Genomic DNA, 57,671 nt, shown 5'->3' on the forward strand with positions numbered 1-57,671 from the left:
GTGCGCATCCTGACCTTGTGACTGCTATCAACAAACACCGCAATGTGATTCGCACACCGGCCAACAACAAACTGCGCATGGATGACAAACGGGGGCAAGAGCACATTAAATTGGCGACCGAATACGGCAAAAGCCAACTTAATTTAGGTCACTTAGTTAACCAAAACAAAGACGAGCGCGGTGAGGGATTTGAGCTACGCACTGATGATTGGGGAGCGATTGCCGCCAATAGAGGCTTATACATCACCACCCAAACTGAGCCTAAAGCGCAAGGTAAACAGCTTGATATGCAAGCGGCCATCACCCAACTTGAAAATGCCTTATCGATTGCCAAAGCGCTCCAAAATGCCGCTACCCAGTCTGAAGCACACCGCGCCGATACTGACAGCCAAGAGCAGCTTAAAGCCAACTTAACGCAGCTAACCCAAAGTGGCCTACTGGCCTATGCCCAAGAAGGGATGGCCTTAACCAGTCCTGAAAACATCCAACTGTCTACCGCTAACAGCCTCAGCTTAACCAGTGAACACCAAACTGACATTAATGCCTTAAAAAACGTCACGCTCTCATCGGGCGAGGCGCTGGGGTTATTTGCCCAAAAATCGGGGATGAAACTGTTTGCCAACCAAGGCGATATCGAAGTGCAAGCCCAAAATGCCAATCTTAATATGGCAGCCAAACAAGATATCAAAGTGGATAGTGTGGATGCTAAAACTCAGATAGCAGCGGCAAAAGAGATAACACTTATCTGTGGTGGCTCTTATATCAAAATCAGCAGCGAAGGTATCGAACTGGGTACACAGGATAATATCTATCTTAAGTGTAATGTATTGCAGAAAATGGGGCCAGCAAATAAAACCAGAACCATTCAATTAAAATCAAGCGAACTGACTATTAAACGTTGTGCAGAAAAGGCTTAATAATGATTACTGAATTAAATAACAAAAATAACTTTAACAAATATCGCTATTTACTAGTAGATAATTTAGTGGCACTTAATTCAATAAGCCCATTATCTTACGATTCATTATTGAATTTGTTTGGTGAAGATAAACAATTTGGTGAAAAGAAACTCACTCAAGTATTACGCACCGATTTAGATTATGATCCAAGCATATGCCCAACACTGGTTAAACTTGCAGAACCAAATGAATTTTTAGACAGTCCGATCCTTGATGAAGTTGGTAAGCAAGCTAAAATCGAATGTTTTTGGTCAAAGCGCTATATTTGTGCTTATATTGTTAGTCACCTTAAACCGTCGATATTAGCAAAACACCTGATAACTATTGGTAATAATATCGCTAAAATATTGCATCAGCCTTATTATCCTTTTTTTGAACCGTTTCGTATGCAATTTTTACATGAAATTGCAACAAACGAAGACAACGCATGGTTAAAATCGCAATTTACTCAAATTGAAAACTATTATTATCCGTCAATTTATGCTGGCCAATTTATCCGCTTTATCGTCGATAATGAAGTCGAAACGCAAGACAGTTGGAGTATTCGTTACTGTCAGCGTTTAAAAAACTTCAGAATGATTCGAGCGCTTGTTAATGTATGGGCAAATAATCGAATGCAATTTGATGAGCAAAAAAGTTTACCACTCAATAATCAAGTTATTTTGCAATCAACTCAACTGGTTGAGCAAGCTTATCAATTAGGTTTAACTGAGGCTACCGATATCTTATTTTGGGGATTAAATGGCTTAAGATACCAAACTGCTTTTACTAAACATCCTAAAGTACTTGAGCAAATAGCTAAAGCACAAGAAGAACCGAGTACATTATCAAAACACGTTATTGACGCCAATATTAACCTTGAAAGCCAATCACTTTCTATTAACGAATAACAAATAAGACAAGCATTAAAGAGTGCAACATGAAAAAAACAGCAAATATTGCAATAGAAAATAAAGATGAAGCAGCGGGTTTTTGCCTTGCCTGTGAACGATCAGGATTACCAGTCTTTTTATTGCGTCAAGCCGTGATAAAAACAAAATTCAATAAAATTGAAAATGTTCCCAGCACTTATCAAGAACTGGCGGATTATACTAAAACCTTAGATTTAAAAAACCGTATGCCTGATGAAGCATTAGAATATTATGACTATGTGCTTCGTACCTTGCGTAACGGCTATGTTTATGTGATGCAACAACAAGGGGATGATATCAATAGCCGAATACTTCATGTGTATGAATGCATAGACCGCACACTACGTTTAAAAAGCTTCCATGAACTGACCAATACCCAGCCAAGACCAATATCAAAAGCATGTAAAGGTGCTTGTCACACTATTCCGGCATCGTTTATTCATCTTCGATTAGATTGTACTTATGCATGGGTGGCTTATTCTTCACAACCTTGGCCCCAAAAAACCATTGACAATTACCTAAAAGAAAAGGATAGCAATGTGTTATCGCGTTTTACCAAAATTGATATACCAAAACTCAAAGACTCACCGTCTAAAGCAACGGGTCAACGAGCCGTACCGTTTACGGATATTTTTGGTTATAGTCATAAAAATGATGATAGTGATAAAAGCAAAGTGTTAGAATTTCGTTTTGGTGACCAAGGTTTGAGTCATTTTAAATCGGCACATCCTTTTACTAGCTTAAAAAAACAAAAACAAAAGTTTGCAAATTACGCTAGTTCCATATTTCGGGGGGATAGACCAATATCCTGTGGTGTTGTGCTAGAAGACACCTTAGGTATCGCCGAAGAGCTTAATTCGCAACGGGTATCGTACCTGCATATGTTTAACGAAATACCGTTAAACGCAGAAGAAGTGAAGTTAGCAGAAGAATTAATTGATGGTTTTGACGATCTAGACAAAGCAACGAAAATCTATGAACAACGAGCAAAAAACATGCTCCAAACGATCAACCCAGTATTGAAAAAACAATTTAATTATTATCAACCAGTGATGTTTAAAAAGCGGATAATTTTACAGCTAATGGAGGAGTATCGAGCGTCGATTGTCACTTCGTTTGATCGTGAAATCGCTCGCGTAAAAGAAGACATAAAAAAAGTAAAAAATTCGGGCAATGACACCATTGGCTATAATGGTATTCCAACATCTGCGAGAATGCACAATAAACTCGGCAAATTGAGCGAAAGTAAAACCAAAGCACTGAATGATTTTGATAGCTGTGTAGATCAAGGTAAAGCTGATACCTTTAAAGGGGAATTAGAAACAGCCTATAACGAAGTAGTTGATTATCATAAAGAGTGGTCGCAGGACTACTTTACCTATTTGCGTTGGTTATTTGGTAAACAAGGCATTGTCTCGCAATTTAGCAAAACCAACCCCAAAAGCGTTAACACCAATCATTTTTGGCAACGTGAATTTGATTTTAGCACCGAAACGACGCGATTAGCGCACGCATCAGAAGTGGGATCTATTTTAGTCGATACCACCCATTCCGAAATTAAACTCGATCAAGACAGTGCTCTATGGGACGAGCTACTTAGTAACCCTGAAAGTATCTATTACATCACCGAATATAACAACTCTAAAGGAATAGATCGCGACGAAAAGGTCTATGTAGACTTAAAAACTAACGAATTGATAACACCAAAGGATTGGTTATCAAAAATAACAGAGTTTATTGGTACCGTTTCTACAGCAATTGCAGAAAAAAAAGGGGATAAAGATCTAAACGATAAAAAAAGTGTATTAGAAAAAAACAAAGCTGAACTAGAAGATAAAATTGAACAAAATAAACAAAAAATTGACGAACTTGAACAACAAAAAAAACAAATTCCAGTGAGTGATCCGGTAGCGCAAGAAAAACTCAGACGTGAAAAAAAGGCTTATGAAATTAAGAATGGGGAATTAAATAAAAGCCTTGAAGCAGTCAATAAAGAATTATCAAACCTTGCTAATTCAACACAACAAACTCATGCATCAACCCAATATAGTGAAAATCTACTTAACCGCACGGCACTCAAAAAACAGGCAACACTGGCTAAAGACACCTCACTTAAACCGATAAAATCGCACTGGATGCGGCTTAATACGTTTGATGAACTTGCCAAACTAGGGGCGCTACCAGTTGAAATAAACGTGCAAATTAGACCAGAAAATATCGTAAAAATTCAAAATTTATTAACCCAAATGCATCGCGGTTTTTACAATCGTGGCATTTATCACCCGCACGAGCTTACCTTTTTAGAAAGTTTTGATATTGATGAAAAGCCCATTAAAACAGGCTCGGGAAAAATGCAAAAAGCGAAATTTACCCTGTGCTTTCCTGATAAAACCAGTAAAACCTTGTTTGTGGATTTTATCAACAGCACTAATGGCACATTAACCCCATACAGCTTAAAACAGTTTATGGAGCAAAAATATAAAGACTATTTTAAATTAATTCATAAACAAAAATCACTACTTGAAAATATAGAAAAGGTGAATCAAGGCAAAGCATCAATCACTGATAAATTAAGCAAAACCAGTAAAAAAGCCCTAGAGCGCGCAAAAGCTAAAATAAATGAAAAAATATCAAAAGCAGGCGGCGCAATAGACACAGCGAAACATGAATTAGAACGTATCTATAATGAAATAGACTTACAAACCGCCAATCAAAACATAAAAACAGGAAAAATAACCTTTGGTATCAATCTTGCGGTGAGCGGTATATTAGGCACCCTGACCCTAATAAACATTAGCGATATGCTTAAAGAATGGGATGAAGTGAAAGAAGGTAACGGGGAAATCGAACTAAAAGGGCAAATGCTTAAAGATCTGGTGTCACTGGTACTAACTGGCATCGATTTAAGTAGCCAATACAAAAATATCAAACTCAATATGCAAATGGCTGAAGCGATTAAAACAGGTAAAGATGTAACAAAAATAGAGGCTAAGCTTAGGTTCAATTCCATAATTTCTAAAACCGTTGCCGGAGCAACAGCGGCAATCACGGTATTAGATGCGATTGGCGAGTTAAAAAGTTCGTTTGATATGGTGAATATGGAAAATAAAAAATATTTTGGGTATAGGTTTGTAGGCTCTATTTTCTTAGGATTTGGTGCAATTGTTTTATTATTAGGTTCACCATTAACAGCTATTATTGGCATTGTTTTAGTGGTTGTTGGTTCAATCGCAATTTTATTTAGTAAAAAGTACGATAAATATACTGCTATACAGCACTGGTTAAACCGTTGTTGCTTTGGTAAGCAAGAAGAATTGGCCTATTTAGGCTATCAAGCCTATCACGAAGATGAATATAAAACTCACGCGGGTTTTGGCTTAGCGCTCAACGACTATGCAATTATGGTCTATAATATTCAAACCTTTATTCGTTTAAAACCGCTATATCATGCACCACCAACAACAAGAGTATCTCTTCCCGATGACCCAAGTCCATTTCAACGGCATATCTATTTTTATTTGGATATTCCTGATTTTGCCAAATACAATCAAAACGAAAACGCAATAGCGCTAATTCGCTTATTTATTAATGATTACTCGTATCTAAAAAGCGAGCCAGACCCACTGCCCGAAAAATATATCGATCTAAAATACCGTATCACCTCGCAACAAATAGCGTTATTAGCAATCAGCAAAAACTATGGTGACTTAAATCTTATTTGGACGGATAAAAAAGCCTATTTTGATAAGTATGATCGTAATATCGACGTACTGACTAAGCGCCCAATACCCGAATATAGCAAAATTGACGAACCAGCTGAATTTACTTTAACCACATCGGCTAATCATCTTACTGATAAAACAACAACCAATAGCGACAAGCCAGTTCAAAATGGGCTCATTATCAATAAATGGATCGCTGGCACCACAAGTGCGGTTAATATTGTAAAATATCAAATTATTATTCAATACAATAACCGTGAAGACGTGCCATTAATCGTGACTAAAAACAATAAAATTTAAATTAAGGAGCAGAACAATGCCATCACAATATCAACCCCAAATTTTTGGTTGGATAAGCGATTTAGAAAAAGGCGGTAACTATTTAACGGGTGCGGATCAGCGTCTTCTCTATGCCAATGATAACTACTGTGCTTTTATTCGTAAAACAAACTCTGATCAGATTTTTTATTCATTTATTTTTGTTATATCTATGTGTCTAGGAAGTATAGGTGCTATTGCTGGTATTGATTTATGCATTCTTATTTTTTCAGAATTAAAAGACAAAGAGGATGAGTTTATGCTAATTATTATAGCAATAGGTTCAATATTTTGCATTTTTGCAATGTACTCAATAGTTGTTCCAGGTTTATACCAAAACCTGTTTACACGTCGAGGTAGCCCCATTATTTTTAACCGTAAAACGGGTAAAGTGTATATCAATGAAAGCTATTTTTTTAATTTTAAAGTGTTACGTAATCCGCTAACCTTTTTGCATCCGAATAAAAAACGCATAAAAGAATATGACTGGGCCCATTTACAAGGAGTGGTGGTGCATAACTTTTCACGATATTCACTCAACACCACCATATTAATGGTGTGTAAGCCCCATACCCATAAAACAATTGACCATATATTGTTAGATCCATTACGTGCAGGTATAGGCAGTTATTTGGTTTGGGGTTGGGTCAATAACTTTATGTGTGCTAACAAATTAGCGGGTCTAAACGACGGCAAATACAAATGGGAACAAGAAACCCTCTTTAAAGAAAAAATTATTAAAGGCCAAGGCTGGCCCGAATGGATGGTTGAAGCGTTTAATGCCACATCACAAGCAGAGTTAGCCGAAATTAAACAACGGCATCATGTAAAACAATAAGGTTCAATGGCTCAGGGGTGGTAGGATAAAAAATTCTACTTTGATAAGTATGATCGCAACCGCAATATGATGACAGGGCTGCCTGAGCCTGATTATAACAAAATTGACGAACCAGCTGAATTTACTTTAACCACATCGGCTAATCATCTTACTGATAAAACAACAACCAATAGCGACGAGCCAGTTCAAAATGGGCTCATTATCAATAAATGGATCGCTGGCACCATAAGTGCGGTTAATATTGTAAAATATCAAATTATTATTCAATACAATAACCGTGAAGACGTGCCATTAATCGTGACTAAAAACAATAAAATTTAAATTAAGGAGCAGAAAAATGCCATCACAATATCAACCCCAAATTTTTGGTTGGATAAGCGATTTAGAAAAAGGCGGTAACTATTTAACGGGTGCGGATCAGCGTCTTCTCTATGCCAATGATAACTACTGTGCTTTTATTCGTAAAAAAAACTCTGATCAGATTTTTTATTCATTTAGTTGGTTTATATCAATATTTGGTCTTTCTTTTTATATAGGTATTTATTTTTATTTCGTTTTTACTATGACTCCTGCAGTTAATAATGATGAAAAAATTATGGATATTGTATTATTATTGATGAACATCACCTGTTTTTTTGCTTTATATCTTCTGATTCCTGAATTATATCAAAACCTTTTTACACGCCGAGGAAGCCCCATTATTTTTAATCGCAAAACGGGTAAAGTGTATATCAATGAAAGCTATTTTTTTAATTTTAAAGTGTTACGCAATCCGCTAACTTTTTTGTACCCGAATAAAAAACGCATAAAAGAATATGACTGGGCTCATTTACAAGGGGTGGTGGTGCATAATTTTTCACGCTCTTCACTCAACACCACCATATTAATGGTGTGTAAACCTCATACCCATAAAACAATCGACCATATATTGTTAGATCCATTACGTGCAGGCATAGGCAGTTATTTGGTTTGGGGTTGGGTCAATAACTTTATGTGTGCTAACAAATTAGCGGGTCTAAACGACGGCAAATACAAATGGGAACAAGAAACCCAATTTAAAGAAAAAATTATTAAAGGCCAAGGCTGGCCCGAATGGATGGTTGAAGCGTTTAATGCCACATCACAAGCAGAGTTAGCCGAAATTAAACAACGGCATCATGTAAAATAATAAAATTTAAGATAAGGAATAAAACAATGCCATCAAAATACCGCCCACAAATCTTTGGTTGGTTTGGGGATTTAGATAAAGGCCCTTATAGTGTGCCCCTGCATGATCATCGCTTAAGCTATGCCAATAATAACTATTGTGCCTTTATTCGTAAGGTTTCTTCAGATCAAATTTTTTATTTATGTATTTACATTATTGCTGTTATTCTTTTATTCATTGCAGTAGTTCTATTATCTATATTAACTTATTTATGTAACCCAATTTTAGAAACTAACATATTTTTAGTTGCCTTAAGTGGTGTTATTTTATGCTTTATTGCTATGTATCTTGTTATTCCAGAAATCTATCAGAATTTATTTTCCCATCGTGGTAGCCCCATTATATTTAACCGTAAAACGGGTAAAGTCTATGTTAACGAAAGTGACTTTTTTAACTTTAAAGTATTACGGCACCCTGCGGTATTTTTACAACCGAAAAAACGCCGAATAAAGGAGTATGATTGGGGTGACTTGCATGGTGTTATTATTCATAATATGTCACGTAATGCCCTAACCTCGACCGTGCTAATGGTGTGCCAACCTGGCACGCATCAAGTGATTGATCATATTATGTTAGATCCTGCCCGAGCTGGTGCAGGGAGTACATTTGTTTGGGGGTGGATCAATAGTTTTATGGTGTATTATAAATCAGCCAATATCGATGACGGTGAATATAAATCAGATCAAGAAGTGGAATTTAAAGCCCATAGGATTGACGGTCAAGGCTGGCCAGAATGGATGGTTGAAGCGTTTAATGCCACATCGCAAGAAGAGCTTGCGGAAATTAAACAACGGCATCATGTAAAATAATAAAATTTAAGATAGGGAATAAAACAATGCCATCAAAATACCGCCCACAAATCTTTGGTTGGTTTGGTGATCTAGATAAAGACCCTTATAGTGTGCCCCTGCATGACGATCGCTTAAGCTATGCCAATAATAACTACTGTGCCTTTATTCGTCAGAATCTCAATGATCAGATTTTTTATGCTTGCCTTTATTTTGTTGCTATTATTTTGGGAAGTATATTAATAGTCGGATCTTGTACATTTATTATGGATTATGATCATCCTGATAGCGGTAGCATGCTTTGTTTTATAGGAGTTGGTGGCTTTATTACCTGTTGTGCCGCTTTATATCTATCCATTCCTGAATTTTACCAGAATGCTTTCTCCCGTCTTGGCAGCCCCATTATATTTAACCGTAAAACGGGTAAAGTCTATGTTAACGAAAGTGACTTTTTTAACTTTAAGGTATTACGGCACCCTGCGGTATTTTTACAACCGAAAAAACGCCGTATAAAAGAGTATGATTGGGATGATTTGCATGGTGTTGTTATTCATAATATGTCGCGTAATGCCTTAACCTCGACCGTGTTAATGGTGTGCCAACCGGGAACGCATCAAGTGATTGATCATATTATGTTAGATCCTATTCGAGCCGGCGCAGGGAGCACATTTGTTTGGGGGTGGATCAATAGTTTTATGGTGTATTATAAATCAGATCAAGAAGTGGAATTTAAAGCCCATAGGATTGACGGTCAAGGCTGGCCAGAATGGATGGTTGAAGCGTTTAATGCCGCATCGCAAGAAGAGCTAACAGAAATTAAACAACGGCATAATATAACGCAATAGCTGAAAAATAGTTGTAGTTTGGCAAGGATGGGCAAAGCCATGAGGAGCGGTATGGTAATCCAATTTTACTAGTAGTACAGCAAAAAAGTGGAAAATTCTCTATGATAAAAGTAAAAGAGGATAAAGCATCAAATCTATTTAAAAAAAGATGAAGCCAGTATTCCAATTAAGGAGCTTTACCGTAAAGCAGTTAAGAAGATATTTTAATTTCTATAAAAAACAAATAATCAATCAGAAATTCAATAAAAACATTTATTTTATTGAAGTTGTTATTTTAATTAATTACCATACTCACTACCAATAAACAGCCTAATCACGAACGAATAAAAAACGAACCACACAAAATCACCAACAGCAAAGATAAAAAGCTAGCAATTTTATACAATTTATGGTATAAAACGCGCGCTACATTTCGCATTATTTTTTTACAAAAATAACTGTGAATAACAGCATTACTTTTAATGATTAATTAACGTTATAACACACACATATTATTACACTTTTCCGGGGTGCCTTTTGCTTAATGCAATTAGGTCGGATAAAGCGGATATGTGGAGGCATAACCCCAACGTCAAAATGAGGAAATCATGACTACTACAGTATCAATGCGCGATATGTTACAAGCGGGTGTACACTTTGGACACCAAACTCGTTATTGGAACCCAAAAATGAAACCATTTATTTTTGGTGCACGTAACAAAGTTCACATCATCAATCTTGAAAAAACAGTACCAATGTTCAATGAAGCATTAGCTGAATTAAACAAGGTTGCCGCTCGTAAAGGTAAAATTTTATTTGTTGGTACAAAGCGTGCAGCTAGCGAAGCGATCAAACAAGCGGCTGAAAGCTGTGGACAATACTACGTTAATCACCGTTGGTTAGGTGGTATGTTGACTAACTGGAAAACAGTACGTCAATCAATCAAACGTCTAAAAGATTTAGAAACACAAGCTAGTGATGGTACATTTGACAAATTAACCAAAAAAGAAGCATTAATGCGTGCTCGTGAAATGGCTAAATTAGAAAATAGCTTGGGTGGAATTAAAAATATGGGTGGCTTACCCGATATGATTTTTGTTATTGGTGCAGACCATGAACATATCGCTATCAAAGAAGCTAACAATTTAGGTATTCCAGTCATTGCTGTTGTTGATACTAACTCAGATCCAGATGGTATTGATTACATCGTTCCAGGTAATGATGACGCAATCCGCGCAATTCAATTATATGTAAATGCGGTTGCTGATGCAGTTCGTGCGGGTCGTGAGCAAAACCAATCTCCAGTCTCTGAAGCAAGCTTTGTTGAAGAAGCTCCAGCAGCTGAATAATAAACTCAAATATTTTCAGGGTCGATCTGTAAAATAATCAAATCGACCCATTCTAATGAAAATCATCACAATGGTTAAATAGAGGATTAAAAAATGGCTGAAGTTACCGCTTCTATGGTAAAAGAACTGCGCGAAAGAACTGGCGCAGGCATGATGGAATGTAAAAAAGCATTAGTTGAAGCTAATGGCGACATTGAACTTGCAATTGACAACATGCGTAAATCAGGTCAAGCAAAAGCGGCTAAAAAAGCAGGCCGTGTTGCTGCTGAAGGTGTGATTATTTCTAAAATCGCTGCTGACAAAAAATTCGGTGTTATTTTAGAAGTTAACTGTGAAACAGACTTCGTTGCAAAAGATGCAGGCTTCCTAGCATTTAGTGACAAAGTAGCACAAGCAGCATTAGCTGATCGTATTACTGATGTTGCAACCCTACAAGCAAAATTTGAAGAAGAGCGCACAGCATTAGTCGCTAAAATCGGTGAAAACATCGGTATTCGTCGTGTTGCTGAAATTGCAGGTGACGTAGTAGGTAGTTACCAACACGGTGCTCGTATTGGTGTATTAGTTGCTGCAAACGGTGCTGATGATGAGTTAGTTAAACACATCGCAATGCACATTGCTGCAAGCAAACCAGAATACGTTGATCCAAGTGATGTTCCTGCTGATGTGGTTGAACATGAACGTAACATCCAAATCGACATTGCAATGCAATCTGGTAAACCACGCGAAATCGCTGAAAAAATGGTTGAAGGTCGTATGCGTAAGTTCACTGGCGAAGTTTCTTTAACTGGTCAACCATTTGTAATGGAACCATCAAAAACTGTTGGTGACTTATTAAAAGAAAAGAACGCAGCAGTTGCTTCATTCATCCGTTTTGAAGTGGGTGAAGGTATTGAAAAAGTCGAAGTTGACTTTGCAGCAGAAGTTGCAGCGATATCAAAACAATCTTAATTGTTTAAAAAAACCGCCGTTAAGGCGGTTTTGTTTATCTACAAAATATCTTAAAATAATTATTTGTTAGTATTTACTGGCTAAATAATCAAGTAACGAAATAGCGAGATTTTATATGGCAACCCCTTTTTATAAACGTATTCTTCTAAAACTCAGTGGTGAAGCGCTACAAGGCGACGAAGGCTTTGGTATTGATGCAACGGTTCTTGATCGCATGGCGCAAGAAATCAAAGAATTAATTGAAATGAACGTTCAAGTTGCAGTTGTGATTGGGGGGGGTAACCTATTTCGTGGTGCAGGTCTTGCAAAAGCAGGAATGAATCGTGTTGTTGGTGATCACATGGGAATGTTAGCAACTGTCATGAACGGTCTTGCAATGCGTGATGCATTACACCGAATTGAAGTAAACGCTCGCCTAATGTCAGCCATTCCATTAAATGGCGTATGCGATGATTACCGTTGGACTGAAGCAATTAGCTTACTTCGTCATGGTAAAGTGGTGATCCTTTCTGCAGGTACAGGTAATCCATTTTTTACAACCGACTCGGCAGCGTGTTTGCGTGGCATTGAAATTGAAGCCGATGTTGTTTTAAAGGCTACCAAAGTTGATGGCGTCTATTCTGCAGATCCTGTAAAAGATCCTAATGCGACACTTTACAAAACACTCAATTATGACAAAGTACTCGAAGACGAATTAAAAGTCATGGATTTAGCTGCTTTTACGCTAGCGCGTGACCACAATTTACCTATTTGTGTTTTCAATATGAATAAACCAGGCGCATTGCGTCGTGTCATTTTAGGTGAACCAGAAGGAACATTAATTAATAACAAGGCAACCGTAACCTGCTAATTATTTTTATTTTAAATAAGGTTTTTATTATGTTAAACGAGATTCAAAAAGAAGCGCAAACGCGCATGGAAAAAAGTATCGATGCGTTTCAAACTCACATTTCTAAAGTAAGAACAGGGCGCGCATCGCCAAGCTTATTAGATGGCATTATGGTCGAATATTATGGCAGTCCAACGCCACTACGCCAACTAGCTAACATTGTTGCTGAAGACGCAAGAACGCTAGCAATTACTGTATTTGACAAATCACTTACGCCACTAATTGAAAAAGCAATCTTAACATCAGATTTAGGACTTAACCCTGCGTCAGCAGGTACCGTTATTCGTGTTCCCCTTCCGCCATTAACTGAAGAACGCCGTCGCGATTTAACTAAAATTGTCCGTAACGAAGCAGAACAAGGCCGAGTATCAATCCGTAATATTCGCCGTGATGCTAACGACCAAATCAAAGCGTTACTAAAAGATAAAGAAATATCTGAAGATGATGAGCGTAAAGCACAAGATTTAATCCAAAAAGCGACCGATGCCGCAATTAAAAAATTAGATGCAGTGCTTGCTGACAAAGAAAAGGAACTAATGGAATTCTAATTCCTAACTGTTTTCTTTCTAACAAAACAAACGCTCTGCTTAGTAAAACAGAGCGTTTTATTTATTGACAGTAAATATATTGACTATTTTACAGCCATAATTACAACTCAAGCTCGTCCTTATCAAGTTCATTTTCGTTATTGCAATAATTTTCTTCTTTTTGTGTACATTGACGAGAAAACTCATCATTTGATTTATCATCAGATTTTTTATACTGACATAGCGAATTAATTAAAGTGAAGTGATTTTTATTGACATCATATTGGTGTGTTTCTGTCACAATAACAGCACCATTATCTTTGATAGAACAAAATTTTCGCCTAATAGCTTGTTTTTTATTTTCATCAAAGGTTATATAACGGCCTTCTAAATTTAGATAAACAAACTTTCCTTTTTTCTTATTGAAAGCGTAATAACGATCAATAATTGGGATGTCCACGACATCATCGGTTGTTTGTGAGATATAAAATTCATTATTATCACCATCAAAGTTATAATCATCGGTATTAATGCTTTGATCATCTTCTTTAGATCCAAACAAATAATCATTATATAGATGATAACCTTGTTTTATTGTATCGATTGACATAAATGCATAACCATCAAAATCATCAATTGTTTGCAATAAACTACCATCTTTTTTTCGATAAACATTAATACCAACCATTTTAGTCGCACAGCCTTTTATAGATAAAAGGACTTTAAAAAAATAGTCTTTGGTGGTTCTGTGTTGTAAAAATTCAACATTTTTAGACTTTTTTTCAGACTTATCAGGAATACATCCAAATTTAAATTCACTTTCTAACTTTGTTTTATCTAATGGAATCTTATCTGATTCAACATTATTTTCATCTTTATCTTCGTATTCAAAAGACGTTTTACCTAATAATTTAGGGGTATTAGTTATATTATTTATATATACAACTCTATCATAATCATAATGATATTCTTCTTTATATTTTCCATTAGTTTTAATTTGAATACCGTAAAAATAGTCGGCAACTACAAAATTAGGTAAAAAGAATATTAAAATTAAAAAATATTTCATTGTTTTTGTTCATCCTTACTAATCATTTTAGCCATTTTTTAGTGATAATTTTTATTGTTTTTACCAGTCTCTAAACGAATTCCATGGTATCCAGTTGATTATTTCACCATTCTTTTTGCTTTGATAGCTGACTTTAAACCACAAAAGTTCCTTATTTTCATCTTCAATTTCTCCCATTTTATTTTCGTCCCTCTCTATATCAAGAATTTTGACAAAATCGTTTCGTTTTAAATAGTTATCCGTTGGATACTGAAAATCAGGTTGTTCATAAAGTTGGACTTTTGCTAGTTGAATATAAGAATGAATATCTCGTTTTTTTGTTGATTTATCCAACAGTACTGAAAGTTTTTTCATATCATAAAAGGTGAAATGACCACTAGAATCAAGAATATCTAAACCAATCATATATGGGAACTGGTAACTATTTGAGCTCACCATTCTTTGAAACACTTCAACATTGTTGAAATGGTATTGCTTATCTTTATTGGCCATTATTACCGTATATTTATCTAAATCATAATCTTCGATGGATTGGTAACGTTGATAAAAATTAATATCCCCCACTTTGGCAACAAGCACATCAAAATCTCTATACGCTAGACTTTCATCAGTATGGGGAAAATAAGCATAAGAATTTATTGATTCAGGCGAAAAATAGATAAAAAATTTATATAAATCATCAACTCTATTTAATGTTTGTCTATTTATACAATATGAATATTGTGTCTTCATCAAATTTATTAACCGTCTTCTGACATATACACAATCAGCAGTTAAATGACTATCTAGGATAGTTATTGGAATATAAGCTTCAGTATTATGAGTCCTTGTGCCAGTGTAAAAAAAAGTGGGTTTATTCATCCAATTGACAAATTTAATATCAAGTTCCTCAAACAATCCAATTAAATTTTTAAATTGGTAATCCATATCATCCGATTTAACTTCTAATATAGTAGGTTTTAAAAATTCACCATTTTCATCATCACAGCGATAAGTAGTAAAATGATAAGCTTTAGAGTGGATATTAAAAGAATAATTTTTAATCTCTGTCTTATTTAAGCAAGGTGTCTCCGCATAGCAGATATTACAAATTGTTATGCATATTATTAATATAATACTTTTTTTAAACATTCTTTTTACCAAACAGTGTTTTTATTTTGAATAATAAAGGTTTTATTATGTTAAACAAGCTTCAAAAAGAAGCTGAACTTAGTATAACGAATATGGCTAGCCAAAAAATGTATCCAAGATATAGAACAATTTATACCTTTATTAAACGATTCCGTGTCAAAATTGTAACTATTCTTCAATCACCAAGAACTAATTATACCTATCTATACCTATCAAAATAAGTTAGAAATAAAATATGTAAAAGCACAATTCATGCCTTTAAAGCATATCTACCTATAAAATATAAGTATTTTACATGGGTTGATGAAGTGCTTATACTCTTAACGAACTTATCTATATAAGTAAGATCATATCAGGTTTAGAAGCGCTTGCTAGCCGAAACACCAACGTTAAATTCACAATTGAACAAGTTGAATAAAAGGGACTTGATATAATGAAAACACCATTATCCAGTCACACTAAATTAGAAAAAAACTCACACTGGTCTGCTGTTTTTTCACTATTTATGGGCGTAACGAGTCTTATTTCGGCTGAATTCATTCCAATTAGTTTATTAACACCTATTGCACAAACGCTAAATATTACCGAAGGAATGGCGGGGCAAACGGTTACCGCAGTGGGGATTTTTGCTGTTCTTGCTAGCTTAATGCTAGCGCCACTAACCCAAAATATAAATAGACGATTGGTGTTATTAACACTGTCTATTTTATTGGTGATAGCTAATATATTAGTCGCATTTACCCCTAATTACACAATTTTATTAATGGGGCGCAGTATATTGGGAATATGTGTTGGTGGATTTTGGTCTATGGCCTCAGCGGTAACGTTACAACTTGTATCGGAAAAAAATCTGCCTCGAGCATTGAGTACTATCTATGCGGGGGTTTCAGTTGCAACGATTATATCACTACCGCTAGCAAGTTATTTAGGAAACCTTATTGGTTGGCGAACTATCTTTTTACTATCCGCATTGCTAGGGAGTATCGCTTTTATTTGGCAATTTATTGCATTACCCTCTTTACCCGCACAGCAAGGTAACAGTTTTAAAAATATGTTTTTACTCTTAAAGCAACGCTGGATAACGCTTGGAATAGTTGCCACCATATTAAGTTATGGGGGATATCATATTTTATTCACTTATTTAAGACCGTTTTTAGAACACAATCTTGCTTTAGCAACCAATACCCTATCTACACTTTTACTACTATTTGGCATTGCTAACTGTATTGGTACTATTATTGCTGGTTTTGTTATGGGCAAACAATTTAAAACAACTATGATACTGGTTCATTTTATTTTATTGATTCTTGCTGTTATCTTCATGTTCAGCCATACCAATAAAACTATGAGTATATTGCTTATTATTGCTTGGGGATTAATGTTTGGTTTTATCCCTGTGGGATGGTCAACTTGGATTGTCCGCACGCTTGCCGATAAAGCTGAAATGATGGGGGGATTATCGGTTGCTGCCATTCAGTTTTCTATCGGATTAGCGGCTGCAATTGGCGGGTTTATCTTTGATAATAAGGGAATGCAAGGAATCTTTTTTAGTTCTGCGCTAATCTTTTTATTTGCCTTGATATTAATAAAGCTCAGCTTTTGGTTATTTAACCGTATAACAGGGCAATCTCTTACATAAGTAGCGTTTTGTATCACGTTGCAAATAAATATCAAAAATGTTCTTTTAATTGTTTTAAAAACAGCTCAGCAGCTTTAGAAAATACATGATGCTTTTTCCAAACAATATTTACATCTACCTGTAATTTTGGATATAAAGGTCTAAAACAAAGTGGCGTGTTGCCTGCGGTATTAATTAATTTATCTAAACACAAAGCATAGCCAATATTTTGTTCAACCATTAGTGCCGCATTAAAAATTAAGTTATATGTTGCAGTAATATTTAATTTTTCGTAATTAAGTTTAAACCATTTTTCAATGCTATCACTAACATATTTTTGTTGAGATACAATTAGCGGTAATGCCTGCAAATCAGACGGAGAAATCACCTTAAGGTTTGCTAACGCACAGTCTTTTCTCATTAATACGCCCCAAGTATCTTGTTGAGGAAGACATAATGATTCATACTTTGTTAGATGACTAGGCTCGATTAACACACCAAAGTCCAATAACCCCTTATCAATACGCTCACTTACATCATTTGCATTACCACTATAAATATGGATTCGAATTTGCGGATAGCTATCTTGCATTAATTTAATAACATTCACCACCAACTTCATTGCATCGGTTTCTGCACATCCAATATAAATATCACCACAAACACTTTCGCTTAAGGATTGAAACTCGCTTTCTGTTTTATGAACAAGTTCAAGTATCTCCTCAGCACGTTTACGCAATCTTATACCTTCATCTGTTAAAGTAATTCGCCTACTGCCTCGAATAAATAGGGGCGTGCCAAGTGACTGCTCAAGCTCCATAAGTTGACGGGATAAGGTAGGTTGAGTCAAATGCAAATTATTTGCAGCAGCGGTAATACTTTCTTCTTTAGCAAGAGCAAGAAAATAACGTAAAATTTTTATCTCTAACATTTACCTTTTCCACCATTTTTTATTTAACAAAATTTTATAATTAAATGATTTTGTTAAAAATAGAATATTGCTTCTGTTTTATTATTAACATAGTCTTTTAAAAAATCATAAGGTTTTTATCATAACTTACCTTTGTTTAATAAATAACACTTTATTAACGACAGGTTTGCCTAAAAATTATCGAAAACTGATAAAAAATCAGTCAGGAAAGATATTGATTTTATTGAAGTTTTTTTGCAGTTTTTTTCCAAAAAAACAAAAACCTTTTATTTTTATCTGTACTCTTTTTTACAATTACTCATAATGTTACTATAATAACATTATCACCTTATATCTGTTATTTAAATAACATTTTACACCTAACAAATTCATTAAATTAGACAGCAAAACTAAAAAATTTAAGGACATCACTATGAATTATGCAAAGTATATCGATCATACTTTACTTGCGATGAACGCAACAAAAGACCAAATCACTAAACTCTGTGAAGAAGCCAAACAATATCACTTTTATTCAGTTTGTGTAAATTCAGGCTATGTTCCTTTAGTGGCTAGTTTGCTAAAAGGTAGCGATGTAAAAGTGTGTTCAGTGGTTGGCTTTCCGTTAGGTGCAATGCTAACTAGTGCTAAAGCCTTTGAAACCGAAATGGCCGTTAAAGCCGGTGCGCAAGAAATCGATATGGTTATTAATGTAGGTTGGTTAAAAAGCAACGATTGGGATGCGGTTAAACAAGATATTGAGGCGGTATTTAATGCGTGTGGTGCTGTGCCATTAAAAGTGATTTTAGAAACTTGTTTATTAACTAAAGACGAAATTGTTAAAGTCTGTGAAATCTGTAAGCAAATCGGTGTTGCTTTTGTTAAAACCTCGACTGGGTTTAGTGTATCTGGCGCAACGGTTGAGGATGTTAAGTTGATGCGTGATACTGTTGGTAATGCGATGGGCGTTAAGGCATCGGGCGGTATTCGTGATCGTCAAACGGCTGAAAAAATGGTTCAAGCGGGGGCGTCACGTTTAGGGGCTAGTGCGGGTATTGCGATTGTTTCTGGTGATGCCACTTCGACCAGTGATTATTAATTAATCATATCAATTAATAAGCTACTTATGTAACTTATTACTGTTGATTTATGGGATTAGCATGGAAACACAATCACAAAAAAGAGTGAATGATCTTATTCAACTTTTAAAAAAAACAGATAAGATTCATTTAAAAGATGCCGCCAAGCTGTTGGCGGTTTCAGAAATGACCATTCGGCGAGATTTGAGTAATGTAGACGGTTCCCTAAGTGTTTTGGGTGGCTATGTTGTTAGTGATGCTCGTCATCAAATCACCCCGTACTTTTTGTCAGACCAACAAGATAAACAGGTTTATGAAAAGCAACATATTGCCAATATAGCCAGTCAATGCGTTGTAGAAAACGATACCGTGTTTTTTGATTGTGGTACCACCATTCCTTTTATTATTGATGCTATTGATGATGATGTGGCGTTTACTGCGATCTGTTATTCGTTAAACGCATTTTTAGCATTACAAAATAAACCCAATTGTAAGACAATTTTATGTGGTGGGCATTATCAGGCGAATAATGCGATTTTTACCGCTATTAGTCAGCCAAGTGAATTAAATTCGATTTGCCCGAATAAAGCATTTATTTCGGCTGCGGGGATTGATATTAAGCAAGGCGTAACGTGTTATCATTTTGATGAGCTTGATATGAAGCGTGCCGCGATACAACGTTCAGGTCAAACTATGTTAATTGCGGATCACACTAAGTTTGATCAAGTGAGGCCAGCTTTTATTGGTGGGTTAACTTTGTTTAATCAAATTATTACAGATAAAGCGCCGAGTAATGAGTTTATTACTTTTTTTAATAACCATAAGATAACGTTAATTTATTAATATGAAAAACATTACAATTTTAGGTTCGACAGGCTCAATTGGTTGCAGTACGCTAACGGTTATTCGTCAAAACCCTCAGCTTTTTAAGGCTTATGCTTTAGTTGGTGGAAGCAATGTAACGAAAATGACTGAGCAATGCCAAGAATTTAAGCCTAAATATGTTGCCATGGCAACCGCACAAGCCGCGGCAGAGTTAAAAGCAAATCTTGCTAATTTAAAATTGGATATTGATGTATTAAGTGGTGAACACGCCATTTGTGACTTAGCGCAGTTGCCTGAAGTCGATCAAGTGATGGCGGCTATTGTGGGTGCGGCAGGATTAAAACCAACGCTTGCTGCGATTAAAAAAGGTAAGCGTATTTTGCTGGCCAATAAAGAATCGCTAGTAACCTGTGGGCATTTGTTTATGCAAGCGCTTAAAGAGTATGGCGCTGAGTTGTTACCAGTGGACAGCGAGCATAACGCTATTTTTCAGAGTTTGCCAACGGCGGTACAGCATGATTTAGGTTTTGCTAGTCTTGCTGATCATGGCATTACTAAAATTGTGTTAACAGGATCTGGTGGACCATTTCGTGATTGGGATTTAGCTAAACTAGCGCACGTTACTCCCGAGCAAGCAGTGGCTCACCCTAATTGGTCAATGGGTAAAAAAATATCTGTCGATTCGGCAACGATGATGAATAAAGGGCTTGAGTATATTGAGGCTCGTTGGTTATTTAATGCTAGTACTGATGAAATGGAAATTATTATTCATCCGCAATCAATCATCCATTCCATGGTGCGTTATCAAGATGGTAGTGTGGTGGCCGAACTTGGTGTGCCTGATATGTGTACGCCAATTGCCTATGCGATGTCTTACCCCGATCGTGTGCCATCAAGCGTGCCCCCTTTGGATTTTACGCAAATTTCGTCGTTAACATTTAAACAACCAGACTTTGACCGTTATCCATGTTTAAAATTGGCAATCGATGCCTTTAATCAAGGGCAAGCCGCCACCACGGCGCTTAATGCCGCCAATGAAGTTGCGGTTGAGGCTTTTTTGCAAAGTAAAATTGGTTTTATGGATATTGCAAATCAAGTTGCGGCAACCTTAGATAAACTCAATTTACCTGAACCTCAGACCATCGAGGATGTGTTAGTAATTGATAAATGGGCTCGAGAACAGTGTAGTAAGCTATAACTTAAGTGTTATAGCTGTGTTTTATAAACGCGGCAAGGTGTGCCCATCGCAATGACATTGTTTGGTATATCACGATCAACTATACTGCCAGCTGCAATAACTGTGTTATCGCCAATGGTCACATTAGGTAATACAATCACATTGCCGCCGATCCAAACGTTATTGCCGATTGTAATTGGCTTTGCAAATTCAAGTCCGTTATTACGAGTTTGGCAATCTAATGGGTGTCCTGAGGTATAAAATCCACAATTGGGTGCAACCAGTACATTATCGCCAAAAGTAATTTTAGCCGCATCTAACATAATGCAATTGAAATTAGCAAAAAAATTTTCGCCAATTTCAATATTGTAGCCATAATCACATTGAAAACCAGGCATGATCGTAAACTGTTGTCCAGTTTTGCCTAATAGGATTTGGAATAACTGTTGTCGTTGCTGTTTGGCTAATGGCGATAATTGGTTTATTTGAAAACAAAGATCTTGCGCATAAAGCCTTTCGTTAGCCAGTAAATCGATCTCTGGGTTATAGAGAAAACCTGCTAGCATTTTCTCTTTTTCGCTCATGTTACTACGCCATTTGTTTTGCTGTTAATGCAGGGTTATCACTAATAAACGATTGTAAAAAAGCGCTATCAGGAAGTGCAGTTAACGCCCCTTTTTGAGTTGTTGCTAACGCGCCGCAAGCACTGGCAATAGTCATCATGCTTTCTAACATAAGTTTATCGTCTGGCATACCGGACGTTGCAATACTACTTAATAATCCTGCAACGAAAGCATCGCCGGCACCGGTTGTATCAATGCTGTTAACCTGATATGAATCGAACGAAAATGTTTTACCATGCCATAAAACTACACTGCCATCTTTACCTTTTGTAACTAATTTGAGTTTTGCATCATAATGTTGTTGTAACTTATTTAAAGCGGCACACCAATCGTTAGATTCGGTTAGCCAAAATAGCTCTTCATCAGAAAGTTTTAGTATGTCGGCATCATGACAAAATTGCGTAATAATTGTGCGCATTTCGTTTTTATCATGCCACATTTGTTCACGTAAATTGACATCAAAGCTGATTAAACCCTTTTTACCATTCAACCTTTCAATCGCTGTTTTTAATGTTTGTCGGCAAGTGTGACCAACTAGCGCTAGCGAGCAAAAATGTAAAATATCTTGGTTAAATTTAGGAATCGCTTGTTGAGATAAAAATTGATCGGCCGATGGCGAAACTAAAAAAGTAAAGCTACGTTCCCCGTTATTACCTAAATCAACCACTACAGTGCTGGTTTTGTGGTGTTCATCTTTTTCAAGACTTTGGCAATCAACGTGATGTTGGCAAAATGTTTTTTCCATAAAATGACCAAAAGGATCGTTGCCTACTCGCCCAATAAATCCCGACTGAAGACCTAATTTTGCAACACCAATGGCAACATTAGCCGGTGCGCCACCAGCACATGCTTTATAATTCATATCGCCAAGGGGTAATAAATCAACGACCGCATCGCCAAGAGACCAAACTTTAGTATTATTCATTTTACGACCTAATTTGTGTTAATTATGTTTAAATTCAGTGAATATATCGATATTTTATGTAAATTAGTTAGGTTTTATTATTTAATATATTGTTATTAAAGATTAATCATAGACTAAATCATTTATCAAAAAAATCATGGTTAATATTAAAAATGTGTGATATTAATCACATATTTCTCTTGTTATTTTAACATTAGTTAACGTTAACAGATAAGTTGGAGTACTATGTAATTATATCAATCTAATATTGGGTGAATAAAGGGGATTTTATGTCTAATGCTATTGATAAAGCTAATCAAGCTGTTGAAAATTTAGAAAAAGAGATGAATAAAGAATACTATCCACATTTTCATTTAGCACCACAAGCGGGATGGATGAATGATCCTAATGGGTTAATCTATTTTAAAGGGCAATATCATGCTTTTTATCAACATCATCCCTATAATGAAAATTGGGGACCTATGCATTGGGGGCATATGGTAAGTGATGATTTGGTAACATGGCGTCGATTACCAATAGCCATTGCACCTGATCAAGAATTTGATAAAAGTGGTTGCTTTTCAGGTTCTGCTGTTGATAACCATGGTGAACTGTGCCTGCTTTATACTGGTCATATTTGGTTAAATGGTGAAGGAAACGATGCTCAAATCAGCCAAACTCAATGCCTTGCAATTAGTAGAGATAGTATTCATTTTGAAAAACAGGGCACAGTGCTTGTTCCTAAAGATGGAATTATGCATTTTCGTGATCCTAAAGTTTGGCAGCAAGACGGTAAATGGTGGATGGTCGTTGGTCAACGAACTCCTGATGATGTGGGTGAGGTCTTACTTTATTGTTCTAATGATTTAAAACATTGGGAATTTGATCAGATTGTTGTCAGTAATATTGATCCTAACGTTTATATGCTTGAATGCCCAGACTTTTTTCCACTTGGTGATAAATGGGTTTTGATGTTTTCACCGCAAGGAATGAAAGCAAAAGGGTATCAATATCGTAATCGTTTTCAGTCAGGTTATATTGTTGGTGATTGGCAACCAGGAAAACCTTTTTCGGTTATTAAACCGTTCCAAGAAATGGATTTTGGACATGATTTTTATGCACCACAATCCTTTCTTGCCGCTGATGGGCGTCGTATTGTTTTTGCTTGGATGGATATGTGGGAATCAGCCATGCCAAGCAAAAAAGATAAATGGGCAGGCATGTTTACTCTTCCACGTGAACTTATTTTAGATCAAAATAATAAAGTCCGAAATCGTCCAATTAAAGAGCTTGAAGCATTACGAGAAAAGCCACAATCGCTAAGTAATATCATCCTAAACAATCAACTTAAAAATACGCATATTCAATCCATTAGCTGTGAACTTAAGATTGAATTTGATTTAACCCAAAGCGATGCCGAGCGGTTTGGATTGCAACTTGCCGCTACTGAAGATGGTAATCAAGCTACATTACTGTTTGTTGATCTGCAATCAAATCGTATTGTGCTTGATAGGAGCTTATCTGGTCTTGAATTACAAGGTTATCGCAGTGTACCGTTACCCGAAACAGATAAATTAACCTTGCACGTTTTTATTGATTCCTCATCAGTCGAAGTATTTGTTAATGAGGATTTATACAGTTTTTCAAGCCGTATTTACCCTAAATTACCGGCAAAGCGTCAAATTAATTTATTTGCTGAAAATGGGCAAGCTAAAGTGACTAAATTAGATAGTTGGCAATTAAAGTCTATTTATGCGTAATATTTATTCACTGCCTAATGGCAGTGAATACTGGTTAATAGCTTGTTTGGTTAAGATGTTTTAGTTAGTGGTGACGTTTATATAAAAAATAATGTAAATTTAACCATTATCTAAATGATACAAAAATTTCGAATTAATTTAGTTTTTGCTTGTTTGAATTATAAAGATTTCCTTTCTAAATAAGGTGATGCCACATGTACTATCTCTTTTTGGGTTTGTTTGGTAATTATATGTAAGGCCGCTTGTTTACCAATTTCATAATGGGGAAGTTGGACGGTCGTTAGTGGCGGGTAAAATAGCTCACCAGTACCCACCATATTATCATAACCTAATACAGCGATATCCGATGGAATGTGAAGACCTTGACCAAGTAAAAATTGATAAGCTACAAAAGCAATGCGGTCGTTTCCACAAATTAGCACATCAAAATCAAGTGTTTTATTACAATGTTGTTTCAATATATCAACCGTCATCATATATTCTTGCTTAATATTACTTGGTAAATAAGTTATATGATAACTTTTTAAATCTTTTATGTTTTTTCCTGCATCTTGCCATGCTTGTTCGGCTGCTCTACGTCTAGTACTACCTGCCAAGGTTTTATCTGATAGGTAGATACATAAAGGTTTTTTATAACCTTTTTGAATTACTTGTTGCATAGCATGATATTGACCTAAATAGTCGTCTGGTATATAACAAGGTAATTTTTCAGAATTACTAATACAATTAGCTAATACTAGATTTTTTTTAAGTAATTTTTTAGGTAGATCAACTTTTCGTAACCCCATCGTTGTATAAATAATTCCATCGGGTCTATATGATAATAGCGTGTTAATTGCATGATCGGCGTGTTTATCATCAAACAAATTTACAATAAAAGTATTCCAACCATATTGTTGAGCGGTTTTCTCAATCGCTTGTAGTAATTCAACCGAAAAAGGTGTCATTGCTGTTTCTAAGGCTAGCACCCCAATAGCACGAGGTCCTGAATTATCACCTCTAATTTTTCGAGCTGACAAGTCGGGAACATAATTAAGCTGATCAATGGCTTGCTTGACTCGATTATAAGTTTCTTTGTTTAATTTGCTGGGATCATTTATTGCCCTAGATACTGTCATTAAAGATACTGATGCCAGTTTTGCAACATCCTTTAGTGAAGCCATATATAAATCCTTTTTACTTGCAAATATAGACGATTAACGATTAATAATAACTCGATAAAATGATAACACAATGATAAATGATAAAAAATGTGAGATAAGTAGCAATTATGAGAATTGGTTATGTTTATTCCTTATTAAATATGCTCATAATGTTAACATTAACATGTTAACGTTAAAAAACTGAATATAGGGTAATAAATATGAATATAGTGAAAAACAGAAATTATTGGTTCTCATCTGGTTACCTTTTTACATTTTATGCCGCATGGTCGTTGTGGTGGTCTTTTTATGCCATTTGGTTAAAAAGTAAAATTGGCTTATCGGGTGAGCAGTTAGGTATTGTTTATGCGGCCAATTCTGCTGCTGCCATGTTTTTTATGATTTTTTATGGCATTATTCAAGATAAACTACAAACAGGTAAAGCAGTTGTTACTTTTCAAAGTATCGTTATGATACTTATTGGTCCATTTTTAATTTATGTATATGAACCTTTATTGCAAAATAATTTTATTTGGGGAGTTTGTATTGGTGCACCAGTTTTAAGTGCCAGCTTTATTTCAGGTAGCGCTTTGATTGACTCTTTTATTGAACGTATTAGCCGATTATTTGGCTTTGAATTTGGTTCTGCTCGTTTTTGGGGATCATTTGGTTATGCTGCTGCAACATTTGTTGCGGGTAAGTTATTTGGTATTGATCCTCATATTAATTTTTGGATGGCGTCGGTTGTTGCGGCTGTCTTTTTTACTATTAATATTGTATTTAAACCAAAACACTATCAAACATTATCGAGTAAAAATAACAATACCATTTTAACAGAAAAAACAACGACCATTCCAACAATGGGCGAAATCTTTTCTTTGTTTGGATTACAAAGATTTTGGTTGTTTGTGTTGTTTGTTATTGGTACCTACAGTTTTTACACTATCTATGATCAGCAATTATTTCCTAATTTTTATACTAGCTTTTTTGACAAACCAGAAGATGGTTATGAAGTTTATGGCTATTTAAATTCTTTCCAAGTCTTTTTAGAAGCAACTTGTATGATTATTGCTCCTTATTTTATTAACAAAATGGGGGCTAAAAAATCGTTATTAGTTGCTGCACTAGTCATGATTTGCCGAATTACATTATCTGCAACATTAGATAATATTTATTTAATTTCGTTAGTAAAACTATTTCATGCGATTGAAATTCCCTTATTTATTTTGGCAATGTTTAAATATATTGTAGGTAATTTTGATGCCCGATTATCTGCTACACTTTACTTAGTCGGTTTTAATATTTCATCAAATCTTGGTGTTATTGTGTTGTCATGGTTGGTGGGTAAATTATTTGATAATACAGGATATGCAACAACATTTTATGTGCTTGCAGGCGTTGTTTTACTTACTTCGATAATAGCAATATTTACTTTAAGTGACGAGAAAAAGGTAAAGCAACAATAGTTTTAAATTAGCACTAATAATTACAAAAATGGGAACATATTGTTTCCATTTTTCTTTTTTATCAATATTAAATAAATACAATTCTTGCTTCTAAGGAAAGTTTGCGAAACAATGTTAGCAATTTTAGTTATTGTGTATAGGGACTTGTAGTGAACGATAAAAAAATAGTTGTAAACCCCGAAATGTTATGGCAAACCATTCGGCAAGAAGCCTTTGAATTAGTGGAAAGCGAGCCAATGCTAGCAAGTTATTTCCATGCAACTTTACTTAATCATGAAGATCTGGGTAGTGCTTTAAGCTATATTTTAGCTAATAAACTGGTCTCTCAGGTTATGCCCGCTATTGAAATTCGTGAAATTGCTAGGCAGGCTTATCAAGCAGACGAGACTATTATTCAATCCGCTATATGCGATATCATAGCTGTTTATATTCGTGATCCTGCCACTAATTATTATTCAACCCCTGTTCTTTATTACAAGGGCTTTTTGTCTTTGCAGGCTTATCGAATTGCTCATTGGCTTTGGAAACAAAACCGTAAATCATTGGCCATTTTTTTGCAAAGCCAAATTGCGATAGTATTTGGCGTGGATATTCATCCAGCGGCAAAAATTGGTTGCGGTGTGATGTTTGATCACGCAACGGGGATTGTGATTGGTGAAACGGTCGTAATTGAGAATGATGTTTCTATTTTGCAATCCGTTACATTAGGCGGTACGGGTAAAGAAAACGGCGATCGTCATCCTAAAATTCGAGAAGGGGTAATGATTGGCGCTCACTCAACAATTTTAGGTAATATCGAAATCGGTAAAGGTGCTAAAATTGGGGCGGGTTCTGTTGTGTTAGATCCTGTACCACAACATACCACCGTTGCAGGTGTGCCAGCCAAAGTGGTGGGTTGCCCTGATTGCGAAAAACCAGCGTTAAATATGGATCAAGATATTTAATTAAGATAAAAAATGCCGTTGATATTTATCGACGGCATTTTAAATAAGTGGCAATTTAATAAGGGATTATTTAATAAATTACGACTTATTGTTAACATTTACATCCATAGTTGGATATGGAATATTGATATTATTTTCCGTTAATCTATTTTTGATATTTTCAAGTAGCTCACCTTTTACTGCTCCGTAGTTTTCATTTAATGTCCAAACTAATACATTAAAATTCATTGAAGAAGCATCTAAAACATCTAATCGAATAGTTGACTCTTTGGTTGTTAATATATTTTTTGTGTTATCAACTGCTTGTTTTAACACTTGGTAAACAGTTTGAATATCAGAATCATATCCAACATTAACCACCAAATCTAAACGTCTTTCAGGCAATCGTGTGTAGTTTACAATATTAGAATTGACGACTTGACTGTTAGGTATCACAACAAGTTCGTTGGTGGATGTGATTATGGATGTTGAAAAAATTTGTATTGAATCAACCACACCTTGCTGGCTATTAATCACAACTGTTTCGCCTACTTTAAATGGGCGGAAAATAATTAAAATAACCCCTGCTGCAAAGTTGGATAGAGAGCCTTGCAATGCCAAACCAACTGCTAATCCTGCCGCACCAATAATAGCGACAATCGATGCGGTTTGTACACCTAATTGGCCTAAAACTGCCACCAATGTCATAACAAGGATGGCATAATACGATAAGGCACTGACAAATTTAACCACAGTCGGGTCAACATGGCGGTTTGATAATATGCGTTTTAATTGGTTGCTAATAAACCGAGCGATAGCTCTACCAATAATCAAAATAAGAATAGCAAAGCAAAAATGGGCAATATAACTAAATACAACCCCATCATATCTTTTGATAAAATAAATGATATGATTTAAAAAGAGTTCAAAATTTGTATTATTATTACTCATAATATTATCCTCAGTAATCGGTAGCTGATATTTCTGTCAACGTGTTTTATCGACATGAACTAAATCAGTTGTTTAGCTAATAAAGCCCAACGTGTATCAAAATCAGTTGTTGGTAGATGTTTAAAACCTGAACGAGAATAACGCGCCATCATTCCTTCGCAAAAAGCCAATAATTGGCTAGATAAAATACGCTCATCAGTACTGAACGCAACGCCTTCACGAATTTTACGCTCACGTAAAACTTGCTTAATTTGTGTTTCAATCCGTTCAAATAGTTGGCTAATGCGTTCTTGTAATTGATCTTGTTCAAACATTAATGCGTGCCCAGTCATAATTCGAGTTAATCCTGGGTTTTTTTCAGAAAAACCTAATATCAAAGCAAGAATAAGTTGTAAGCGAGTATATGTTTTTGGCTCATCTTGCATAATGACATTAATTCGAGACAACAAGATATCTTCAATATAGACAATTAAGCTTTCAAACATTTTGGTTTTGCTAGGAAAATGTCGATAAAGCGCTGCCTCAGAAACCCCAACCGTTGCCGCTAATTTAGCTGTCGTAATGCGTTGTGTACCTTCATTGGATTCAAGCATTTTGGCTAATGCCTGTAATATGTCTTCTTTCCGATTTTTATTTTTGTTTGTCACAATCATTTTTTACCCGAATGCCCAAATCCACCTTCACCTCGTGCTGACTCAACAAATTCATCAACAATGTTAAATTCAGCTTGTACAACCGGAACAATGATTAGTTGGGCAATTCGATCGCCTGCTTCAATCACAAAAGGGGTTTGACTTCGGTTCCAAACCGGCACAAACAATTGACCTTGATAATCCGAATCAATCAAACCAACCAAATTACCAAGTACAATACCATTTTTTGAACCAAGCCCTGAACGAGGTAATACCAATGCCGCTAAACTAGGATCGGCAATGTGCATTGATAAACCTGTTGGCGTTAAGATGGTTTCGCCTGGTTTGATTTCGGTTGTTTTATCAAACATTGCGCGCAAATCAATCCCTGCTGAGCCTTCAGTTGCATAAGTAGGTAGCGGGAATTCATTTCCTAAACGTTTGTCTAATACTTTTATATCAATTTTTCTTTTCATCGTGACTCGCTTTATATCGTTTTATAACTGCTTCAAGTAATTGTGTTGCTAATTGTTGTTTGTTGCTTAATGGTAACGTTTGCTCACCATTTTGCCAATATAGCGTTAATGCATTTTGATCAGAATTAAAGCCGATGCTTTTGTCTGATACATCATTAGCGCAAATTAAATCTAGATTTTTTGTCGTTAATTTTTTTAGTGCATAAGCTTTAACATCATTGGTTTCAGCAGCAAACCCTACGACAAAAGGACGATGTGTTTTTAATGCGGCAACACTTGCAACAATGTCGGGATTTTTTACTAGTTCAATCACAAGTTCATCGTTATCGCCCGTTTTTTTGATTTTTTGCGTCGCAATTGTTTTAGCATGATAGTCAGCAACGGCGGCACAAGAAATAAAAATCGTCGATTTTTGGGCATGCTCCAATGCTTGGTCATACATCTGCCTAGCGCTTTTAACATCAATTCGGTTAACATTATTTGGTGTATCTAAATGAACCGGACCACTGATTAAGGTGACCGTTGCACCCATTTGCGCCGCAGCATTTGCAATTGCAAAACCCATTTTACCCGAACTGTAATTACTAATATAACGGACAGGATCGATTTCTTCAATTGTTGGTCCTGCAGTAATCGTTATCGATATACCTGAAAGTACCGCAGTGGTTGAAAAATACTGTTTAATATTTTCAACGATTGTTTCAGGCTCTAACATTCTCCCCGGCCCAATATCACCACAGGCTTGAAAGCCACTGTCAGGCCCTAAAATTAAGGTGTTTCTTGATGCTAATACTGATAAGTTATGTTGCGTCGCCGCCGCTTTATACATTTGTTGATTCATTGCTGGCGCAATGACAACTGGCGACGGCGTTGCTAAGCAAACTGTTGATAATAAATCATCGGCAATGCCGTTAGCTATTTTGGCAATAATATTGGCTGTAGCTGGGGCAATAAGGACTAAATCGGCCCATTTGGCCAGTTCAATATGGCTCATAGACAGCTCGGCAGATGGATCAAATAAATCACTCGATACCGAATTGCCCGAAACCGCTTGTAATGTCATTTTAGTAACAAAATGGCTAGCTGAATCGGTCAAAACAACACGCACTTGTGCGCCACATTTTTTTAAATGACGAACCAGATCAGGGCATTTATAAGCAGCAATGCCGCCAGTAATTCCTAATAAGATACGTTTACCTGTTAGACTCATAAGCCAGCTTCCTACCTAAAATGAAAGCGTTATATTACCACAATTCGGTTAGATAATAAGTAGCTCTTTCGCATTGGCTAATGTTGCATCAGTAATTTTGTCGCCCCCTAATAACCGAGCAAGTTCGTTTAAACGACCTGTATTATCTAGCTTTTGCATATCGGTTGATGTCTGCTTGCCGTTGGTTTGTTTGCTAACAAAATAGTGCTGATTTGCTTGTCCTGCAACTTGTGGTAAGTGGGTTACTGTAATCACTTGCGTTGATTCACCCAGTTGCCTTAATAGCTGACCGACTTTAGCGGCTGTTGGTCCACTAATACCAACATCAATTTCATCAAAAATTAAAGCTGGCGTATCCATTTTTTGAGCAGTTAACACCTGAATTGCCAAAGCAATACGCGACAGCTCACCACCTGAAGCCACTTTTGCAAGTGGTTGTGCGCTTTGCCCTGCATTGGTGCTGACTAAAAATGTTACCTGATCGGCGCCGTCTTCATTTAATCGGTTGTCATCAAAAGCAACATCGATACTAAATTGACCATTCGGCATGGATAAGTCGTGCATGATAGTGGTCACTTTTTTGGCTAGTGTTTTACTTATTGTTAATCTTTTTTGATGTAATTTTGTGGCAATTTCAACAGCGGTTTGATGATATTTGGTAATATTGGCTTTCAGTTGTTCGCTTTGCTCATCTTGCTGATTAATTTGTTTAAATTCAGCTAACAAAGTTTGATGCAAATTTGGCAATTCTTCGGGCGAGACATGATGTTTACGTGCCAAAGCAATCTGTTTAGATAACCGCTGTTCAAGTTGCATAACTCGAGCAGGATCAAGCTCTAAACGTTCACTATAGTGACGAAGCTCATCGCTTGCTTCTTTAATTTGGATCGATGCGTCTTCCAACATGTTATAAACATTATTTAACGTAGGATCGAGCGAGGTTAGTTCTTGAACACTATTTTTTACACTGTTTAGCAAATTGCTGATGTTATAGTCGTCTGCCTCGTCTAACAACATAACAGATTGCTGACTTAAATGAATTAGCTGTTCACTGTTAGATAACCGTTTGTATTCTTCATCAATTTGTTGATATTCCCCCTCAATGGGCGAAAACTCATTGAGTTCTTTCAATTGATATTGCAAAAGCTGCATATGCGCATCACGCTCTTGCCGTGTTGTTTCATATTGCTGATAAGCTCGTGTTGCCTCTTTCCATTGCTTATAGGCTTGATGCATTTGGGCAAGTAGTGTTGGCTCATTCATATAATGATTTAACAACAACTGCTGATAATCACTGCGTAACAGGCGCTGATGTTCATGTTGCCCATGAATCTGAATCAACATTTGCCCCAAATCTTTTAATTGCGAAATAGGAACAGCACGGCCATTAATAAACGCTTTAGAGCGACCATCTTGATTAATTACTCGTCGCAAAATACACTCATTGCCCTCATCAAGTTGATTTTCGCGTAACCAAGCAAAAGCCGCAGGCGTATCATCAAGCACAAAACAAGCCGAAATATCCACACGTTCAGCACCATGCCGAATAGATGAAGCATCAGAACGATTTCCTAAACATAATCCCAATGCATCAATAGCAATCGACTTCCCTGCGCCCGTTTCACCCGTAATCGCCGTCATCCCCAAAGAAAAATCCACAAGCAACCGATCGACGATAGCAAAATTATTAATAGTTAGTTGAGTTATCATAATAAATTAATAAATAAGGCTAGTTGTAATGTTAGCAGTATAGCAGTAAAAATACTGTAAATAAATACAGGTTTTTGGTTTTTGTTTATGAGACTTATTTTTTGTTATAAAATCAGTTAACTTTTAGATTAATTAAAAAGAGTTATTATTTAATTAATTATTTTTAATATGTTAACTTATCACAAAAGCATAAGGTATCAGCTGTGAAATATAAAACAATAACGCCACTATTTCCAACATATGCAAAAACTATTGCAATGATTAAAGCCGTGTCTGGTTACAGTAAAAAGTCTGTACATGGGATGATTAGCGATATTCGTGGCCAGTCAGGAACTCCACAGAACCCAGTCGATTGGTCAGAACCTGATAGTTGGATTGGTGAACGACTAAGTGGTGAATATGCTGAAATAGCAAATAAAATATGGATACAGGATAATCATGTGTTAAATCCTCGTCATAGCTATGGTGCTTATATGTTTATAAATAATAACGCTCTAATGACTGTCGATATACAAGGTTATTGGCAACCTTCACCAAAAGGACAAGCTTTTTTAAAGGGAGATAAAGACGTTTGGCTAGAGCTGGATGATTCGGAAGGTGTATTGCAATTATTAGAATTGTTAAGCGTTAGAGGACAAGCTAAAAATGGAGATTTATTACCTGAATGGATGACTTATTTACGTCAAAATTCTAAATGGAATAGTGAACAAGCATGTAAATCTACGTTATATGCTCGCCTTGTAAATTTAGTCGATCGTAAACTCTTAAAACGCGAAGGGATTATTTATCACATAACAGATAGTGGTCGAAAATGGTTAGACACAACACCACAAGCAAAACTCAGTGATCCGTTAGACGAAATTATGGATTCTATTGTTCGTTATAATGAGCAACAAAAAAAATTATTATCAGAACAGTTACAGAATATGAATCCATATCATTTTGAAGCACTGATTGGTCAATTATTACAAGCGATGGGCTATGAAGATGTGAACGTGACAAAAGCATCTGGTGATAAAGGAATTGATGTTATTGGTAATGTGCAAGTGGGGATTACGAGAATTACCGAAGTCGTTCAGGTAAAGCGTATGCAAAATTCTGTTAATCGCCCATTGATTGATCAGCTAAGAGGAGCTTTACCTTATCATAAAGCCATTCGAGGCACATTAATCACAACCGGGAAATTTTCATCTGGTTGTGCCGAAGCAGCTAATTATCCAGGCGCAGCCCCAATTACGTTAATTGATGGCTCTCGATTAATTGAATTACTTATTGAAAATGGAGTAGGTATTAAACGGAATCACTCTTTAGAATTACTTAGTATTGATATGTCAGTATTTGAAGAACAGATTGAAGATTTAAATTAAAAAGTTAGTTGCCTATATAGAATATATTTTGTTAATCAATTGCTTTATTTTAAACGAAAATAGAAAATACTCCTGAAAACTAGCTACCCCAAAAGCGGTGTAAACCGCTCTATAAATAATTACCACCAACCCCACTTATTCCTCTTTTATCCCAAATTACACAGGAGTATAATCTGAACACATATCTATCATAACAACGGGAACCTAAATATGTTTGGAAATAAAATAAATCGTCAAGTTATCATTTGGACAACAATCATTGGCGGATTTTTCAGTTCATTAGTAAAATGGGGTTCAGAAGTTAATATGCCTCCACGAGTACCGGGTGAAATTTCACCGCCAGCGGCACATATTGATGCATGGCTGGGTTGGCTTGGGATTGATTCTCATTCGCTCGATTACCTTTATCAAGGTGCAAGTGTTTTAGGTGCGGTGACGCTTTACCACTGGTTATTCAGTTTTGCTTTTGCCTTTGTTTATGTGGCTGGTGCATATTATTGGAATAAAATCCGCCTATGGTATGGGGCATTTTATGGCATCATTATTACGGTTGTGATGCATGGCTTTTTAATCCCATTGCTTGGTTTTCGTCACCCTGCTTATGATGCCGAAGGCACAGTTGGTTGGTTATGGAATTTAAATGGTTATGAGCTTTGGAGCGAAATTTTAGGTCATATTTATTGGGGAGCATCGATCGAAGTCTGTATGATTGCGGTACTTGCCCACTTTTCAAGACCTATTCATGGTGAATGGCGTCAAAAATGATTTAAAGTTATAGAATTAATAATAAATCCTACTATTTAACGATAGTGGGATTTTTTATTTTATTTGGTATAAAAAAAAACTATATCAACCAATAAAAAACAAGAATTATTCAATATCTATTTTTTTTGTTATCTTCTTTATCACTAAAGAAAAACGATAAAAAGGAAATAAAAAATGAATACTGCTGTTATTGGATACCCTCGAGTTGGTAAACTTCGTGAACTTAAATTTGCAACAGAAGCCTATTTTAAAGGCAATAAAACACAAGCTGAATTATTAAACGAAGCTAAAGCGTTACGAGCTGAACATTTACAACAACAAGCATCACAAAAAATCGCGTTTATTTCATCTAATGATTTTTCATTTTATGATGCGGTATTAGATACAGCATGTTTACTTAATGTCATTCCACAACGTTATCAAGATCTTGGTTTGCCTGAACTTGACCGCTATTTTGCTATGGCACGTGGTTATCAAGGCGAAAAAGGCGATGTTCGTGCACTTGCAATGAAAAAATGGTTCAACACTAATTACCACTATTTAGTGCCTGAGATTGAAGATTCAGTACAAATCAAATTAGCGGGCTCTAAACCATTTGATGAATATCAAGAAGCCAAAGCACTTGGCATTCAAACCAAACCAGTTGTTGTTGGGCCATTAACATTTTTTAAATTAGCGCAGTATTTAGGTAAAAAACAGCTTGGTGATTTTAAAGCCGATATTATTAAAGCTTATCAAGACATCATCCAAAAATTTACCGCACTGGGTGCTGAGTGGATCCAAATTGACGAGCCAATTTTAGTGACGGATCTAAATAAAGACGATATCGCTTTATTTACGGAGCTTTATCAAGCCATTTTATCGGTAAAAGGACAAACTAAGATTGTTTTACAAACTTATTTTGGTGATGTGCGTGATTGTTATAAAGAACTTATCGCATTACCTTTTGATGGTATTGGACTTGATTTTGTTGAAGGTAAACAGTCATTAACTTTGCTTGAAAATAATGGTTTCCCTGCTGATAAAGTGTTATTTGCTGGTGTGGTTAATGGCAAAAATATTTGGAAAAACAATTACCAAAAAACCTTAGCATTGCTAAGCAAAATCAAACAAAAAACCACAAATATTGTGATCAATACTTCATGCTCATTATTGCATGTGCCTTATACTTTACAAAATGAGACCAAATTAACCATTCAACAACGTGCTTATTTTGCTTTTGCTCAAGAAAAGCTACAAGAACTTGCTGAACTCGGTCAGTTATTTAAAGAAGCAAACGCTGAAAATAATGCCACTTATAAAGCTAACCAAACATTATTTACTCGTGAACGCGAAGGCGCAAACCAAGCGGTACGCCAAAAAGTGGCCGCGTTAAAAGATTCAGACTTTACTCGTTTACCTGAATTTTCCGTGCGTGAAGCAGCGCAGAAAAAGGCCTTTAATTTACCACTATTACCAACCACTACGATTGGATCATTCCCACAAACGCCTGACGTACGTTTAAATCGTGCTAAATTCAAAAAAGGCGAAATTTGCTTAAATGAATATACTGAATTTAATAAACAAAAAATTGCGCAGTGTATTAAATTACAAGAAGAAATTGGTATTGATGTTTTAGTTCATGGTGAATTTGAACGTAATGACATGGTCGAATATTTTGGTGAAAGCTTAAATGGCTTTGTCTTTACCGAAAAAGCATGGGTACAATCTTATGGCACACGTTGCGTTAAGCCACCGATTGTTTGGGGTGATATTTCACGCTCTAAACCAATTACCGTTGAATATTCAAAATATGCACAAAGTCTGACTGATAAACCCGTAAAAGGCATGTTAACAGGTCCTGTGACTATTCTAAATTGGTCATTCCCACGGGAAGATATTTCACAAAAAGAATCAGTATTCCAAATTGGATTGGCTATTGGTGACGAAGTGTTAGATCTTGAAGCCGCAGGCATTAAAGTTATTCAAATTGACGAAGCCGCATTGAAAGAAAAACTACCACTGCGTAAAGCCGACTGGAACAGTGAATACCTTGATTGGGCGATCCCTGCATTTAGATTGGTACACAGCAAAGTGCAAGCTGATACGCAAATTCACACCCATATGTGTTATAGCGAATTTGCTGACATTATAAAAGATATTGATGCAATGGACGCCGATGTTATTTCGTTCGAGGCTTCTCGCTCTAATTTGCAGTTGATTGACGTACTAAATGCAAACAACTTTAAAACCGAAGTGGGGCCAGGGGTTTACGACATCCATTCACCACGCGTACCACCCGTAGCCGAAATCAAAGCAACGATTGAAAAGTTACTGGCGAAGATTGATAACCAAAAATTATGGATCAATCCAGACTGTGGCTTAAAAACGCGTGGCGAAAAAGAAGTCGTTGAAAGCTTGCAACACCTTGTTCAAGCTACTTTAGAAGTTAGAAAAACACTGAATTAGGCACTGTTTTTACAAAGTTGTTGTGCTTTTTTATAAAGACATTGAACTTTGCCTAGCTTTACACTTCCGCCGCCTATTTTGGCGGCGGAAACGTCAATAAGGGAAATAAGCGACCTAACGAATGGATAAGATAAATGAAAACAAATCTATTATTTAATAAAAAAACCGTGTTCTCTTTTGAAGTTTTTCCGCCTAAAAAAACCTCGCCGTTAGAGACAATTTATAGCACCTTACGGGAACTTGGCTACTTCAAACCCGACTTTATCAGTGTCACTTATGGTGCTGGTGGTAGCTTAAATGGACAAACCACCATTGATATTGCCCATTCGGTAAAACACACTTATGGCATTGAAAGCGTTGCTCATTTGCCGGGGATTAATTTTGATAAAGCCGAAATGCAAAAAATCCTACATGACCTTAAATGTGCAGGAATTGATAATGTGCTTGCGTTACGTGGTGATATCAGCCCTAACGTGCAACCTAAAGATGACTTTCGCTTTGCCAGCGAACTGGTAACATTTATTAAAGAAAACGGTGATTTTAACGTGATTGGCGCATGTTATCCTGAAGGACATCTTGAAGCCTCAACCCTAAAACAAGATCTGATCCACTTAAAAGAAAAGGTCAATGCAGGTACTGATCAACTTATTTCACAGCTATTTTTTGATAATGACTATTTTTATTCTTTTTTAGATAAAGCTTACGATATGGGCATTAAGATACCTATTGAAGCAGGCATTATGCCAGTAACCAATAAAAATCAAATCGAGCGCATGGTATCGATGTGTGGGGTGAATTTACCTAAAAAATTCAAACAAATGATGGCAAAATACGAACACCACCCAGAAGCATTTCGTGATGCTGGTATTGCTTATGCAATTGATCAGATTGTTGATTTAGTTTCACAAAATGTCGATGGCATTCATTTATACACTATGAACAATAGCTACATAGCAAGACGCATTAGCGAAGCAGTATCAACATTGCTGGCGGTGCCAAAATCGGAATAGTGAATATAAAAACAGGAAAATATAAAGAATGATTTAGAATTGGTTGCGGGGGCTGGATTTGAACCAACGACCTTCGGGTTATGAGCCCGACGAGCTACCAAGCTGCTCCACCCCGCGTCAAAGACGGTGACCATATTATAGTAATTAAATAATAAAGCAATACCTATTTAATTTAAACGCCATATTTTTAAACATTATTGATTGAATATAGATTGTTTTATTACATAAGCACAAAGTCACATAAAATTTTTTAACACTAACTTTAGTTTTTTACTTACGCCAAAGATAGCTCAAATCTAACTACACTAAAAATAGAAATAATCGTATAACCATATGATTTTAAATAAAAAATCCAAAATAAAAACTTCAATAAAATCAATACCCTACTTGAACGATTTTTATAGTAAATACGCTAACCTTTTTACAAAAGAGTAAGATTATTATTGTGGCTCTATTTATCTTGATGGATAAGAGCTTGGTATGTTTCAGGTGAAAATATATTGGTATAGTAAGCCATAAATAATCATCCAATTGTAATTAACATAATTTTTTAATTGTTTAGTTTTATCTTAAAGTAATCAGTTAAATTGTTGTTTAATCTCGGTCATCCAACGTGGAAGTTCGTCATGTAAGGCGAGATTGAGCATAAATAAATTATCAATATCTTTATTTGCTTTGTTTAAGTCAATCGTTTGAATAATTTCAGCAAAATAAGGCACAATGTCCGATTTTGATAGTTCAAACTCAGTTATTGCTTGTAATAATAGCTTGCTATCAATGCCCCATTCGTTGGCAAACTGGTTAACGGCATGTTTGATTTTGTCGTTTTTCCAATTGGTAAATGCTTGATCAAAATGGATTTGACTTGATAGGCGACCAGTTAATAATTCGGTATCGACAAATTCCTTTAATATTTTTGCTTGTTGATCTTCGCCCATTTGGCTTAATTCTTGGATTTGTTCGTAGATTATGCGCTTAGTTTCGTCGTTAACGGTTTGCACACCATCAACATGCTTCACTTTAGATCCAATTAAGCTAAGAATATGCGCAGCATCAATCACCTGTGTGCCTGCTAATTTGGTTTTGCCAATTAAAGTGGGCACAATGGTTGGCGTTTTAGTGGTACTTTCTTTAGCGGTTAAGTTTTTAAATGCGCCAACATATTGCAACCAACGGTGCTCGGTCATGCCAAAAGTGGTATTATCCCATTGATACTCATAATATTGTTGGACAATATTAAGCTGATCAGCCGCTATTTTAAATGCTTTGCTAAATTCAGTTAGTTTTTTATCATCATGTTGAATTAATTGCCATTGGGTTGGATCGGCTAAGGTTAAAACTAATTGCTCCAAATCGTTAGCTAAAATTCGCACAGCAGTGGCATAGGTTTCAACAATCGCTTTGCTACTACCACCACCACTACCATATAGCTCAAGGGCTTGGTTAACCATTTGTTCGGTTAGGCGAGGGGTTTGGAAATTTACAATTGTGCCAAACTCTTTGCTAGAGCCAAACACGCGATTGGTGCGTGAATACGCCTGAATTAAGTTTTGTAATTTTAAAGTACGGTCAACATAAAGGGTATTGAGTCGTTTAGAATCATAGCCGGTTAATAGCTGATCAGCGACAATCACTAAATCAATATTTTTACCATTACGACCACTACCGCCACGGGTAGCACGTTCAACCACATCCTCAAAATAGGCTTGTTCGCCATGTTTTTTATCACCTGCGATAAACTTGATGCCAGTAAACTCAGCATAATCATTAAACATCGTGTTGATAATTTCAGGATCAACATTATCTGGATCATTTTCGTTACCAAAGCTAAAGGTCATGGCGATATTGATTTTTTGCGCTTGGTTTGCCAGTTGTTTTTTAAATTCATGATAATAGGCAATGACCCGCTCTTTATAAGCGACGGTTAAAATGGCATTAAATTGTTGCTGTTGCGATTGTGCTTGCCAGTTACTTAAAATTTCTTCAACCACTTGCGGGATATGGGTTTGATCATGATAAACTAATAGTGCTTTATCTATCGCTTGCTTTTCAACTTCGGTTTCGCTCCAGCTATGTACTAATCGGGCGATTTCGCGATCGGATTGTTCTGGTTTTTCGATTTTAATACGCTCAATAAGCTTATCGCGTAAATCATCATAACTGCTAAATTCGCCCGTATTGATGTAATCGACATGAAATCCAAGCACGTTACCATCAGCAATGGCTTCGTCAATGGTATATTGATGTAATTTAGGGCCAAATAGCTTTTCGGTAGTATTAATCACTTCGCTGTTTTCGTTTATTTTGCCTTTAATTTTGTTTTCGTCAAACAGTGGCGTACCAGTAAACCCAAAAAATAACCCATTTATTTTAAAATGGTTTTTTATATCGCCCATCATATTTTTCATGGTGGAACGGTGTGCTTCGTCAACAATAAAGACAATTTTTTTATTGGCTAAGTGATTATCTTTACCCTCTTCAAGAGCTTTAACCAAATTATGCAGTTTAAAAATAGTGGTTACCACAATACCATTTTGGCGCGTGCTAAGGTGTTTTCTAAGCTGCGCGGTGCTGTGCGTATCATCAACGGTGACTGGTTCAAAAGCAGCATAAGCTTTAAAGTTATCACTGGTACGGCTATCAAGTTCACGCCGATCGACCAAAAAGACCACTTTATGAAAACCTGCACGGGTCGATAAAAATAGAGCTGTTTTAAAGCTGGTAATGGTTTTACCTGAACCCGTCGTATGCCAAACAAAGCCGCCATGTGGTTTTTTATCAGGATTATCCCAACCAAATGCCGCCCCTTCTACTGCTTGCAAAGCAAAGACCTGATAAGGACGCATTAGCATATGTCGGCGGTTTTCTTCTTCTTTGGCTTCATCAATGACTAAGTAGTCGCCCACCATTTGATGTGCCATTGGGATCATTAAAAATTGTTCTATTACTTGCTGCCAATGATTGATCGGTTGATTTGATTTATTCGCCCAATGAAACACAAAGCTAGGATTAAAGTCATTAATTGTTTTGGGCGTGGCAAAGTAACGGGTTTCGATTTCGCTACTTATTACCATCATTTGCGAAAAAGCCATAAAATTGTTGCTATATTCGCCATCTCGATAGTAACGCTTAAACTGTTCGAATGCTTCGTCAAGGTTTTTATCGGTACGTTTTTGTTCGATATTAATTAACGGTAAACCATTAATTAACAGCACCAAATCAAAACGGTTACCGTTAGGTGTTTGCACTTCGCGGGCAATGCGATAACTGGAATCACCGCCACGCACCTCGGGTTTTTTAAAGATAGTTAAGGTAATTTGTTTACGGGTGATAAGCGGGTTATCATCGCGATAGATACCATCGATTTTGCCTTTTGACTCTTCCATGGCGAGCAGTTTTGCCGCTTGGTAGCTGTTTTGTAGTTGGTTAACTTTTGCCATTACTTGGCTAAATTCGTTATCGGTTAACTCAACGCCCTCAAGCTGATCAGCATTAAGCCGATTAAGTTCACTCCGCCAGTGGGTGACTAAATCATTAACCGTTACTTTACGTCGATTACCATCTAAAAAGTCAGGTGCCCGCCATTTATATATTTCTAATTCTTTAACAAAGTTTTCTTGAAAGGTTTTTTCTGCGGCATCTTTTACAACCTGACTCATTCCTTAACTCCTTTTTATACAAACATTTCGTTTAAATAAGCTTGTTTGATGTTTTTTAATTTATCTAATTTTTTTTGTTCTAAATTTATGTGCTTTTCTAATAAATTAAAAAATGTTGATATTTTATCTTGTTCAATTATATCCGTTAGTGTAATAAATAATGTTGACAAAGAGTTGGCACTAATATGTTTGACTGTAGTTCCTGTCACTAAAGGAAAAATTTTCTTATGATTAGCATTTATTTGATAAGATAAATATTCTGCATTAATTTCATCTGAAATTGTTGCAATTAAAGTATCGCTACCAGCTTTTACATTTTTTTTAGTGATAGTAGTGGTTCGAGCCAGACCTCTAGGAGTAACATCTGACATAGGGAAAAGTAAAGAATTTGTTGGTATAATATTACCTTCGTTACTTTCAGACCAATGAATTACATTATCAATTACGGGAGAAAATTTATATAAGTCAGCATAGTGTATTACTGGATGTCCGTTATCTTCACTATTTAATACATCTTTTGCTAAATTAGCTCCCTTGCTCCATATTGTAACATTCCCTAATTTATTAGATGTCCAATCTTCACAAAAACCACTAAACCGCAATCTAGGCTTTAATTCTCCCTCATTTGGAAACATTTCCGTCAGATAGGCAGATTTTAAGGTTTTGGCTTTTTCTAATTTTTTTTGTTGAGTGTTAATTAGGTTATCAAGTTTCTTAAAGAATCCGCCTATTTGGGTTTGTTCATCACTATTGGGTAACTCAATATTATGGTTTTTAACGATATCCGAGTTTAAATTAACCTGGCTGCCTGGTTGTCCATATTTTTGCCATTGTAATTTAAACATATCTAAATATTGAAATAGAAATTCTCGATGAAATTTAGGATTCAGAAAAATCAAAAAACCATCGTGGACACCTGTTTTAATATAATTTATAACGGGCTTACCAACGGTAGCCGCTATACTTAATAGTAAATGAGGTTCGTATAATACTCGTGTTTTTTCTTGACCAGCTACAGATAAGCGTTGTTCTAAATAATAAATACGTCCTTCCTGCTCGGTAACATCGGAAATACGCAACCAACCAATGTCTGATTTTTTATCAAACCATTTTTGATCTTGGATGGGGCGGGGGCTTGCCCCTCTAACTATTTCCGCTATTTTTCCTAAAGTAGTTATATTCCAATTACCACTAAATTGTTTAAACCGCCGCTTAGGGATTAATTTTTTACTTGCACTCATTGCGTTACCACCAGATCTTGCATCATCGCTTGTAACTCGGCTTCGAGTTGTTCGATTTCTTTATCGATAGAAGTTAAGGTATCTTGATAACGTTCGTTTAACATTTGCAGGGTTTTTAATTCGGCTTTAATCGGTTTTTCGATTAATTCTCCCAGTAACGCAATGGTATTACCAAACCATTTTTTGTACATTAGTCTGTCAATTTCTTCATTAGTTAAGCTTAAAATCCGTTCTTGTACCGCTTCTTTTAATGCCAATTCTTCCATTTTGATTTGTTTACTTAATGTGGATTTTTGGCTGATTAATTTATCGACTTTTTTAAGTATTAAATAGGTTTCAGCATCTTTGGGTGTATCTTTTAACTCTTGTTTAAGTTTTTTGTTATCCAATGAGTCTAACGGTTCGTCATCATCGTTCTTTTTCAACGATTCATACAGCGCATCGTACTCAGGGTTGTCTTCGACTTTGGCCGCTTCAATAAGATCCGTAAGTTCGCTTTCTAGCGTTTGGATTTGCTGTTTATTGTTGTCGATATTGGTTAGCTTATCGGCATATAATTCACGGGCAATTAATTCGCTTGGAATTAGGCTGCTAATAAAGCCGTCTTGCTCAGACCGTTTTTTAGCACCACTACCTTTGTTGACCATATTGGGTACTCGGTTACGTGCTGCGGTATAAAAATTAGTTTTAGGTGCTGAAATAATTTCACTATCATGCAGTAATGAATTTTGCCAAATTTCGGCAATAATCTGATAGCCGTCATAGATATCAAGGTGATTAAAGCTAGCTAGCAGGCTTTTTATGTCGTTTAACATGGCTTCCATTAGTGGGTGAATTTGCTCAGCATCATTAATTGCAATGATTTGTGACCAATATCGCTCTATATAAGCTTGCGTTTGTTTTGCTAATTGCGCCGATTGCTGTTGTACCCGTTCATCATTTAAGATTTTAGCGCTTAATTCGCTAATTTCTTCTTTTAAGGTGAAATAGTGCGGACGCACAGGTGCTAATGCCGCCTGCAATACGTCAGGCGTGGTGGCACGAATAACAGTAAGTTGCTCAATATTGTGCTGTGGTATGCCACCTAATAAATGACCTTCAACGTCGTGAGCAATATCATCATCAATGGTATCAATATAACGAGGGATATTGAGGTTGTATTCATTGGCGATAATTTCTTGGCGAGTGGCTAAATGACTATAACCCGCTTGTTCTTGACGTGATACATAAGTATCAACAATTTTGGCGATGTCTTTTTCTTGCAAGACATTTTGCTTACCCACTTTTATAAAAGTATTTGATGCATCAATGATTAATACCGGATCGGTCAGTTGACGATTCTTTTTTAACACTAAAATAACAACGGGAATGCCAGTGTTGGTAAAAAGATTACTAGGCAAGCCAATTACGGTATCAATATAGTTTTTTTCTAATAATCGTTTACGGATTTCGCCCTCAGCAGCGCCACGGAATAGGATCCCATGCGGCAATACGATCGTCATAGTACCACTTTGCCCTAAATGGAATAGCCCATGTAATAAAAAGGCAAAGTCACCTTTTGAATCGGGCGGTAATACGCCTGCTATTTCAAAACGGGGATCGCTCACTTTTAGCCCAGCACGATTCCAGTTTTTTACAGAATACGGGGGGTTCATCACCACTGCATCAAACTGCACCCCTTCGCTAGGGCGCTCTGGGTCTTCTGGCCAATCCTGCGCTAAGGTATCACCATTTTTAATGGTCATTTTATTTGGTTTGACTTCATGCAGTAATAAATTCATACGCACCAAATTATAGGTTGCGGTATTTTTTTCTTGGCCGTAATAGGTTAAGCTTTGTTGTGCTTGTTTTGTTAAATGTTTTTTAACGGTTAGTAACAATGAGCCAGACCCCACCGTTGGGTCATAAATTGAACGAATATTTGGCGTTTTGGCGGCGATTTGCGCCATTACTTCACTTACTTGACGGGGAGTATAGAATTCCCCCGCTTTTTTACCCGATTCCATGGCAAATTGTCCAATCAGGTATTCATAAGCATCGCCTAATACATCGCCTTTTTGTAAAGCAACCATGTCAAGATCGGCAAATAATAAGATTAAGGCTTTAATATTTTTACTGCGTTCGTGTAAATTACTACCAAGTGCGGTATCGGTTAAATCTAAGGTTGAATTAGAAAACAGATTCTTAAAGTCATCGGCATCTTTGCTATTGGCAATTGAACGCTCAAAGTGATTTAAGCTGTCGATCACTTTTTGCACTTCAAAATTACCTTTATTTATATCTTCAATCCAAGTTTGATAAAGGTGTTCGGGTAAAACATAATAACCTAGCGTATTTTGCAGTATGCTTTCTAATTGAGGGCCACGTTCAGCCATGCTTTTATGATAATTAGCGATAAGCTCGGACTGCGTGATCTCATCTCTGGTTATCATCATTTTAAATGATGATAATGTTTTATCGCTTAAAAATTTATAAAACATTAAACCTAACATATAGTCTTTATAACGACTGGCATCCATCGAACCACGCAGCTCATTGGCGCCATCCCATAACCGACTTTTAATCTCTTCAGATGTAATCACAACGTATCAACCTCATTAACTAATTTATTTTGGCATGAAAGTATCATCGGTTTATTTTTGATTTATTCCATAACCAACACAATTGCGTCGTATTTTAGCGGTAATTAGTTTCAAATCCTAGCTAAATAAGTAAAAATCCTATTCCTATAAAACAGAATAGAGCTAGACATTATAAGGAAAAGTGGCAAATTTTATTAGGTGCTTGAATTGTTGTATTTTTTGAAAATTTGTATAGTTTGAAAAACTGAAAATTAACAATTTAAAAGAAAATAAAATTTGTTGGTATTTTTCTATTATACTAAATAAATTCTGTCATGAGCAGTTAATAAATAATAAGGAATAAGGAAATTAAGTCATGAGTTTTAATATTAACCAACCGGTAACCAATCCCAAATTAATCGAAGCATTACAGGCATTTAATCAAATACCATCGTTAGAAACACAAAAAATTTGTTTGATAATTTAAAATCAGCAAAGTTATTAGCCCCCATTACAATGGATTTACCAAATGATATTGAAAGCAATGACGATAACACTATTACCTTGCAACAAGACACCGTACTTTCTTTTGTTGCAATCAGTAATGTTGAGAATGAGAATTTCTTTCCTGTATTTACTGATTGGGATGAATTAAGGAAATGGCAAAATATTGAAGATCAACAAACGTTAGTTGTAGATTTATCCTATTATCAAACATTACTTAATGATTCAGATGGATGTAAAGGTGTCGTTATTAATCCATTTGGTCATAGTATTCAATTAGATCGTTCCATGTTGTCAGAAGTATTTACTGATAACTCGCCTTCAACAGAAAACAGAAAAGAAATTTATATTCCTAAAGAGACTAAAGTTGTTATTGGTACTCCTGAACAATACCCTCATTTGTTGGTTGATATGCTCAAGGATTATTTACAAAATAAATTGGAAGTTAACTCAGCCTATTTAAGATTAATGCTGCAAAATCAGCAACAGCGTTATTTAGTTGTTCTTGATATCCCAAAAGGTGTGGATGAAAAAGCAATATTTAATGATTTAGGTCAAGCAGCGCAATCTTTCCTTGCTAAAGATATGTTTATTGATTTTATTGTCGCTGATACTGAATTTGGTCAACAAGCAATCAAGGATGAAAAGCCATTTTATCAAAAGAAAAGGAAGGGGTTTTTTAATCGTTTATTTGGCAGATAATTTGTTAGATAAATCGATAAATATATTTTTTTCATATACTTGCATTAGGAAAAATTTAAAACAAACTTGTATTAGATATAGGATTTATTCACATTGTTTACCTGCTATAAACAATGTGGTGTTTTTCTATATTTTAGTAATATCACTCACTAGCCACAGTAAAGCGTTGCTTAATATATTTAGCTGTTTCTGCTTCGTCAATCATGGCAATGGCATAATCGGCATAACTAATTTGGCTTTTTCCTTTGTTGTTAAATAACACTTCTTCGCCTCCTATAATATAATGCCCTGTCCTTTCGCCATCAGCGTTAAACTCAATTGCTGGGCTTAAATAAGTCCATTGCACATCATTGCATTGTCTAAGTTCATCAAGTGCTTTTGCCATATTGGTTGCTAATGGTTTAAATTCATCAGGAAAATCAGGTGTATCAACCAAACGGATTGAATGTTGTGGATTAACGTATAAACTTCCTGCACCGCCAACTATTAATAGGCGATTAGCTTTACCGCTCAAGATATCGGTTAAATGTTTTAAACTGGTTTGATGCAATGGCAGTGATTCAAGTGCCCATGTGCCAAATGCATCAATAATCACATCATAGGGTTTTAAATCACCATAGGTTAATTCAAATAGATCTTTAATTAGCACAGTTGCTTTGGGATCGAGATGTTGATTTGGTTTACGCACAATCGCAGTAACGTGATGACCTCGTGAAATAGCTTCTTTTACCAAAAGTTGCCCTACTTTACCGCTTGCACCAATGACTGCAATTTTCATATTTTGCTCCTTTTAAGCGTCTAAGCATTAACTGATATAAGAATGGTTTTAGATTAGTCTTTAATTTTTTACCGTAAAGATGGCAATAAATATAAGGTTATAAAGGCTTTTTAATACTCTATATTACATCTTATTTTTGTTTTAGCTGTTAGTTAACAGTGCTTATTTATTAAATAAAGCCAGTAATCATGTTTATTTAATTTGTGCTTATTTGACTGCAATATGTGACATTAGTCACAAACAAGAGTATGTTTCCATTTATTAATAAATGGATCCAATCTATAGTGAATTGCAACCCCAAAATAGTTAGTCTATTGATAAAGTTAAAATAGTGTAAGCTTCAATTTGGCTTAACTAAGGAGAGAATAAGATTATGGCTAAAAGTACAACAATAGCAATAGAATCAATCAAGCAATTAATTGAGTTGGTTGGTGGAAGTAAAAATATTGCCAGTGTTACTCACTGTTTAACAAGATTAAGGTTTGCCTTAGTTGATCCTAAGATAGCCGATGTTCAAGCCATAGAAGAACTGCCTTTTGTAAAAGGTTGTTTTAATAATGCTGGTCAATTTCAGGTAATTATTGGTACTGATGTTGATAGTTATTATCAATCACTTATCCAGCAATTAAATTTAAACGAGGCAAGCAAAGAACAAACTAAAGTAGCAGCAAAACAAAATATGTCTTTTTTTGAAAGACTGATTTCCAATTTAGCCGAAATTTTTGTGCCATTGTTACCAGCATTAATTGCAGGTGGTTTGTTATTAGGTGTGCGTAATATTATTGGCGAAATGCCAACGATTGATGATAAACCACTTATACAAACCTATCATTGGTTGACACCAATTTACAGTATACTTTGGCTACCTTGCGAGGCGATTTTCCACTTTTTACCCGTTGCCATTTGCTGGTCTACGGTGAAAAAAATGGGAGGGTCGCCAGTTTTAGGTATTGTTTTAGGCATCACTTTGGTTTCACCACAATTGATGAACGCTTATGACCTTGGTAGTAAAATACCTGATGTTTGGGATTTTGGTTGGTTTAGTATCGAAAAAGTCGGCTATCAAGCGCAGGTCATTCCGTCTATTTTTGCAGGTTTAGCGTTGGGTTGGATCGAAACACGATTACGCAAAATTGTGCCAGACTATCTAAATTTGGTGATAGTGCCGATTGTAGCCTTGTTACTATCCGTCTTTTTAGCACATTTTTTATTGGGACCTTTTGGGCGAATGCTAGGTAATGGTATTGCTTTTATTGTGAAATATTTAATGACGGGTGATTATGCCTTTATTGGTGCTGCTATTTTCGGTTTCTTTTATTCACCATTGGTTATTACCGGTATTCACCATACAACCCTTGCGATTGACTTACAAATGACAGAAAGTATGGGGGGCACGCCAATTTGGCCAATTATTGCTTTATCAAATATTGCTCAGGCTTCGGCTGTTGTGGGTATTATTTTAGTTAGTAAAAAACATAATGAGCGTGAAGTGTCAGTTCCTGCTGCTATATCGGCTTATTTAGGTGTCACCGAGCCAGCCATGTATGGCATCAATCTACGTTATAAATTCCCAATGCTATGCGCCATGATTGGCTCAGCATTAGCAGGATTAATTTGTGGTTTGTTTGGTGTGTTATCTAATGGTATTGGGGTTGGTGGTTTGCCGGGTATTTTATCAATTAAACCTATTTATTGGTCGATTTATGCTTTGGCGATGATTGTGGCAATTGTGGTTCCGATTGCTTTAACTTCGATCGTTTATAAAATAAAACTTAAAAAAGGTACGTTAGATATTCGCTAAACCCTAGTTATAACCATTAACCGTTCTTATCATCGAGCGGTTAATTTATGAAAAAAAGATGAATAATAAAGAGCAAACAATGAATAAAATTGATATCCCTTGGTGGCAAAATGGTACTATTTACCAGATCTATCCCAAAAGTTTCCAAGCCAGTGGTTGTGGTTCAACGGGTGATTTATTAGGCATTATTAGCCGATTAGATTATCTTAAAAATTTGGGGATTTGTGCCATTTGGTTAACGCCGATTTATCCATCCCCACAAATTGATAACGGTTATGATGTGTCGGATTATTATGATATAGATCCGAGCTATGGTTCAATGGCTGATTTTGAGCGATTGGTTAAACAAGCGCATGAGCGTGGTATTCGCATTATGATGGATATGGTATTTAATCACACATCAACCGAACACCCATGGTTTAAATCAGCTTTAGATAAGTCAAGCCCTTATCGTTCATTTTATATTTGGAAAGATGCCAAAGCTGATGGCGTTGAGCCTAACAATTGGCGGTCAAAATTTGGCGGTAAAGCATGGCAATGGCATGAACAATCAAAACAGTACTATTTACACTTATTTGCTAAACAGCAAGCTGATCTTAATTGGGAAAACCCAACTGTTCGTCAAGAAATCAAAAAAGTATGTCAATTTTGGGCAGATAAAGGCGTTGATGCATTAAGGCTTGATGTGATTAATTTAGTTTCAAAACAGCAAGATTTTCCTGATGATGAAAATGGCGATGGTCGTCGATTTTATACCGATGGCCCAAAAATTCATGAATTTTTACAAGAAATCAGTCAAGATGTGTTTCAACCCAATGACCTTAAAACAGTTGGCGAAATGTCATCCACCACATTAGAAAGCTGCCAAAAATATGCTAGCTTAGATGGTAAAGAATTGACCATGACGTTTAACTTTCATCATCTAAAAATCGATTATCCAAACGGTGATAAATGGACGCTGGCTAAGCCCGATTTACTTGAACTCAAAAAAATCCTTGGTTATTGGCAAACAGGCATGCACGGTAAGGCTTGGAATGCAATTTTTTGGTGTAATCATGATCAACCTCGTATCGTCTCACGCCTTGGTAATGAAAGCCAATATCACAAACAATCTGCCAAAATGTTAGCCATGCTGCTGTATGGTCTACAAGGCACTCCTTATCTTTATCAAGGTGAGGAAATCGGTATGACCAATCCTCATTTTACTGATATTTCACAATATAAAGATGTGGAAAGCCTTAACATCTATCAAGAAAAACTAGCAGAAGGAATGCCTAAAGCCAAAATTTTAGCAATCCTTGCTAGCAAATCCAGAGACAATAGCCGAACGCCAATGCAATGGGATAATTCAGCCAATGCAGGCTTTACTCAAGGTAGGTCTTGGATTGAGATTGCTAATAATTATCCTCAAATTAATGTCAAAGCGGCACTCGATGATCCTGATTCGATATTTTATTGCTATCAAACCTTAATTAAATTACGCAAAACGTACCCGATTTTTATTTTTGGTGATTATCAAGATTTAACGCCAGATATTGCCGATTATTGGTGCTATGTCAGACGTTGGAATAATCAAACGTTACTCGTGATAGCCAATCTGACCGATAAATCCGTTAAATGGCAATTACCAAAAGAGTTGCAAACTATTGGCTGGCAAAGATTGTTGAGTAATTACTCCAATACCTCACCACTAAACACTGAAATAAGCTTAAAACCTTATGAGGCTATATATTGGTTGCAACAGCCGGATTAAGCAAGCGATATGGGCAATCTATAAAAAGGTTGTCCATTTTTATGTACGATAATTGTTCCATTTTAAAGCCAACCAGTTGATCGATTTAATTAAAAAGTCTTTTTTAAATTCCAACCATGCAAATCCAGTTCATCATCAATAGTAAAAGTTAAATGTGAGGTAGGATTATCAATAGCCAAATACTTATCCAACGGATGAACATAAATAAAACGTACATCATAATCGCTATTTGGCGAAGGGAACCCCATGCCCGACAGCCCGATTCACAGGCGTAAAGTATATGGATATTATGTTGTTGTGCTAATTCTTCTAATTTTGGTTTTATGCTGTTTTGCATTGCAACTATTCCTTTAGGTTATTTATTTTATATCTGAATTTTTAACGCATTTAAAGCCTTTTGCCTATTACCAGAAATCATTGAGCATAATGATTTATGATTGAAACGGTATAGAATCCTGAATATTTTTTACAAATACATAAAATATTACGATGATTTAGATCTAAAATGAGATTTGCCAGCGGGTAAAAACGTGTCACCAGTGTGAATGTCTAACCATGTTTGACGGTAACGTTGATATCGCTTTATTTGACAATAGTTAGCTAATGTGGCATATCTTTTATCCTCCATCAACCCAATAAAATAGAGTTACCATTTGGTTAATTAATGCAATATAATCAAGGTTATGTTTAAATAAGCAACAGGGAAATCACTATGAGTAAGCGGATAGCCGTTCTAGGCGATAACACCACTACCGGTGGCAAAATCATTTCAGCATCGGATCAAAGTTTTTGCCAATTGAAGGGGGTCGCTTGTATTGGGGATTATGCCTACTGCCCTAAATGTGAAAATACTGGAAAAATTATAGAGGGTACCGATAATTTTATCATTGCGGGTAAACCCGCTGCTTACGATGGTTGTATCATTGCATGTAAATGTTCGCCAGTTGGTTATAATAAAATTATAGCAACAAAAAGTACCATTTTTGTTGGTGCAAAAAATCAAAATAGCCATTTTGTCAGAATGACAAATACCTCTGTAAAAAGTGACATATATAACAATTTAACCAATAAAGTAGAAAAAAATAGTCAGCAAGATGTCGAAGCTTATTTATTTACTACAAGGATGAACAATTTCACACAACTAGGTACACATTCTGCTCTTTATATTCATATCAAAGGTAAAACTCCTTTAATTTTTGATCCTAATGGGGATTATATGCGGCAATATCGAGGACAAGCAGATGCTTTTTATGATGATGGAGACATCCCTTTTTCAATAGAGCAATTTGTAAAATACCATGCACAAGATGGAGATTATGTTTCTCAACGCGAAATCACTTTAACACGAGATCAAGCTCTCAATATTGAAAAAAGAATTATTAATGGTAATTATGAAATTCCTCCTTATTTCCCATATTGTGCATATGCCATTTCATGAGTTTTAGATGAATATGGTCTACAAGAACTTTATCGGTTACCAGGCTCTTTGGAAGAAGCGGTAAAAGAGATTGAAGACAAAAAAGGGCAATCTAATGAAAATAATTAATTTATTAATTATCGTATTGTTTAACTTTATAGGTGCCTATCTAAGTTACCAATGGTGTTATCGAATGATTATCGCAAAACATCGCACACCAGAATTATATTATTTGATATGTTATGGTTTGTGTTATTTCTGTTTTATTCTAATTTCAATCTTTCTTTTAAATAAAATAAAACAACCGATAGGTTTAGTGATTTGCGCAGTGCCAATTGGTTTTATCATTACCTTAATGTCTCCAATTTTATTCATGTTAATTGTTGAAGATAATAATAAATTGATTTTTAATCTAAATTTTATTATGGGGATGTTAGGTATCACATCAATGATAACCCTTAATTTTATAATATATCCGGCAATTTTATTATGCTGTCATTATTCTATTGGTGGGATACAAAAAATATCAAATAAGCTTACTTTGAAGCAATAATTAATAGCTCTAATCAGCCAGAAAATTGCCCAACAATTTTATACTGTGGAACTCGTAAATACCCCATAGTTAGTACACAATTCAAGTAGAAAATTATGCTATCTGTTTTAGTGTTTTAAATTTAATGGTGATATCATGTGATTTTCCCTGTTGGTAAACGCTTTTCTAATTTTCAGATTCAAATCCTCTTTTAGTTTTATCATAGAAAATTTTCTACTTTTGGGTTGTACTATTTTAAGGAGTAGTTACATTTAACTATTGTGCGAAGCAAGTAGCGTTGCCAACCTTTTTTTAATTTCATCATCAGGTTCGTTTGTAATAAGCCCTTGCAAGGCAAGCATTAGTTTATTTGTCCAACATTGTCTATCCCAAGCTTCAATCGCATTTAATGCCATGTTTCGGTTGCGTATTACTGGGCTGTTTAGACCAATTAATATAAGATCTTCGCCAACACATGGAAACCGGTTGAGCTCTTGTAAAATAGCATCCAATGCACGGTGTGCTTTATATTTGATGCCAAATGCAGATTCTAGCGCTGGCCCAGTTGCGATTTTTGTAAAGTCATATTGTTGGCCAGCTAACTGCATAACTTGTTGTACTCTTTGTATATCATCGGTTTGCATTAAATAATACCACTGTTCATCCTGATGATTTTTTTGATATGCAAAACGCGCATCCCATGCATCAAATCCAAATTGTGTGTAAAGATCAGCCGCTAACCAAAATTTACTGCTATTATCAGTTATTAAATCGTGTTCAATCAATGCTAACCATTTATCTTGATGGATAAACTCATTTGCTTTTTCAATAATTGCATTTTTTATTTTTTCATCCCAACTAGGATAACTTTCATCAAGCTGGTTGATAATAAAATCACGTATAGTCAATACTGTCCGTAAAGGGGGGAGTTCAGCTAATGAGGGTAGTTTTAGTAAATGTTTTAAATAATTTAAACAAACAACAGCACCTTCCTCATAACAGTGCATATCTTCGGCTGGTCCGCCCATGATGAGTGCTTCTAAAATTTCACCCGCAGATTCTAATAAAGCTAAATCAACACAATCTTGTTCTAAAACTTGATTTAATTCACCTGCTGTTGCGCAAGTATAAGCAAGATATTCGTTCATAACGCTATTTTGATAACCCGCTCTTAATAACCAATCTTTAGTTGTTGATGATAATTGATATCCGGCTAATCGTTCAACGATATGGATCCTACCCCAACCATCCACTTTTTTAGCTAAAGTAACTAAGGCATTTTCGACTTGTTCTGGTGATGATAAGGTGTTTTGTAATGCAACGGCTGAATATAAGGTAAACTCTTCATGCATGCCTAATAATAAAAATAAGTCTGTTTGTTCGGTAGTAAAACATCCTAATACAGCAATACTAAACTTAATGATTTCACGATCAGGGCTATTTGTTGCTAACCAATAGGTAAATTCATATAACTTATCAAAATCAATGTCAACTTTTGGTATTGCATCACTTAAATCATCAATAAAACTTAAAGTACCTTCCGTATTTATTAAGGTGTAAAGTTTTTCGATATCGTGTTTATTGGGTTGTGTTGATATTGTGATTAGTAACGTTAAAATTTCTTCAACACATGTTTGTTCAGATGATGCGCCATGATGATTGCTAACCCCATCCATGGCCCCTGCCGCCCATTTTAATTTTGTATCATCAGATGATTCATCAGGAAGTGTTTGGGCTATTTCAGGCAGTTTTTCAGCATTTTGATAAGGCAGTAAAAATTGATAAATACTGATTTTATTGTTATCCCATACCATTGGAAATGGTTGAGTAGTAGCCATATCTGATCGTTCTGTCGTTGAATTTTGAGTATTTTCTTTCATTGTTAATCCTTTAAATATTTTATTGTTAGAATGATTAGTTATTTAAATCAAATTGAATAATCACGATAGTAATGCATTATTTTAGATGCATCATTGATATAATTAGGGTTTTTAATATTTTTATTTCCACCAATATCGAGGATTGCTCCTCAATATTTTTTACCCTTTCACACATACGACTTGCCGTAATTGATGGACAATTTCGACCAGTTCATTTTGGGCTGTCATTACTGCATCGATATCTTTGTATGCCATTGGGATTTCATCAATCACGTTGGCATCTTTACGGCATTCAACATGCGCTGTTGCTTTAATTTGGTCTTCAATGGTAAATTTCTTTTTGGCTTCAGTTCGGCTCATAACTCGCCCTGCACCATGCGAGCATGAACAGAAACTTTCTTCATTACCAAGTCCTCGCACAATATAGCTTTTTGCGCCCATTGAGCCTGGAATAATCCCTAGCTCACCTTTTCGAGCAGACACCGCACCTTTACGCGTAATGAAAATTTCTTCACCAAAATGTTGCTCTTTTTGTACATAGTTATGGTGACAATTTACCGCCGACATGTGGGTGGTAAATGGTTTAGTAATGACTTTACGCATTGCTAAAATAACATTATTCATCATGGCTTCACGGTTGAGTCTTGCAAATTCTTGCGCCCAATGTACGGCATCAATATAATCATGAAAATGTTCAGTGCCTTCTTGTAAATAAGCCAAATCTTTATCGGGTAGATTTTTGATATGGTTCTCCATATCTTTTTTAGCCATTTCTATAAAAAAGCTACCAATAGCATTACCTACACCACGTGATCCACTATGCAACATAATCCAAACTCGATCGGCTTCGTCCAAACAAATTTCGATAAAATGGTTGCCAGTGCCGAGTGTTCCTAAATGTCGGTAGTTATTAGTATTTAAAAAACGTGGGTATTTTTCAGTTAATTTTTCAAAACCGGGTAATAGCTGTTGCCAATAACTATCGATTAGTGATGGTGGATTTTGCCAGCTACCATTATCTCGACCTTTATGTTTTGGTGTTATACCATGAGGTACTGCTTTTTCAATTTCATGCCGTAATGGTAATAAATTGTCAGGTAAATCATGTGCTAATAAGGATGTTTGCACGGCAATCATTCCACAGCCAATATCAACGCCTACTGTTGCTGGTATAATTGCCCCGATGGTTGGGATCACACTACCGATAGTCGATCCTTTTCCTACATGTACATCGGGCATGACGGCGATATGTTTAAAAATAAACGGTAATTGTGCCGTTTTGGTTAATTGGGTTTTGGCTTCTTCTTCAACAGGCACGCCTTTTGTCCACATTTTTATTGGTTTTGCGTTATCTGTTTGTAATAAGTTATATTGACTCATTTTTAATTCCATCTAAATTTCATGCAACGTTAAGTTACTAAGTTTACAAGTTCAGTTTTATTTTGAGATGTTATCCCCTTTTTCTTGGGCGATAAAACCTTTTTTGTGATTCATTATTATAATTTGCTAAAAGTGTGCCAAAAATTAAAGAAAGATAAAAATAATTAATATCAATTTGATTTAAAACAAAAAAATAAATTTAAAACAGAACAATCTAAAAATTAGATAGATTTAAATAAGTTTGTTTTTTATAATTTTATCTATTAATTTATAAATTTTTATAAAAATGAAAAAGAATGTCGTGTTTGGTTTTTTAGGAAATGTACTGGATCAACGTGGTAAAGGTAAACGACGATGGTTGCAATGGCGACCGACTATCGATTTATGTCATCAATCTGATCTGCCATTAACTCGATTTGAATTGCTCTATTATCAAAACGATTATCATCTCCTTTGCGAAGTTGTTAAAGATATTAAAATTTTATCACCACAAACCGAAGTAAGGCCAATCGCAGTAAATATAGATGATCCATGGGATTTTGAACAAGTTTATACCTGCCTTTTTGATATTTCGAAACACTACTCATTTAATTCAGAACAAGAAGAGTATTATTTGCATATCACAACGGGTACGCATGTCGCACAAATTTGTTGGTTTTTACTAGCAGAATCGCGCTATTATCCAGCTAAATTATTACAAATGTCTCCACCATCCAAAAAGGAGATAATGGAAAAAAAATATAGCTTAGAGGAAGCGGATCTCATTGCGCAAGTACCTTACGGTAATATGAATATCATCGATTTGAATTTGCATCGTTATGATAAAATCTTAACCCGTTTTCAACAATATGCCATTCAAGCAACCGATCTGTTAAAGTCAGGTATCGCTACTCGTAACCAAAAATTTAATCAATTAATTGCTGAAATAGAACAGGTTGCTAGTCGATCGCATGCCCCTATTTTATTGTGTGGGCCAACTGGTGC

The 57,671-nt window shown here is 35.7% G+C and carries 46 protein-coding genes, 1 tRNA gene and 1 pseudogene (1 of these 48 running past the window's edge); 29 read left to right on the forward strand and 19 right to left on the reverse strand.

The annotated features are described in order from the left end of the window. The 12 genes from GQ594_RS05420 to frr all read left to right on the forward strand — a co-directional run. The coding region (locus GQ594_RS05420; protein WP_160416512.1) for a DUF2345 domain-containing protein at positions 1 to 917 on the forward strand (917 nt) is incomplete at its 5' end. A 2-nt stretch (positions 918 to 919) separates the two neighbouring features. Beyond that, entirely contained in the window at positions 920 to 1,849 is a 930-nt protein-coding gene (locus tag GQ594_RS05425; protein ID WP_160411810.1) for a hypothetical protein, read from the forward strand. Between the two features lie 29 nt (positions 1,850 to 1,878). Continuing rightward, complete coding sequence (locus GQ594_RS05430; RefSeq protein ID WP_160411809.1) at positions 1,879 to 5,892, forward strand: toxin VasX; 4,014 nt, start codon at positions 1,879 to 1,881, stop codon at positions 5,890 to 5,892. Between the two features lie 16 nt (positions 5,893 to 5,908). Next, positions 5,909 to 6,748, forward strand: a complete 840-nt coding sequence (locus tag GQ594_RS05435; RefSeq protein ID WP_160411808.1) for a DUF6708 domain-containing protein — start codon at positions 5,909 to 5,911, stop codon at positions 6,746 to 6,748. 66 nt (positions 6,749 to 6,814) lie between these two features. Continuing rightward, a complete protein-coding gene (locus tag GQ594_RS05440; RefSeq protein WP_160411807.1) occupies positions 6,815 to 7,069 on the forward strand; it encodes a hypothetical protein in 255 nt (84 codons plus the stop codon). 16 nt (positions 7,070 to 7,085) lie between these two features. Next, positions 7,086 to 7,916: a DUF6708 domain-containing protein gene (locus GQ594_RS05445; RefSeq protein ID WP_160411806.1), complete on the forward strand. Its 831-nt coding sequence runs from the start codon at positions 7,086 to 7,088 to the stop codon at positions 7,914 to 7,916. A 26-nt stretch (positions 7,917 to 7,942) separates the two neighbouring features. Then, positions 7,943 to 8,764 (forward strand): DUF6708 domain-containing protein, encoded by an 822-nt coding sequence (locus GQ594_RS05450; protein ID WP_160411805.1) that lies wholly within the window; start codon positions 7,943 to 7,945, stop codon positions 8,762 to 8,764. Between the two features lie 26 nt (positions 8,765 to 8,790). Beyond that, on the forward strand, positions 8,791 to 9,588 hold the full coding sequence (locus tag GQ594_RS05455) for a DUF6708 domain-containing protein (protein ID WP_160411804.1): 798 nt from the start codon (positions 8,791 to 8,793) through the stop codon (positions 9,586 to 9,588). Between the two features lie 587 nt (positions 9,589 to 10,175). After that, positions 10,176 to 10,916: a 30S ribosomal protein S2 gene (gene rpsB / locus GQ594_RS05460; RefSeq protein ID WP_160411803.1), complete on the forward strand. Its 741-nt coding sequence runs from the start codon at positions 10,176 to 10,178 to the stop codon at positions 10,914 to 10,916. A 93-nt stretch (positions 10,917 to 11,009) separates the two neighbouring features. Beyond that, positions 11,010 to 11,867, forward strand: a complete 858-nt coding sequence (tsf, locus tag GQ594_RS05465; protein ID WP_160401370.1) for a translation elongation factor Ts — start codon at positions 11,010 to 11,012, stop codon at positions 11,865 to 11,867. Positions 11,868 to 11,982: 115 nt separating this feature from the next. Next, positions 11,983 to 12,717 (forward strand): UMP kinase, encoded by a 735-nt coding sequence (gene pyrH, locus GQ594_RS05470; RefSeq protein ID WP_160401369.1) that lies wholly within the window; start codon positions 11,983 to 11,985, stop codon positions 12,715 to 12,717. 29 nt (positions 12,718 to 12,746) lie between these two features. Then, positions 12,747 to 13,304 (forward strand): ribosome recycling factor, encoded by a 558-nt coding sequence (gene frr, locus GQ594_RS05475; RefSeq protein WP_160401368.1) that lies wholly within the window; start codon positions 12,747 to 12,749, stop codon positions 13,302 to 13,304. A 100-nt stretch (positions 13,305 to 13,404) separates the two neighbouring features. On the opposite strand, the gene GQ594_RS05480 is transcribed toward frr, so the two are convergent. Together GQ594_RS05480 and GQ594_RS05485 are read right to left on the reverse strand one after the other, a co-directional pair. Continuing rightward, the gene (locus GQ594_RS05480; protein WP_160411802.1) at positions 13,405 to 14,352 is read right to left on the reverse strand and encodes a hypothetical protein; all 948 of its coding nucleotides are present in this window, start codon (positions 14,350 to 14,352) and stop codon (positions 13,405 to 13,407) included. Positions 14,353 to 14,412: 60 nt separating this feature from the next. Beyond that, a complete protein-coding gene (locus tag GQ594_RS05485; RefSeq protein ID WP_160411801.1) occupies positions 14,413 to 15,483 on the reverse strand; it encodes a hypothetical protein in 1,071 nt (356 codons plus the stop codon). A gap of 433 nt (positions 15,484 to 15,916) precedes the next feature. On the opposite strand from GQ594_RS05485, the gene GQ594_RS05490 reads away from it, so the two are divergent. Beyond that, positions 15,917 to 17,122, forward strand: coding sequence for an MFS transporter (locus tag GQ594_RS05490; RefSeq protein ID WP_160411800.1), 1,206 nt, complete (start codon positions 15,917 to 15,919; stop codon positions 17,120 to 17,122). A 31-nt stretch (positions 17,123 to 17,153) separates the two neighbouring features. Here GQ594_RS05490 and GQ594_RS05495 read toward each other — a convergent pair whose 3' ends face one another. Beyond that, positions 17,154 to 18,032: a LysR family transcriptional regulator gene (locus GQ594_RS05495; protein ID WP_160411799.1), complete on the reverse strand. Its 879-nt coding sequence runs from the start codon at positions 18,030 to 18,032 to the stop codon at positions 17,154 to 17,156. Between the two features lie 406 nt (positions 18,033 to 18,438). On the opposite strand from GQ594_RS05495, the gene deoC reads away from it, so the two are divergent. The 3 genes from deoC to ispC all read left to right on the forward strand — a co-directional run bounded on the left by deoC (position 18,439) and on the right by ispC (position 21,113). After that, on the forward strand, positions 18,439 to 19,110 hold the full coding sequence (gene deoC, locus GQ594_RS05500) for a deoxyribose-phosphate aldolase (protein ID WP_091119611.1): 672 nt from the start codon (positions 18,439 to 18,441) through the stop codon (positions 19,108 to 19,110). A 61-nt stretch (positions 19,111 to 19,171) separates the two neighbouring features. After that, positions 19,172 to 19,933 (forward strand): DNA-binding transcriptional repressor DeoR, encoded by a 762-nt coding sequence (gene deoR, locus GQ594_RS05505; protein ID WP_160411798.1) that lies wholly within the window; start codon positions 19,172 to 19,174, stop codon positions 19,931 to 19,933. Position 19,934: 1 nt separating this feature from the next. After that, positions 19,935 to 21,113 carry a 1-deoxy-D-xylulose-5-phosphate reductoisomerase gene (gene ispC, locus GQ594_RS05510; protein WP_160411797.1) on the forward strand — a complete coding sequence of 393 codons (1,179 nt, stop codon included), beginning with the start codon at positions 19,935 to 19,937 and terminating at the stop codon, positions 21,111 to 21,113. Positions 21,114 to 21,121: 8 nt separating this feature from the next. On the opposite strand, the gene GQ594_RS05515 is transcribed toward ispC, so the two are convergent. Both GQ594_RS05515 and GQ594_RS05520 read right to left on the reverse strand, forming a co-directional pair. Next, positions 21,122 to 21,676 carry a sugar O-acetyltransferase gene (locus tag GQ594_RS05515; RefSeq protein ID WP_160411796.1) on the reverse strand — a complete coding sequence of 185 codons (555 nt, stop codon included), beginning with the start codon at positions 21,674 to 21,676 and terminating at the stop codon, positions 21,122 to 21,124. A gap of 4 nt (positions 21,677 to 21,680) precedes the next feature. After that, entirely contained in the window at positions 21,681 to 22,640 is a 960-nt protein-coding gene (locus GQ594_RS05520; RefSeq protein ID WP_160411795.1) for an aminoimidazole riboside kinase, read from the reverse strand. Positions 22,641 to 22,909: 269 nt separating this feature from the next. Between GQ594_RS05520 and GQ594_RS05525 the strand changes: the two genes are divergently transcribed. Then, a complete protein-coding gene (locus tag GQ594_RS05525) occupies positions 22,910 to 24,379 on the forward strand; it encodes a glycoside hydrolase family 32 protein (RefSeq protein ID WP_160411794.1) in 1,470 nt (489 codons plus the stop codon). 158 nt (positions 24,380 to 24,537) lie between these two features. Here GQ594_RS05525 and GQ594_RS05530 read toward each other — a convergent pair whose 3' ends face one another. Next, positions 24,538 to 25,542 carry a LacI family DNA-binding transcriptional regulator gene (locus GQ594_RS05530; RefSeq protein WP_160411793.1) on the reverse strand — a complete coding sequence of 335 codons (1,005 nt, stop codon included), beginning with the start codon at positions 25,540 to 25,542 and terminating at the stop codon, positions 24,538 to 24,540. Between the two features lie 200 nt (positions 25,543 to 25,742). On the opposite strand from GQ594_RS05530, the gene GQ594_RS05535 reads away from it, so the two are divergent. Both GQ594_RS05535 and cysE read left to right on the forward strand, forming a co-directional pair. Further along, positions 25,743 to 26,987, forward strand: a complete 1,245-nt coding sequence (locus GQ594_RS05535; RefSeq protein ID WP_160411792.1) for an oligosaccharide MFS transporter — start codon at positions 25,743 to 25,745, stop codon at positions 26,985 to 26,987. A 182-nt stretch (positions 26,988 to 27,169) separates the two neighbouring features. Next, positions 27,170 to 27,931 carry a serine O-acetyltransferase gene (cysE, locus tag GQ594_RS05540; protein WP_160400742.1) on the forward strand — a complete coding sequence of 254 codons (762 nt, stop codon included), beginning with the start codon at positions 27,170 to 27,172 and terminating at the stop codon, positions 27,929 to 27,931. Between the two features lie 78 nt (positions 27,932 to 28,009). Here cysE and GQ594_RS05545 read toward each other — a convergent pair whose 3' ends face one another. The 5 genes from GQ594_RS05545 to recN are packed head-to-tail and all read right to left on the reverse strand — an operon-like array spanning position 28,010 to position 32,889. Continuing rightward, positions 28,010 to 28,861 carry a mechanosensitive ion channel domain-containing protein gene (locus GQ594_RS05545; protein WP_160411791.1) on the reverse strand — a complete coding sequence of 284 codons (852 nt, stop codon included), beginning with the start codon at positions 28,859 to 28,861 and terminating at the stop codon, positions 28,010 to 28,012. 59 nt (positions 28,862 to 28,920) lie between these two features. Continuing rightward, on the reverse strand, positions 28,921 to 29,514 hold the full coding sequence (slmA, locus tag GQ594_RS05550; RefSeq protein ID WP_160411790.1) for a nucleoid occlusion factor SlmA: 594 nt from the start codon (positions 29,512 to 29,514) through the stop codon (positions 28,921 to 28,923). Then, the gene (gene dut / locus GQ594_RS05555) at positions 29,511 to 29,969 is read right to left on the reverse strand and encodes a dUTP diphosphatase (RefSeq protein ID WP_034909576.1); all 459 of its coding nucleotides are present in this window, start codon (positions 29,967 to 29,969) and stop codon (positions 29,511 to 29,513) included. The genes slmA and dut overlap by 4 nt, the downstream gene beginning before the upstream one ends. Further along, positions 29,953 to 31,179: a bifunctional phosphopantothenoylcysteine decarboxylase/phosphopantothenate--cysteine ligase CoaBC gene (coaBC, locus tag GQ594_RS05560; RefSeq protein WP_160411789.1), complete on the reverse strand. Its 1,227-nt coding sequence runs from the start codon at positions 31,177 to 31,179 to the stop codon at positions 29,953 to 29,955. Before coaBC ends, dut begins: the two co-directional genes overlap by 17 nt. 48 nt (positions 31,180 to 31,227) lie before the next feature. Beyond that, a complete protein-coding gene (gene recN / locus GQ594_RS05565; RefSeq protein WP_160411788.1) occupies positions 31,228 to 32,889 on the reverse strand; it encodes a DNA repair protein RecN in 1,662 nt (553 codons plus the stop codon). A 257-nt stretch (positions 32,890 to 33,146) separates the two neighbouring features. Between recN and GQ594_RS12355 the strand changes: the two genes are divergently transcribed. From GQ594_RS12355 to metF, 4 genes are all read left to right on the forward strand, one after another. Next, positions 33,147 to 34,256 carry a restriction endonuclease gene (locus GQ594_RS12355; RefSeq protein ID WP_160400743.1) on the forward strand — a complete coding sequence of 370 codons (1,110 nt, stop codon included), beginning with the start codon at positions 33,147 to 33,149 and terminating at the stop codon, positions 34,254 to 34,256. 210 nt (positions 34,257 to 34,466) lie between these two features. Then, positions 34,467 to 35,021, forward strand: coding sequence for a YagU family protein (locus tag GQ594_RS05575; RefSeq protein WP_160411787.1), 555 nt, complete (start codon positions 34,467 to 34,469; stop codon positions 35,019 to 35,021). A 174-nt stretch (positions 35,022 to 35,195) separates the two neighbouring features. Beyond that, a complete protein-coding gene (gene metE / locus GQ594_RS05580) occupies positions 35,196 to 37,469 on the forward strand; it encodes a 5-methyltetrahydropteroyltriglutamate--homocysteine S-methyltransferase (RefSeq protein ID WP_160411786.1) in 2,274 nt (757 codons plus the stop codon). Between the two features lie 134 nt (positions 37,470 to 37,603). Then, entirely contained in the window at positions 37,604 to 38,479 is an 876-nt protein-coding gene (gene metF, locus GQ594_RS05585) for a methylenetetrahydrofolate reductase [NAD(P)H] (RefSeq protein WP_160400652.1), read from the forward strand. A 40-nt stretch (positions 38,480 to 38,519) separates the two neighbouring features. Here the strand turns inward: metF and GQ594_RS05590 are convergent. The 4 genes from GQ594_RS05590 to GQ594_RS05605 form a co-directional block, all read right to left on the reverse strand. Beyond that, positions 38,520 to 38,596, reverse strand: a tRNA-Met gene (locus tag GQ594_RS05590). Between the two features lie 461 nt (positions 38,597 to 39,057). Next, positions 39,058 to 42,138 carry a type I restriction endonuclease subunit R, EcoR124 family gene (locus GQ594_RS05595; RefSeq protein ID WP_160411785.1) on the reverse strand — a complete coding sequence of 1,027 codons (3,081 nt, stop codon included), beginning with the start codon at positions 42,136 to 42,138 and terminating at the stop codon, positions 39,058 to 39,060. Between the two features lie 14 nt (positions 42,139 to 42,152). Further along, positions 42,153 to 43,379 carry a restriction endonuclease subunit S gene (locus GQ594_RS05600; protein WP_160411784.1) on the reverse strand — a complete coding sequence of 409 codons (1,227 nt, stop codon included), beginning with the start codon at positions 43,377 to 43,379 and terminating at the stop codon, positions 42,153 to 42,155. Beyond that, positions 43,376 to 45,961: a type I restriction-modification system subunit M gene (locus tag GQ594_RS05605; RefSeq protein ID WP_160411783.1), complete on the reverse strand. Its 2,586-nt coding sequence runs from the start codon at positions 45,959 to 45,961 to the stop codon at positions 43,376 to 43,378. Before GQ594_RS05605 ends, GQ594_RS05600 begins: the two co-directional genes overlap by 4 nt. A 450-nt stretch (positions 45,962 to 46,411) precedes the next feature. Between GQ594_RS05605 and GQ594_RS05610 the strand changes: the two genes are divergently transcribed. Next, positions 46,412 to 47,146, forward strand: a complete 735-nt coding sequence (locus tag GQ594_RS05610; protein ID WP_160411782.1) for an enhanced serine sensitivity protein SseB — start codon at positions 46,412 to 46,414, stop codon at positions 47,144 to 47,146. Between the two features lie 142 nt (positions 47,147 to 47,288). On the opposite strand, the gene GQ594_RS05615 is transcribed toward GQ594_RS05610, so the two are convergent. Continuing rightward, a complete protein-coding gene (locus GQ594_RS05615) occupies positions 47,289 to 47,924 on the reverse strand; it encodes an NAD(P)-dependent oxidoreductase (RefSeq protein ID WP_160411781.1) in 636 nt (211 codons plus the stop codon). Between the two features lie 373 nt (positions 47,925 to 48,297). On the opposite strand from GQ594_RS05615, the gene treB reads away from it, so the two are divergent. Both treB and treC read left to right on the forward strand, forming a co-directional pair. Continuing rightward, on the forward strand, positions 48,298 to 49,725 hold the full coding sequence (gene treB / locus GQ594_RS05620; RefSeq protein WP_160411780.1) for a PTS trehalose transporter subunit IIBC: 1,428 nt from the start codon (positions 48,298 to 48,300) through the stop codon (positions 49,723 to 49,725). A gap of 79 nt (positions 49,726 to 49,804) precedes the next feature. Then, a complete protein-coding gene (treC, locus tag GQ594_RS05625) occupies positions 49,805 to 51,478 on the forward strand; it encodes an alpha,alpha-phosphotrehalase (RefSeq protein ID WP_160411779.1) in 1,674 nt (557 codons plus the stop codon). Between the two features lie 89 nt (positions 51,479 to 51,567). On the opposite strand, the pseudogene GQ594_RS12450 reads toward treC, so the two are convergent. Beyond that, a pseudogene (locus GQ594_RS12450) lies at positions 51,568 to 51,815 on the reverse strand (nucleotidyltransferase domain-containing protein). Positions 51,816 to 52,190: 375 nt separating this feature from the next. Here GQ594_RS12450 and GQ594_RS05635 point away from each other — a divergent pair. Further along, the gene (locus tag GQ594_RS05635) at positions 52,191 to 52,916 is read left to right on the forward strand and encodes a PAAR domain-containing protein (RefSeq protein ID WP_160411778.1); all 726 of its coding nucleotides are present in this window, start codon (positions 52,191 to 52,193) and stop codon (positions 52,914 to 52,916) included. Positions 52,917 to 53,088: 172 nt separating this feature from the next. Next, positions 53,089 to 53,448, forward strand: coding sequence for a hypothetical protein (locus GQ594_RS05640; protein ID WP_160416513.1), 360 nt, complete (start codon positions 53,089 to 53,091; stop codon positions 53,446 to 53,448). A gap of 251 nt (positions 53,449 to 53,699) precedes the next feature. Here the strand turns inward: GQ594_RS05640 and GQ594_RS05645 are convergent, their stop codons facing one another. Then, entirely contained in the window at positions 53,700 to 55,307 is a 1,608-nt protein-coding gene (locus GQ594_RS05645; RefSeq protein ID WP_160411776.1) for a hypothetical protein, read from the reverse strand. Between the two features lie 159 nt (positions 55,308 to 55,466). Continuing rightward, positions 55,467 to 56,687 carry an RtcB family protein gene (locus tag GQ594_RS05650; RefSeq protein ID WP_202112488.1) on the reverse strand — a complete coding sequence of 407 codons (1,221 nt, stop codon included), beginning with the start codon at positions 56,685 to 56,687 and terminating at the stop codon, positions 55,467 to 55,469. Positions 56,688 to 56,973: 286 nt separating this feature from the next. Between GQ594_RS05650 and rtcR the strand changes: the two genes are divergently transcribed. Continuing rightward, a protein-coding gene (gene rtcR, locus GQ594_RS05655) for an RNA repair transcriptional activator RtcR (RefSeq protein WP_160411774.1) crosses the window boundary here: on the forward strand, positions 56,974 to 57,671 show its 5' portion. Its footprint extends 916 nt past the window's final position; only the first 698 of its 1,614 coding nucleotides appear in the window; the start codon lies at positions 56,974 to 56,976; its stop codon lies beyond the right edge, outside the window.

It is taken from the genome of Gilliamella sp. Pra-s52, assembly GCF_009795805.1.
Lineage (GTDB): Bacteria > Pseudomonadota > Gammaproteobacteria > Enterobacterales > Orbaceae > Gilliamella.

What these genes read in the sequence shown, in the direction of transcription:
- treC (WP_160411779.1), top strand. Translation starts at nt 49,805, where the DNA reads ATGAATAAAATTGATATCCCTTGGTGGCAAAATGGTACTATTTACCAG.
- deoR (WP_160411798.1), top strand. Translation starts at nt 19,172, where the DNA reads ATGGAAACACAATCACAAAAAAGAGTGAATGATCTTATTCAACTTTTA.
- GQ594_RS05615 (WP_160411781.1), bottom strand. Translation starts at nt 47,924, where the DNA reads ATGAAAATTGCAGTCATTGGTGCAAGCGGTAAAGTAGGGCAACTTTTG.
- GQ594_RS05425 (WP_160411810.1), top strand. Translation starts at nt 920, where the DNA reads ATGATTACTGAATTAAATAACAAAAATAACTTTAACAAATATCGCTAT.
- metE (WP_160411786.1), top strand. Translation starts at nt 35,196, where the DNA reads ATGAATACTGCTGTTATTGGATACCCTCGAGTTGGTAAACTTCGTGAA.
- GQ594_RS05520 (WP_160411795.1), bottom strand. Translation starts at nt 22,640, where the DNA reads ATGAATAATACTAAAGTTTGGTCTCTTGGCGATGCGGTCGTTGATTTA.
- GQ594_RS05650 (WP_202112488.1), bottom strand. Translation starts at nt 56,687, where the DNA reads ATGAGTCAATATAACTTATTACAAACAGATAACGCAAAACCAATAAAA.
- ispC (WP_160411797.1), top strand. Translation starts at nt 19,935, where the DNA reads ATGAAAAACATTACAATTTTAGGTTCGACAGGCTCAATTGGTTGCAGT.
- GQ594_RS05440 (WP_160411807.1), top strand. Translation starts at nt 6,815, where the DNA reads ATGATGACAGGGCTGCCTGAGCCTGATTATAACAAAATTGACGAACCA.
- pyrH (WP_160401369.1), top strand. Translation starts at nt 11,983, where the DNA reads ATGGCAACCCCTTTTTATAAACGTATTCTTCTAAAACTCAGTGGTGAA.
- GQ594_RS05515 (WP_160411796.1), bottom strand. Translation starts at nt 21,676, where the DNA reads ATGAGCGAAAAAGAGAAAATGCTAGCAGGTTTTCTCTATAACCCAGAG.
- GQ594_RS05450 (WP_160411805.1), top strand. Translation starts at nt 7,943, where the DNA reads ATGCCATCAAAATACCGCCCACAAATCTTTGGTTGGTTTGGGGATTTA.
- GQ594_RS05485 (WP_160411801.1), bottom strand. Translation starts at nt 15,483, where the DNA reads ATGTTTAAAAAAAGTATTATATTAATAATATGCATAACAATTTGTAAT.
- GQ594_RS05535 (WP_160411792.1), top strand. Translation starts at nt 25,743, where the DNA reads ATGAATATAGTGAAAAACAGAAATTATTGGTTCTCATCTGGTTACCTT.
- GQ594_RS05445 (WP_160411806.1), top strand. Translation starts at nt 7,086, where the DNA reads ATGCCATCACAATATCAACCCCAAATTTTTGGTTGGATAAGCGATTTA.
- cysE (WP_160400742.1), top strand. Translation starts at nt 27,170, where the DNA reads ATGTTATGGCAAACCATTCGGCAAGAAGCCTTTGAATTAGTGGAAAGC.
- recN (WP_160411788.1), bottom strand. Translation starts at nt 32,889, where the DNA reads ATGATAACTCAACTAACTATTAATAATTTTGCTATCGTCGATCGGTTG.
- GQ594_RS05455 (WP_160411804.1), top strand. Translation starts at nt 8,791, where the DNA reads ATGCCATCAAAATACCGCCCACAAATCTTTGGTTGGTTTGGTGATCTA.
- metF (WP_160400652.1), top strand. Translation starts at nt 37,604, where the DNA reads ATGAAAACAAATCTATTATTTAATAAAAAAACCGTGTTCTCTTTTGAA.
- GQ594_RS05575 (WP_160411787.1), top strand. Translation starts at nt 34,467, where the DNA reads ATGTTTGGAAATAAAATAAATCGTCAAGTTATCATTTGGACAACAATC.
- tsf (WP_160401370.1), top strand. Translation starts at nt 11,010, where the DNA reads ATGGCTGAAGTTACCGCTTCTATGGTAAAAGAACTGCGCGAAAGAACT.
- slmA (WP_160411790.1), bottom strand. Translation starts at nt 29,514, where the DNA reads ATGATTGTGACAAACAAAAATAAAAATCGGAAAGAAGACATATTACAG.
- GQ594_RS05595 (WP_160411785.1), bottom strand. Translation starts at nt 42,138, where the DNA reads ATGAGTCAGGTTGTAAAAGATGCCGCAGAAAAAACCTTTCAAGAAAAC.
- GQ594_RS05430 (WP_160411809.1), top strand. Translation starts at nt 1,879, where the DNA reads ATGAAAAAAACAGCAAATATTGCAATAGAAAATAAAGATGAAGCAGCG.
- GQ594_RS05600 (WP_160411784.1), bottom strand. Translation starts at nt 43,379, where the DNA reads ATGAGTGCAAGTAAAAAATTAATCCCTAAGCGGCGGTTTAAACAATTT.
- GQ594_RS05480 (WP_160411802.1), bottom strand. Translation starts at nt 14,352, where the DNA reads ATGAAATATTTTTTAATTTTAATATTCTTTTTACCTAATTTTGTAGTT.
- treB (WP_160411780.1), top strand. Translation starts at nt 48,298, where the DNA reads ATGGCTAAAAGTACAACAATAGCAATAGAATCAATCAAGCAATTAATT.
- coaBC (WP_160411789.1), bottom strand. Translation starts at nt 31,179, where the DNA reads ATGAGTCTAACAGGTAAACGTATCTTATTAGGAATTACTGGCGGCATT.
- GQ594_RS05640 (WP_160416513.1), top strand. Translation starts at nt 53,089, where the DNA reads ATGATTATCGCAAAACATCGCACACCAGAATTATATTATTTGATATGT.
- dut (WP_034909576.1), bottom strand. Translation starts at nt 29,969, where the DNA reads ATGAAAAGAAAAATTGATATAAAAGTATTAGACAAACGTTTAGGAAAT.
- GQ594_RS05490 (WP_160411800.1), top strand. Translation starts at nt 15,917, where the DNA reads ATGAAAACACCATTATCCAGTCACACTAAATTAGAAAAAAACTCACAC.
- GQ594_RS05525 (WP_160411794.1), top strand. Translation starts at nt 22,910, where the DNA reads ATGTCTAATGCTATTGATAAAGCTAATCAAGCTGTTGAAAATTTAGAA.
- GQ594_RS05635 (WP_160411778.1), top strand. Translation starts at nt 52,191, where the DNA reads ATGAGTAAGCGGATAGCCGTTCTAGGCGATAACACCACTACCGGTGGC.
- GQ594_RS12355 (WP_160400743.1), top strand. Translation starts at nt 33,147, where the DNA reads ATGATTAAAGCCGTGTCTGGTTACAGTAAAAAGTCTGTACATGGGATG.
- GQ594_RS05545 (WP_160411791.1), bottom strand. Translation starts at nt 28,861, where the DNA reads ATGAGTAATAATAATACAAATTTTGAACTCTTTTTAAATCATATCATT.
- frr (WP_160401368.1), top strand. Translation starts at nt 12,747, where the DNA reads ATGTTAAACGAGATTCAAAAAGAAGCGCAAACGCGCATGGAAAAAAGT.
- GQ594_RS05495 (WP_160411799.1), bottom strand. Translation starts at nt 18,032, where the DNA reads ATGTTAGAGATAAAAATTTTACGTTATTTTCTTGCTCTTGCTAAAGAA.
- GQ594_RS05530 (WP_160411793.1), bottom strand. Translation starts at nt 25,542, where the DNA reads ATGGCTTCACTAAAGGATGTTGCAAAACTGGCATCAGTATCTTTAATG.
- rpsB (WP_160411803.1), top strand. Translation starts at nt 10,176, where the DNA reads ATGACTACTACAGTATCAATGCGCGATATGTTACAAGCGGGTGTACAC.
- GQ594_RS05645 (WP_160411776.1), bottom strand. Translation starts at nt 55,307, where the DNA reads ATGAAAGAAAATACTCAAAATTCAACGACAGAACGATCAGATATGGCT.
- GQ594_RS05435 (WP_160411808.1), top strand. Translation starts at nt 5,909, where the DNA reads ATGCCATCACAATATCAACCCCAAATTTTTGGTTGGATAAGCGATTTA.